The sequence below is a fragment of the Thermoanaerobacterium thermosaccharolyticum DSM 571 genome, from assembly GCF_000145615.1.
Classification (GTDB): domain Bacteria; phylum Bacillota; class Thermoanaerobacteria; order Thermoanaerobacterales; family Thermoanaerobacteraceae; genus Thermoanaerobacterium; species Thermoanaerobacterium thermosaccharolyticum.
Map to the genome: position 1 here is coordinate 346,029 of NC_014410.1, position 57,671 is coordinate 403,699.

Genomic DNA, 57,671 nt, shown 5'->3' on the forward strand with positions numbered 1-57,671 from the left:
GGGATTGACAGCCTTATTGAAAATGGCATGCCTGTAAACTTAAGGGTTGTTGTCGACAAAGATAATTACGCTTATTTGCCAGAATTGGCAGAAATTCTTGACAATAAGGGATACCTTGATTTAGATGGTGATAAATTTAAGACACAGATAGGCAGAAATTATGAACTGTTTGAATGTTCCTTAAACCACCAAAGCCTTATGACGCAAGTAGAACAGTGGGCAACATTTGTAGAGTTGTCTAAGAAATATCCCATACTCAAAAAATTTCATAAGCCTGATTTTAAAGGCATGAGAAATGTTCTTGTTTCAGGTACTATGTATTCACCTACATTTGATACATGTCCAGCAGGTAAAAAGGAATGGCTTTATGACTTGTATGGCGATATATATGGTTGTACTGCAAGCTGCGGTAGAAAAGATTATCGATTAGGCACTTTTTATCCTGAGAGAAAGATTTTTAAAGATAAACTTGCACCGTGGCAAAAGAGAAATGTTTTAAATATTCCTAAGTGTAAGGAGTGCCCAGTAAGCTTAGTTTGCGGCGGCGGATGCGGCGTTGTAGCTAATGAGAGAAACGGCAGTGTATTATCTCCTGATTGTAGAGATATAAAAAAATTATATGAATTAGGTGTCGAATATTACAAAAATGATGCTTTGATTCAAGAGTAAAAAATTTTAACAAAAGGCTTGAAAGAAGTCTCCCATCCTCTATAGGTGGGAGATGAATTTCTATTGTATGTTCTAGAATAATATGTCATAATAGGTGTTGGAAATTTTATCATAGAAAGCCAAGGTGAGAAAAGATGATGATATGTCAGCATTTTCTCATAGAACCAACAAAAGAACAAGAAGAAAAACTCTTTTATACATTATATCTTTGCCGCAAATTATATAATTACACACTAGACCAAAGAATAAAACATTATAAAGAATATGGCAAAGGACTTACATACGAAGAACAGCAAAATATGCTTCCAAAATACAAAAAAGAGCATCCAGAATATAAAGCAGTACAATCGCAGATATTGCAGGATGTATTGAGAAGATTAGATAGAGCATATAAAAACTTCTTTGACAAAAGAGCAAAATATCCTAAATTCAAAGATAAATATCACTATACATCGATAACACTTCCACAATCCGAAGCAAAAAGAAACTTTGGCAAAGAAGGATATGTATATATAAAAAATATAGGACATATAAAAATAAAAGCACACAGAAATTTTGATCCGACAAAAGTCAAAACAATAAACATAAAATACCATGCAGGAAAGTGGTATATTAACCTGTCAATTGAAGTAGAAGAAGAAAAAGAAAAAACAGTCATAAGAGAAAAAGCAATAGGAATAGACAAAGGAATAAACTCAATAGCTGCAACATCAGATGGAGAATTATACTCAAATCCTAGATGGCTACAAAAATCAGAGAAGAAACTAAAAAAAGCACAGAGACAATTATCAAGAAAAAAGAAAGGAAGCAAAAACAGAGAAAAGCAAAAGAAAAGATTAGCGAAGCTTCATGAAAAAGTAGCAAATCAGAGAAGAGACTATCTCCACAAAATAAGCTATAACATAGTAAAACATAATGACATTATATGCGTTGAAGATTTGCAAGTAAAAAATATGATGAAAAATCATAAACTTGCAAAATCAATAGCAAATGCAGGATGGGGAATGTTAGACAAATATCTACAGTATAAAGCGGAGAGAGAAGGAAAAATATTCATAAAAGTAAATCCAGCATATACATCGCAAAGATGCTCAGGATGTGGAAGAATAGTAGAAAAAGACTTATCAGTAAGAGTACACAAATGTGAGTGTGGATTAGAGATAGACAGAGATGTAAATGCAGCGATAAATGTGTTGTATGAAGGATTAAGACAATTAGGCATAACAGCCTAAGAGTAATATTTTTGTAGGGAAGGTTCCTCCCGAAGTTACGCCTATGGAGATTGTGTAAGACCTGCTGTGAATAACAGCAGGCAATGGTCTATGAAGTAGGAAGCTCCATCCTCTATAGGATGGAGTAGGTTCACTAACAGAGCTTAATGAATCTGGCAAAGAAAGAGTTGCTGAAATGCACAGTCAAAGAGGAAGCCATCATGAATCAAATATAGATATTTATGATGTAGTAAGTTACCTAAATACTGCATATAATATTAAAGGAGAAGTGTATAATGCGGAATATATAGACATATTTTACGGCAAAAAATAATCGGCAAAAATTGTTTGTTGACAAATCTACAAAATATGATAAAATATGATTTGTCTTAGGCCCCGTGGTCAAGTGGTTAAGACATCGCCCTTTCACGGCGGTAACATGGGTTCGAATCCCGTCGGGGTCACCAAATATGAATATTATAAATTTTAAAAGCTACAATGTTTGTAGCTTTTTTTATTTTATTTAAATAAATTGTCGTTAAAAAATTTGTACAGCCACCATTAATTTACAAATTTTACCTGTAATTAGATGGTATAATCATTAAAAAAATAACGGTGGTGGTAAAAATGCAAAGCACTGAGATACTTCCTTATTCGAGAATTGGCAGGAAGGAAAACAATGAGAAAATTCAAAAAGACAACATAAAGTTTGCAATCAATTCTATAATATTTGCATTAATAGGGTTCGTAATCGGCAGAGCGCAGATTATGGATAACCTGCTGCCATTTGGAGTGGCCTATTTTGCGGCATTGATAATGTTCAGAAGGAAGTACTTCATATCAGGAATTGGGATTTACCTTGGCACATTGACACTTTCGGGCGTAAATAGTACAAAATATCTCTTTGTATTTATTCTAATACTGCTTTTTGAGTCTTTATTTAAAGTAAAAAGTAAAAATATCTTTAAAGTGTCTTTAATAACATTTTTGTGCTTGCTTACAGTAGATATTATTTACAGCAAAGCCTATGGATTTCTTCTATTTGACATAATGACCGCTATCTACGAATCTATAATAGCTATGCTTATGATATTTATATTTAATCAAGCAATATCACTTTTAAGTAGCTCAAATAGAAAAGTCATTTCAAATGAAGAGCTAATCTCGTTATGTATACTACTAGGCATTTTAATTTTAGGACTTAACAATATAAAAGTATGGAGATTTACATTAAATAGCACGGTTGGAATACTAATTATATTGATGAGCTCGTACATTGGAGGGGTTGGAACAGGAGCAAGCGTCGGAACTACAATAGGCCTCATTGGCAGCCTTTCACTTATTAATACTCCTACATCTGTTGGATTATATGGATTTGCTGGTCTTTTGTCTGGAAGTATGAAAAAGCTAAGCAGGATTGGTATTGTGCTGGGCTTTTTAGTGGCTGCTGCTATAATGACATTTTATGTTAATGCGTATTCAAATATGCTGATAAATCCGTATGATTTGGCACTATCATCGGCGTTATTTCTGGCTGTACCAAAAAATCATTTGGACAAGCTCTTGTTTATTGTAAAAGGCAATAAAGATTTAAGCCAGCGCAATTACAATGTAAAGTTGAAAGAAGTCGTAACAGACAAATTGAAAGAGTACTCTGAAGTTTTTGATGAGCTTGGAAAGAGCTTTAAGAAAGCTAATGAAAAGATTCTCGACCATAAAGATATATCGTACCTTTTTGAAGAGATAGCAAATAAGACTTGTACGGATTGTGCAATGTATAAAACGTGTTGGGACAAAGATTTTTATTTTACATACAAGAGCATGTTTGACTTGGTGGAAAATTTAGAAGGAGTTGGCAACATTGAAAACAATAAACTTTACAAAAGGTGTATAAGGTTCCCTGAACTTCTTAATTGCACTAAACACAACTTGCAGCTTTATAAGATCAACATGCAATGGAGGGAAAGGCTTAAAGATGCTAAGAACATCGTTTCAAATCAGTTAAAAGGCATTTCTGCCGTCATATCCAACATGGCGGATGACATAAGCATGAATATAACGTTTAAGGATGAGCTTGAACAATATCTTATGGTAGAACTAGATAAAAGGGGCATTTCAGTCGATGATGTCATTGTATATGATTCTGGTGATGGAAATGTCGTCATAAAGATATATAAAAAGGCATGCTATGCTGCAAAAGAGTGCGAGAGAAAGGTTATTCCGGCTGTTTCTGAGATAATGGGTGAAAAATACGAGAGGAAAAACACGCTGTGTTCAATAAATAATAAAGGCAGATGTGGACTTACACTTACTAAAGCGGAAAGCTATCAGGTGTCAACAGGGATTAGCAAGGTCAGCAAAAGTGCAAATAAGATTTCAGGTGATACATACTCATTTATGGAATTAGAAGGCGGGAAATACATGGCGGCATTAAGCGATGGAATGGGTTTTGGATACAGAGCGGCATCTGAAAGCAGTACGACAATATCACTTCTAGAAAGATTTATTGAAGCAGGTTTTGATAAAGGTCTTGTTGTTCAAACACTTAATTCCATACTTGCTTTGCGATCTGCAGAAGAAATGTTTTCCACAGTTGACATCTCATTTATTGATTTGTTTACAGGCGATGCAGAGTTTATAAAAATTGGAGCATCAGCTACTTTCATAAAGAGTGGAAGGGATATAGATGTGATAGAGTCAAGCTCACTACCAATTGGAATTCTAGAAGATGTTGACGCGGATATTCATGACAGAAAGTTAAAAGACGGCGATTTTGTGATTCTGGCTACAGATGGTGTGCTTGACTGTTTTGGTGATGACAAGGAAAACAATATGTCGAGGTTTTTGAAAGATTTGGACATGAGAAATCCTCAAGATATGGCAGAGGTTATAATGAAGAAATGTTTAGATCTGTGTGGAAATGCGCCGAAAGATGATATGACGGTGTTAGTTATCAAAATTTGGAAGAGGCATGTTTAGCACTGAATAATCCTTCCATAAGATGGCAACAATAATAAAAAATCTTATGGAGGGATTTTAGTGTTTGAGATGTCAATTAGGCAGATTATTGTGGTAACAGACGGAAAGTCCAATGTAGGCGGTAATCCGGCGGATGCTGCGTATTTAGCCAATAAAAAAGGAATTACTGTAAGTGCGATAGGCATCGTTGATGATGGAAATCTGTCTCATAAAGAAATAAAGGATATAGCAAATTGGGGCGGTGGTGTATATGACATAATATATTCTGATGAATTTATAAAGTCTTTGTCGGCAATTACGCAGAAATCAGCCGAAAAAACTATATACAAGACGTTAGATAGCGAATTGATGAGGCTTATTGGTAAAAACATAGAAGGGCTGCATCCCGTTTTAAGGTCTCAGATTATAGACTACATAGATAAACTTCTTGATATGTCTAATCTTAAATGTGCTATTTTGCTTGATCTAAGTGGCAGCATGAAGAACAAGCTTAAAAAAGCCGTAAATGGTATTACGGATCTTTTAAGTACATTCAAAGCTAGAAGGGGCAAAAGCGAATTGTGTTTAATAGGATTTCCGGGTGAAAATAACGTTTATGCCAAGATTCTTTGTCCTTTTACTGCAAGGATATCAGATATAGAATTTTGTCTTGATGACATTAAAGCAGGTGGCAACACACCGACGTATTATGCTATAGAAATAGCTGCATCGCTTTTTGAAAATGAAATAAATACTATGAGATATATTGTGTAATGTTAAAAAACGGTGATGTTTTAGTAGGCATATACAATGGCCGCAAATATATAGTCGATAGAAGGCTTGGATGTGGCGGTGTAGCTGATGTGTACCTTGTACATGACGAAAACAACTTTAAATACGCGTTGAAAACAAGCGATGACTTAATAAGCATAACAAGGGAATTTAAAGTGTTGTCATCATTGAAAAATTGTAAGTTTGCACCTTATATATTTGATTTAGATGATGCATTATTGTATAATAAAATATACCATTATATTATTGTTGAGTACATTGAAGGATGCAATCTAGATAGATTAGCCAAAAGAGGTATTGCCATAGACTATGCATCACTTATATTAACTGAGATTTTGAATATTCTTCTTGAGTTAAAGAGAGCAGGTATATATTATACGGATTTAAAGCCATCTAACATAATGGTTGATCAAAAAAAGGAGCGTATAGTGCTTATTGATTATGGCTCTACAACGGGTGCAAATGATATCGTAAAAGAATTCACTCCGGATTTTGATAGAGCCAGCTGGAGAGTTGGCTTAAGAAGAGCAGATTCAGGATATCTTTCATTTGAAGCTGGTATGCTTTTTATATACCTTGTTACAGGGCAATTGATGAGTCATGATTCACATTCAATAGCAGAAGTGCTTAAATATTCAAAAAAGAAGCTGGGGAGATTCTATATCGCCATTATGAAAGCACTGAATGGGACATATGATTTAAATAGATTGTACGTGAATTTTAAAAATAACTGTTTCAATGAGAGAGTGTCACTGTATTTAAATTATATGCTTTTTATATCAGTGATAATATTTGTGATACTTATGATATTGGCTGTGTAGGGGATACGTATGATAGAAAGCGCCGTAAAAACAATAAAAGAGTATAATATGATTGACAAGGGAGATAGCATTGTGGTAGGTGTATCGGGTGGTCCTGATTCAATCTGCCTTATAAATTTGTTGTCTGAGTTTAAAGAAAAGTACAATCTTAGGTTGTACGTGGTTCACGTGAACCACATGTTAAGAGGAATTGATGCTGACAACGATGCCTCATTTGTAGAGGGCGTCTGTAGAGGGATGGGTATCCCATTTTTTTTATTTAAAGAAGATGTAAAAAAATATGCTTTAGAAAAAGGCTTGTCAGAGGAAGCTGCTGGACGGGAAGTAAGGTATAAAGCATTTCATGAGATATTTGAAAAAGTCAATGCGGATAAGATTGCTGTTGCCCATAATAAAAACGATGTTGCAGAGACTATTCTCTTAAATATTTTGAGGGGTGCAGGTACAGCAGGGCTTATCGGGATAAAGCCTGTAAACGGCAATATAATAAGGCCACTTATTAGGACGACAAGAGATGAAATACTTGACTACTTGAAATCAAAAAATATTAAGTTTGTGGTAGATGCCACAAATAAAGAAGATGTGTATAGAAGAAACCGAATAAGGCTAAAATTGATACCATTTATTGAAGAAAATTTCGGCATAGACATAGTTGAAAATTTATATAGAACATCTCAGATAATTTTAGATGATGAAGATTACTTGAATGAAGAATGTGAGAAAATATTTAAAAAGATTTCAATCTTCAATGAGGAAAGTGTGATGTTAGACATCGATGAAATAAAAAAACTGCATGATTCGCTTAAAAAAAGGCTTATAAGGATGGCTTATAAGGCTATAAGAGGTGATACAAATGAGCTTACGTACAAACATGTAGAAGATGCTTTGAAGCTTATTGATAAACAGACGTCGTCAAAAATTGATTTACCCTTTGAAATTGAAGTGATAAAAAGCTATAATAATCTTATATTTAGAAAAAGAACATTTATAGTGCCTAATCAGATTGAAGTAAAGCTAAAAATACCCGGCATTACTGATGCAGGATGTTTAGGTACTTATAAGGCGGAAATAATAGATAGAGAAGCTGTAGAAGGGTTTAATTTGGGGAAATACCATAAATTATTTGATATGGACATGCTGGATGGCGATATAACATTAAGGTACAGGAGAAGTGGAGATTATATTGCACCATTAAACATGAAAGGCACAAAAACATTAAAAGAGTATTTTATTGATGAAAAAGTGCCGAAAGAAATGAGGGATAAAATACCTTTACTTGCTATTGATAATTGCATAGTATGGATAGTCGGATACAGAATGTCCGATAAATATAAAGTAAGGGATGGTACAAAAAAAGTACTGTCTATTCAATATATTAAAGATGGTTAAGGAGGAAAATTGATGGAAAATCTAGCAAAAGACATCGATGAGATATTGATAACGGAGGAAGAGTTGAAGCAGAAAATAAAAGAGCTTGGCAGTCAAATAACAAAGGACTACGAAGGTAAAAAACTGATGCTTGTAGGGGTTTTAAAAGGAGCTGTAATGTTTATGGCTGACCTTTCCAGATGCATAGACTTGCCGCTATCTCTTGACTTTATGGCTGTTTCAAGCTATGGAAGTTCTACTCATTCATCAGGAATTGTAAAGATAATTAAGGACCTTGATATAAGCATTGAAGGCAAAGACGTTCTTATAGTAGAAGATATAATAGACAGCGGTTTGACGTTATCTTATTTAAGGAAAACGCTGCTTGGAAGAAAACCAAAGAGCCTTAAGATATGTACGATACTTGATAAGCCTGAGAGAAGAGAAGCTGATGTGAAGGTTGATTACGTAGGATTTAAGATACCTGATAAATTTGTCGTGGGGTATGGATTGGACTTCGACGAGAAGTACAGAAATCTTCCTTTTATTGGCGTTTTGAAGCCGGAACTGTACAGTTAAGATTTGTTTTTTTATGTGCTATATGGTATTATAAATTAAGTGATACGGCTTTTGAAGGGAGGGCCATATTTGAATAAAACGATCAGAGGTATCGTTATTTGGATACTGATAATTATTGCTTTATATGCAATGGTACAATTATATACTGATAATGTAAAACAACCGACGATAATTGATGTTACAGAGCTTTACAGCCAAGTAATAAAAGGCAATGTTTCTGAGTTGACAATATCAGGTACAAGTGTGACAGGCACTTTAAAAGACGGTACTACATTTAGTAGCAATGTGCCTGAAGTGTCTTCGTTTATGCAATTGCTAACGCCATATATAAAAGAAGGCAAGATTTCTGTTAAAAGTGAACCTCCTCAAAGCGCACCATGGTGGTATTCGCTTTTGCCAACGCTGTTTATGGTTGCTGTTCTAGTAGTGCTTTGGTATGTTTTTATGCAGCAGGCGCAAGGCGGTGGTGGCAACAGAGTCATGTCATTTGGCAAAAGCCGTGCAAAGATGATAACGGATGAGAAGAAGAAAGTTACGTTTAATGATGTGGCTGGTGCTGACGAGGAAAAGGAAGAGCTTCAGGAGATAGTAGAATTTCTCAAGTTCCCAAAAAAGTTTTTGGACTTAGGTGCTCGCATACCGAAGGGTGTGCTTTTAGTAGGTCCTCCAGGGACAGGTAAGACTTTGCTTGCAAAAGCTGTCGCAGGTGAAGCAGGTGTTCCGTTCTTTAGTATAAGCGGTTCTGATTTTGTTGAAATGTTTGTAGGCGTAGGCGCATCAAGAGTAAGGGACCTTTTTGAACAAGCCAAGAAAAATTCGCCTTGTATAATATTTATAGATGAGATTGATGCAGTAGGACGCCATAGAGGCGCAGGCTTAGGTGGTGGCCACGATGAAAGGGAGCAGACTCTAAATCAGCTGCTTGTTGAAATGGATGGTTTTAGCGTTAATGAGGGTATCATAGTGATTGCAGCGACAAACAGGCCAGATATCCTTGACCCGGCGCTTTTAAGGCCTGGCAGGTTTGATAGGCATGTAACTGTCGGTGTTCCAGATATCAAAGGAAGAGAGGAGATCTTGAAAGTTCATTCTAGGAATAAACCTCTTGCACCTGACGTATCATTGAAGGTTTTAGCCAGGAGAACACCTGGTTTTACAGGTGCTGATATAGAAAATCTCATGAATGAAGCGGCACTATTAACTGCAAGGAAGGGCATGAAGCAGATAACAATGGTAGAGCTGGAAGAGGCTATTACAAGAGTCATAGCTGGTCCTGAAAAGAGAAGTAGAGTAATATCGGAGAGGGACAAAAAGCTTGTTTCATATCATGAAGCTGGTCATGCTGTCGTTGCAAAGCTACTTCCAAATACGCCGCCTGTTCATGAAGTGACGATTATTCCAAGAGGAAGAGCCGGTGGCTATACGATGCTGCTTCCTGAGGAAGACAAGTACTACATGTCAAAGTCAGAAATGATGGATGAGATTGTTCATCTTTTGGGAGGTCGTGTCGCTGAGAGTCTTGTTTTAAATGACATATCCACAGGAGCACAAAATGACATAGAGAGGGCAACGAATATTGCTAGAAAGATGGTTACAGAATACGGCATGAGCGAGAAATTAGGTCCTATGACTTTCGGCACCGACAACGATGAGATATTCATCGGAAGAGATTTGGGCAGGACACGCAATTACAGTGAAGAAGTTCAATACGACATTGACAAAGAGATGAAAAGAATCATCGATGAATGCTACAACAAAGCTGAAACCCTATTAAAAGAAAATATAGATAAGCTTCATAGGATTGCGCAGGCATTGATGGCAAAAGAAAAGCTCAATGCAGAGGAATTTGAAAAATATTTTAACGGTGAAAATTTGGATGGCAATCAACAAACTGATGAAGCATGATGAAATTAAAGGCATACAATTAATTTTGTATGTCTTTTTTAGTACATAAATGAACGATGATGATGGAAAAATGAGTCTTTAAACTTTTATCTAAATGGTGATTTATTTACTGCCATTGGATGTGTAAATTCATCAGCTAATATTATTTCCATGATTAATCTAATTTTTGGTACTCTTTAGGAGACATATTAGTAATTCTCCTAAAGTTTCTATGGAATGTTCTTAAATTGTTATATCCACAATTAGAAGCAATTTCGCCAATAGAAAGATTGCTGTTTTTTAGCATATAACATGCCTGCGAAATGCGATAGTTATTTAGATATTCAGTAAAAGTCATATCCATCTGCTGGACAAATAATTTTGATAAATATGGATAATCGTAATTTAGATGTTCTGCAACGTTCTTTAATGTACAAACATTTGAATAATTTTGCTCAATATAAAGCAGCATTTTGTAGAGTACTTTTGTTTGTGCTGATTGTTTAACTGGGATGAATGACTTCTGCTTTACCAATTTATCGCATATCGAATATAGAAAGCTTTTTTTGCTGTAGATGGAATTAAGCTCATTAAAATCTATATATCTATCTAAATGTAATATATTATCGTCAGGGATCATGCCTTTGTAATTCATGTAAAAATCTCCGATAAGCTCAGGAGAAAAAAGAGTAATTGTAATATCAGAAAAATCAATTGTCTTAAATTCATGCATCTGATTTGAAAAGATAAAAGCTAAATCATTTTGCTCCAATATGTATTCTTTTTTGCCAATTGACACAGATAATCGTCCATTGTTGATATATATTAATTCATAAGCCCTGTGAAAATGAAATGGGAATTGATAATTCTTCAGCGAAAAGAAGCGGAACAGATCTTTTTCATTTACACCGTGTTTTTGAAAAAAGACCATGACTTTTCCTCCTAAAAAAACACTAATATTGTCTTAAAGTATACTACTTTTTGCATAGAGATTACAATATATATTTTTTAAAATAAAATTAATCATTTATGGAGGAGGTTGTTAAAACAAATGGAATATCATGTAGCGAAAACCGGTTCAGATCAGGGCAAAGGGACACTGAAAGATCCGTTTTTGACTATAAATAAGGCTGCTTCTGTTGCAATGGCTGGAGACACAATTATAGTCCATGAAGGAGTGTACCGTGAATGGGTAAAACCTAAGTATAAAGGATTAAGCGACAAAAGAAGGATTACATACAAAGCGGCAGAAGGTGAAAAAGTAGTTATAAAGGGTTCTGAACGGATTCAAAGCTGGCATCATGTAGAAGGTAACGTCTGGAAATGCCAGTTGCCAAATTCCTTTTTTGGTGAGTTTAACCCGTATAAAGAAGAGGTGTTTGGAGATTGGTTGCTTACTGTGGAGGAAAAGAAGCATCTGGGGGATGTGTATCTAAATGGCATGTCATTTTATGAAGTTACAAGCTATGAGCAGTTGATTGACCCACAGGTTAGGACAGAAATTATTGATCATTGGACGCAAAAAATTGTACCTGTTCACAATGTAGAACAGACAAAATATGTTTGGTATGCCGAAGTAGATTCGGAAAAGACTACGATTTATGCGAATTTTCAAGGTGCCGATCCAAATGAAGAATTTGTCGAGATAAATGTCAGGAGATCGTGTTTCTATCCTGTCGAAACAGGTATAGACTATATTACCGTCAAAGGCTTTGAGATGGCACATGCGGCAACACCATGGGCACCTCCAACAGCCGACCAGCCAGGGCTTATAGGTCCAAATTGGAGTAAAGGATGGATAATCGAGGACAATATTATCCACGATGCTAAATGCAGCGCTATCAGTATCGGCAAAGAAGCCACAACAGGCCACAACTATCGTTCTATACGGAAGGATAAGCCCGGATATCAATATCAATTAGAAGCTGTTTTTAGTGCCGAGCGCAATGGTTGGTCTAAAGAAAAGATAGGTTCACATATTATCAGAAACAATACAATTTACGATTGCGGGCAAAATGCAATTGTTGGACATTTAGGATGTGTCTTTAGTGAGATCTATAATAATCATATTTACAACATTGCTTTAAAGCGAGAATTCTACGGGCATGAAATAGCTGGTATAAAGCTACATGCGGCTATAGACGTACAGATTTATCATAACCGTATTCATGATTGTTCATTAGGATTATGGCTAGATTGGGAAGCACAGGGGACAAGGGTTAGCAAAAACTTGTTTTACAATAATAACAGGGATATATTTGTTGAGGTAAGTCATGGGCCATACGTCGTGGATCATAATATACTGGCTTCAGAATATGCTATTGATAATATGTCGCAAGGTGGAGCATATATAAATAATTTAATTGCAGGCAAGATGAATCAACGAAAGGTGTTAAATCGTTCAACTCAATATCACCTTCCACACAGCACTAAAGTTGCAGGGTTTGCATTCGTCTATGGTGGAGACGACCGCTTCTACAACAATATCTTCATCGGAAAAGACGGAGTAGAAAATGTTGGCACTTCCCATTATCAAAACTATACCACGTCTTTAGAAGAGTATATTGAAAAAGTTAATGCAGTACCTGGAGACTTAGGAGAATTTGAGCGCGTCGAGCAACCTGTTTATATTAATAAAAATGCATACTTCAATGGAGCAGAACCATTTGAAAGAGAGAAGGACAAGCTGGTTGATAGGGAGTTTGATCCAAAGTTCAGCATTATTGAAAAAGGAGACGAGGTTTATCTTTCATGTCAATTGCCAGATGATTTCGGAGACATTGTAGGTGATATTCATTCAACAAAGACATTGGAAAGAGTGCGCATTGTTGACGCTGAGTTTGAGAGCCCTGACGGTAAAGAATTGATCTTAGACACCGACTATCTGAATTTAAAAAAATCGGAAAGCAGTCCTATAGGGCCGATTACACTTTTGAAAAAAGGCGATAATTATATTAAAGTTTGGTGATTTTTGATAATAAAGCCTTATGTCCTGTGATAAAGGGTATAAGGCTTTATTATTTTTACTATATTAAAGAGAAAGACATTAAATTTTATTAATTCGTAAAGGGAAAAACATTCTTGCTGAATATATAAGTATATTCACCTTTCTTCATAAAATATTCAACATCAAGAGTGAATCATTTTGTCTTAATAAGTTAATTTAAGATATAACTCACTTCTAAAAAATTTATAAATTTTTTAATAAATGTTGAGAAAATTTGTCAAAAGAAGAAGGATTTTTGACAATTGTGTCAAAATATATAATTGGTAAATGTTACATAAGTAGACAATTAAATTTTTACTAAAGAAAAGAGGAATTATCATGGATGAAGTGCTAAAATCATCAGAAGAGTCAAAATATAAATGGATTTTCGATTTGATTGACGAATCACATAAATTTATTATGCTTAAAAATTTTGAAGGGGAAATAATTTATATAAACAGCGTTCTTTTAAGATTGTTAGGCTTTAATCATGATGATATAGGTGAAAATTATGATTTCTTTTTTAAAAATTTCTTTCTTAATGATGCTAAAAAAATTGATGAAAATATTTATGACATAACTTTAAATTCTAGGTATGGATTTACATTGAGATTTAAAATGGTTGATAATTTTTTAGACTCGGATGATGGCAGTAGGATTTGCATAATTTCGACACTTAATTTTGTAAGAAGCGAGTTTAATTCTGTGCATGACATAAATGCTTATTTGGATTTGCTGTACAACAGATTTAAGATTATTGACATGGTTGACACAGGGATTATATTAATTGATAAGAGAAAGCATATAGAGTACCTAAATAAAGCTGCCTGTAATCTTATAAATGTAGACTATAAAAAAATTTTTCATAAAGACATAGTGAAATTATTGAAGTCATTAGATGAAAGTATAGAATTTGATGAAATAATGAGTAAAAAGATTGTGGTGTACAATATAAAGAGCAGTGGTCGATTTTTGTCGATAGAGGTAGCTGACACGTACGATGATAAGTTTTTTTGCTTGATTATAAAAGATGTGACAGAAAAATTGAGATTTGGAGAGATCATAGAAAAAAGCGAAAAGTTTAATTTAATGGGAGCACTTGCAGCATCCCTTATTCACGAAATAAAAAATTCTATTACATCTATAAGAGGTTTCTTACAGTTGATGCAGATTAAAGAGAAAGGTGATCCAGCATATTTCGATACGATAATAAACGAGTCGGATAGAATAATAGATTTAGCCATGAGCTATTTAGGTGTTGTGAGAAACAGTCAAAATGAAAATGAAACTGATTTAAATGAATTAATAGAAAAATACATGGTATTGATAGAAGCGGAGGCTAAGCAGAGGCAGATAGAAATAGTTAAAAAGCTGAATGAAGTGCCTATGGTAAAAATGGATAACAATCAACTGAAGCAAATTCTTTTGAATATTTTTCAAAATTCGTTTCAAGCAATAGGAATTGGCGGCAAAATATGTTTGACTACGAGATTTAATTCTTATAAAAATAAGGTTATAATAAAGATAGCAGATAACGGCTGCGGAATAGATAGAGAGAATTTGAAAAAAGTTATGATGCCCCTTTTTACAACTAAAAAAGATGGGACAGGACTGGGACTGCCTATTTGTAAAAATATTTTAAGCAAATACGGCGGTGATTTAAGGATATTGAGTAAAAAAGGTGTTGGAACAATAGTTAATATCTATTTAGAATTGAGAAGATAATAACTGGGGTGATTTTTTTGAAAACAGATATAGAAATAGCACAAGAGGCTAAGATGCTTCCTATAGTTGACGTGGGGGAAAAGATAGGCATCGAAAGTGACTATTTGGAGCTTTACGGAAATTACAAAGCGAAAGTTTCACCAAAGCTTTGGGACAAAGTGAAGGACAACGAAGATGGAAAACTTATTTTGGTTACTTCAATTAACCCTACACCGGCAGGCGAGGGCAAATCTACTGTTACTGTAGGATTAGGACAAGCCTTAAACCGCCTTAAAAAGAAAGCTGCTATAGCTTTAAGAGAACCGTCTTTAGGCCCATGTATGGGAATAAAAGGCGGCGCTGCTGGTGGTGGTTATTCGCAAGTTGTTCCGATGGAAGATATAAATCTCCATTTTACAGGTGATATGCATGCTATAGGATCAGCACATAATCTGTTATCTGCTATGATTGACAATCATATACATCAAGGCAATGAGCTTAACATCGATGTAAGGCGTATAACTTGGAAAAGAGCTATTGACATGAACGATAGAGCATTGCGGGAGATCGTCGTAGGGCTTGGAGGAAAGGCAAATGGTTTTCCAAGGCAGGATGGCTTTATCATCACTGTTGCATCTGAAATTATGGCTATACTTTGTCTGGCTACGGATTTTAAGGATTTAAAAGAAAGGATAGGCAAGATAATAATTGGGTACGACAAAGACGGAAATCCTGTTACAGCAAAGGATTTAAAGGCCGATGGAGCTATGACACTTCTTTTAAAAGATGCTATAAAGCCGAATTTGGTACAGACACTAGAAAATGTGCCTGCATTTATACATGGAGGTCCATTTGCTAACATTGCCCACGGATGCAATAGCATCATAGCTACAAAATATGGTTTGAAACTTGCAGACTATCTTGTGACGGAAGCTGGATTTGGTGCAGACTTAGGAGCAGAAAAGTTTTTTGATATTAAATGCAGATATGGAGGATTAAAACCCAGTGCTGCTGTCGTTGTAGCAACTATAAGGGCTCTTAAGATGCATGGGGGGCTTAAAAAAGATGAGCTTACAGCTGAAAATTTAGATGCTTTAAGAAAGGGCATAGGTAATTTGCTGAAGCAGATTGAAAATGTACATAAATATGGCATACCTGTTGTTGTGGCTATAAACAGATTCAAATACGATACAGAAAGCGAAATTGAATATGTTAAAAAGTCATGCAAGGATTTAGATGTAGATGTATCAGTTGCCGATGTATGGGAAAAAGGCGGCGAAGGCGGTATCGAATTGGCAAAGCAGGTCATAAACGCTTGTGAAAAAGAGTCAAAGTTTAAACCTCTTTATGAATTAAACATGCCGATAAAAGATAAAATAAAGACAATTGCAAAAGAAATATACGGTGCAGATGGTGTTGGGTATACTAAGGAAGCACTTAAGGACCTTAAAAATATAGAAGATCTCGGACTAGATAATCTTCCAGTATGTGTTGCTAAAACTCAGTATTCCCTATCAGATAATCCAAAGCTTTTGGGAAGACCAGAAGGCTTTGATATAACAGTTAAGGGATTAAATATATCTGCCGGAGCTGGATTTATTGTTGTTATGACGGGTGATATTATGACAATGCCCGGGCTTCCAAAATCACCCGCAGCAGAGAGGATGGATATCGACGAGGAGGGTAAAATAACCGGTTTATTTTAATATGAAAAGCGAAATCCTGAAAATTGATAATCTAAGTGAAGCTAAAAATGAGCTGAAGAAGCTGAATATTGAAGATGTATCTGTAGCAATAATGGCTTCAAAGGCGGTATTTTGCGTCATAAAGCTTAAAGATGTTCATCCGGCAGCAGCAAACATTATAAAACAGGAGATGCTTGCATTAGGCGGTGAAGCGGCTGTAGAGAGAGGATGCATAAATATGAGCATTGAAAAGTCTCAGGTAGTAATAATGGGCACTTTAAAACAATATTTAAAGCTTTTGTCAAAATTAAAGATGCAAAGCGGATATTTTGGACTGGATATAGTTATAAAAGAGATATCTGAGAAGATTGAACCTCTGCTAAATTAATATATAAATCTAAAAGCCTTTAAGATTTACTTGACATGCAAAAATTGAGCGGATTTAAGAGAAAATCTCTTTTATCCGCTTTTAAATATTTTTGCATACTTTTTACCTCAATTTACAAAATTGATATTTATTATTAGGTCATAATATGATATATTAGAAGTTAGTAACATACAAAGGAGGTAAATAGATGTCGATGGAGGACAGAGTTGAGGACCTTCTTAAGAGAAGGGAGTCAATTTGTGAAGGCGGTGGTGCAGATAAAGTAGAAAAGCAACATCAAAAGGGAAAGCTTACCGCAAGGGAAAGAATAGAAAAACTTTTGGATGAAGATAGTTTTGTGGAGATAGATGCATTTGTCGAACATAGATGTATTGACTTTGGAATGGAAAAGCAGAGAATACCAGGTGAAGGTGTTGTAACTGGGTACGGTACAATAGATGGAAGGCTTGTTTACGTGTATGCACAGGACTTTACCGTCCTTGGAGGGTCATTAGGCGAATATCATGCAAAGAAAATCACGAAAATCATGGATATGGCAGTAAAGATGGGAGCACCGCTTATAGGTTTAAATGATTCTGGCGGGGCTAGGATACAAGAAGGTGTCGATGCACTGTCGGGATATGGAAATATATTTTTTAGAAATACACTGGCATCTGGTGTTATTCCGCAGATATCAGTGATTATGGGCCCTAGTGCCGGTGGTGCTGTTTACTCGCCTGCTTTGACGGATTTTATATTTATGGTGGATAAAACCAGCCAGATGTTTATCACAGGGCCGCAGGTTATAAAAGCTGTAACAGGTGAAGATGTGTCTGCCGAGGAGCTTGGAGGTTCTATTACACACAGTACGAAAAGCGGTGTGGCTCATTTTAGAGCTGCAAATGACGAAGAATGTTTAGAAATGGTTAGAACACTTTTAAGTTATCTGCCGTCAAATAATCTGGAGGATCCTCCACAGCATATGATGAATGATGATATAAACAGACTGTCCGATAGACTTATGGAAATAATTCCTGACAACCCCAACAAGCCGTATGATATGAAAGAAATTATTTCAGAAATTGTGGACGATGGTATATATTTGGAGTCACAGTCTATGTACGCAGAAAATATAATAACAGCATTTGCAAGGCTCAACGGAAGGACAATCGGTATAATAGCAAATCAACCGAAAATTCTGGCAGGATGTCTTGACATAAATGCGTCTGATAAAGCGTCAAGGTTTATAAGATTTTGCGACGCTTTCAATATACCATTATTAAATATAGTGGATGTTCCGGGATTTTTGCCTGGCACAAACCAAGAGTACGGCGGTATTATAAGGCACGGTGCAAAGATGCTTTATGCATATTCTGAAGCTACAGTTCCTAAAGTAACGCTGATAGTCAGAAAGGCTTACGGCGGAGCATATCTTGCCATGTGCAGCAAGGACTTGGGCGCAGATATTGTGCTGGCGTGGCCTACTGCCGAAATTGCAGTCATGGGACCTGATGGGGCAGCCAACATAGTATTTAAAAATGAGATAAAATCATCTGATGATCCAGTTGCTGCAAGGAATGAAAAGATAAAAGAATACAGAGAAAACTTTGCAAATCCCTACAGAGCCGCATCAAGAGGATATGTAGATGATGTAATACTGCCTAGTGAAACCAGGCCTCGCCTCATTTCTGCGTTTGACATGCTTATGAGCAAAAGAGAGTCGAGACCCAGCAAAAAACATGGGAATTTTCCGGTTTAAATTTATTATATATTGTTGGAATGGGAAGTGAAAATATGGATGAGATAAATGAAGAGATAGTTGCTGCTATAGAGGCTGCAATTTTTGCGGCATTTGGCAATTCTGCTTCAAAATTCCGCATTAAAACAATAAAAAGAGTCAGTTCCGGTATGCCTGAATGGCGTAAAGCTGGCCTTTATAGTCAGATGAAGTAAGCAAGGAGGATACAAAATGAAAAAATTTATAGTTACCGTTAATGGCAAGAAATATGATGTAGAAGTAGAAGAGGTCAAAAGTGATATTTCATATGATAAGAAAAGTGTCGAAGAAAGCGCTGTAAAAAAGGAGAATATACCTTCTTATAATCACACACAAATTAAAAATACGCAGGAAGTGATTGATGGTGCTGCTACTGTAAACGCACCTATGCCTGGCACAATATTGGACATAAAAGTAAGCTTAGGTCAGACTGTAAAAAGAGGCGATGTTCTGATTATACTCGAAGCAATGAAGATGGAAAATGAGATTACATCACCTTATGATGGTGTCGTAGCATCGATAAATGTTTCAAAAGGTGCTTCTGTTAATACAGGTGATATTCTTCTGTCTCTTAAATGATTTATTAAATTATCAACTTGATATGTATGCGTTATTTTGATAGAATAATTTTGCCAGCATCTATTTGAGCTGGACTGTAATTTATTTAAAATATTTCGACCGGTATCCCTAATGGAACTGGATTGGAGGTGGAAAATGTGACATCAAAATTAACTGTAAGGCAAATTACTGTCGCTGGCATGCTATCGGCTATATCTATAGTAATGGCTACAACGCCGCTGGGATATATACCTTTAGGGATAGCCAATGCCACTACAATGCATATACCAACGATAATAGGTTCTATATTGGAAGGGCCTTACGTGGGGACTTTTATAGGACTTATTTTTGGTATATCAAGCTTTATAAGGCAAAATACTCCACTTTTTGCTGACCCAATAATTGCTATATTGCCAAGGCTTTTAATAGGCATTGTGGCGTATTACGTTTATAAAATTTCAAAAAGCGCAGGCATTGCAGCTATTGCAGGTACTCTTACAAATACAGTTGGTGTATTGGGGTTATCTGTCATTAAGAAGTATTTAACTATACAAGCTGCATTGTTGATTGTACTTAAAAACACGGTATTTGAAGTCATTGTAGCAGTGATTTTGACTACGGTCATAGTTAAATCTGTAAAAAGATATATTAAGTAAAAAAGCAGGCGTATTGCCTGCTTTAACAATAAATTGAAAGGAATGTATTTGAATGCTGCTTGTCTTTGATGTAGGAAATACGAACATTGTATTGGGTGTGTACGATGGAAAGAAGCTTTTATATTCATTTAGAATTGCCACAGACAAGACAAAGACGTCAGATGAGTATGGAATATTAATAAAACAGCTTATCGAGTACAGGAATATGCATTTAAGTGACATAAATGCAGCCATAATATCATCTGTTGTGCCTCCTATAATGCACACACTTGAAGCAATGACTATAAAATATTTCAATGTATATCCTATAATAGTAGGCCCCGGCATAAAGACAGGAATAAACATAAGATACGATAATCCGAGGGAAGTTGGTGCAGATAGAATTGTAAATGCCGTTGCAGCGTATGAATTGTATGGAGGCCCTGTCATAATTATCGACTTTGGCACAGCGACAACATTTTGTGCTGTCTCAAAGAACTGTGAGTATTTAGGTGGTGCCATTGCACCAGGATTGATCATATCGGCAGATGCACTGTTTCAAAGAACAGCAAAACTTCCTAAGATAGAGCTTATAAAACCTGAAAAAGTCATATGTAAAAATACTGTTGAAAGTATGCAGTCAGGCTTAATTTACGGCCATGCCGGTATGGTTGATTATATAGTAAACAAGATGAAAAGGGAATTTGCTGAGAATGCCTATGTCGTTGCAACGGGTGGACTTGCAAAGCTGATAGCACAAGAAGCAAAAGTTATAGATACTGTAAATGACATGCTTACGCTAGAAGGATTAAGGATAATATACGAACGCAACATTGAGAGAATGTGATTATTTTTGCTGGACATTTGTTTTTTTGTCCAGCTTTCTTATTTTTGCGACTGTGAATATAAATACAGGTAAAATGATTTCGAAAATAAATGTTTCATAAAAAAATGTATCCTTCAAGAAGTTGTATAACTCATCTATATTTGTAGATACAAATATAGACATAGGAACAATTATTGATGCAATTGGAAGTACAGCAAATCTAAAATCATCAAAATTTATTATATCAGAAAATCCTTTTACAATTATATACAAAAATATTGTTATTTTCATAAATATGCCTTCTATCCATACAGCCATTATCATTGAATCAAGCCTTGCAAAGTAATTGCTAAGTCTTATAGTACGAGTCATTTCCAGCGCAGTAAATTTAAAATCGGCTGTTGTTTTTGAACCAAAAATTCCTATTGCAAGGACTCCCAGTAGAAGTGCGAAAGATATAAAGAGGAGTGATATAATACCACTTTTTAAAACTTTTTTGCTATTAGATATGTGAGGGAAAATAGCTAATATTATTATGCTTTCAAGCATCCATGAAGTCAATGGAAAAGATCCTTTTATGGGCGGCAGAAACCCCTTTGCCAATACAGGAAGGAAGTTTTCCATTTTTATATATGGGATTGAGAAAAAAATAACGAATCCTAAAAGCCCCATGCCCAAAGGAAATACAACTTCATTCATTCTGGCAATTGCAATAAACCCCTTTGTAATGGCGTATGAAGCAACAACCATCAATACGAATGAAAATACTATAGGAGGTGTTTTAGGCATAAACGTGCTACGCATGATTTCGAGAAGTTCTCTAATCATTATTATAGCTAAATGAATAAAAAATAAAAGATACAAAAAAGCGATTATTTTCCCCAAAATTTTACCGAATATGTCTTCCACAAAAGAGAATACAGTTTTGTCTTTAAACATATTGGATATGCCGTAGTAAAGGCAAAATACAGGTATACTGAATCCTGTTGCAATTAGAACTGAGACCCATGAATCTTGTTCGGCTTTTGATGCAACAATAGATGGCAAAAAAATTGTAGCTGTAGATAGTACAACTGATATTATTATGTATATAAATTGCTTTGGTGATATTTTTTTTTCTGTTGTTACTTCAAAACTCAAAAAACTTCTGAACATATTCTACTCCTTATAAGATTTATATATAAAATATTATTTGTTCTAATCATTTATTATATTCTGCATGCGTTTTTGGAATAATAAATTTGGAGATGATTTTATGGACAGATCCTATTTAATTGAAAACTATAAAGACATGAATTTATACGATGATATAGACAAAAATTTAGATGTATTAAAAGCTCTTTTAAAGCAAAGCAGCGATATCATATTTAGAGAATTTAGGATAGGCGAAAAAAAGGTAAAAGCTTTTTTAATATGTGTAGATGGATTGGTGGATAAAGCTCTGATAAATAATAATATTATAGAGCCAATTACATTGGAAACAAGAAAGTTAGATGGAAATGCATTGACTAAAAAAAGTGTCTATGAATCGCTTTTAAATTATTTTATAACAACTGCTGATATAAAAGAAGAAGAGAAGATTGGAGATATCATAGATAGCCTTTTGGACGGTGATACTCCACTTATTGTAGATGGAGTGAGGAAATCCATTATAATAAGTACAAGAGGGTGGGAGCAGAGAAGCATTTCTGAATCGACGACAGAGGCTGTCGTCAGGGGACCTAAAGAAGCGTTTGTAGAGACCCTTAGGGTAAACACTTCTATGCTTAGGAGAAGAATAAAAAATCCAAATTTCATAATAGAAAGCTTAAAAGTTGGGAAGTATACAAAGACAAACGTCGCAATAGCATACATCAAAGACGTGGCAAAAGACGAAGTTGTAGAAGAGGTGAAAAATAGACTTAACAAAATAGATATTGATGGCATTGTTGACAGTGGATATCTGGAGGAAATGATAGAAGATAATCCATTTTCGCCATTTCCACAGATAGAGCATTCAGAGCGACCTGATAAAATCGCAGCGGAATTGCTGGAGGGAAGAGTAGCTATCATATCAGACGGCTCTCCTGAGGTCCTTGTAGTTCCAACAACTTTTGTCCAATTTTTTCAGTCAGCAGAGGACTACTACGAGAGGTACTATATATCGACACTGTTTAGGATTCTCAGACTTGCAGCTATGCTTATGTCTCTTACGCTGCCATCGATTTACGTAGCCGCTGTGACGTACCATCAGGAGATGATACCGTCTCCTCTTGCAATTTCTATTGCTGCCCAAAGAGAAGGAGTGCCATTTACGACGCTTATGGAGGCATTTTTAATGGAGTTTTTCTTTGAAATATTGAGAGAAGCAGGAATAAGGCTTCCGATGCAGGTAGGTCAGGCTGTAAGCATAGTAGGAGCGCTTGTCATTGGCCAAGCGGCAGTTCAGGCAGGACTAGTATCGGCTGCAACAGTAATCGTTGTTGCACTAACAGGTATAGCGTCATTTTCAATACCTGCATTTAATATAGCAATAACTTTTAGGCTTTTGAGATTCGCCATGCTGGTTGTGGGAGGTACACTTGGCTTTTTTGGCATTATTATGGCACTTATGATGATACTGGCACATCTAGCATCATTGGAATCCTTCGGTGTGCCTTATCTTTCACCGCTTGCACCTAGCAATACAAGGGAGCTTAATGACGTATTTATAAGGATACCATGGTGGGCAAAGATATTTAGACCACATAAAGTAGCAGGCAAAAATGTCAAGAGGCAAAATTATACAAGAAGTTAAAGATCACTAACCTCAAATTTTTGGGGAGGAATTGCTCATGAAAAAAGTTTTGGCATTGTTAATAATACTATCATTGCTTCTTACAGGATGCTGGGATAAGAGAGAGATAAACGAGCTGGCATTTGTACAGGGTATAGGCATGGATATAGATAAAGATAGAATGTGCGACATTACTGTCCAAGCTTTAAAACCTGCCAATTTAGCAACGAGTTCAGGAGGTGGAGGTGGAGGTGCTGCAGCAGGAAAACCGTATGAAGTATACAGCTCTAGAGGAGTTGATTTTGCAAAAGCATTTGCAAATTTCAACACAGAGCTTTCAAGGACGCTTTTTCTTCAGCATAATGAAATAATTTTTATAGGGGAAAACCTTGCAAGATCTGGCATATACAGTATGCTTGACTTTATCACAAGGAATCCCGAGTTTAGGAGGACGTCGTATTTGGTGGTTGTTACAGGTGGTACACTTGATGACCTTATGAAATTGTCAAAAAACGTTGAAAAGTACCCATATAGAGAAATTCTGGGTATGATTCAAAACCAGAAAAATACTTCGTCAGGTTATGTCTGTGACATAAACCATTTTGTTGAGACACTTGAGACGGAGAAAGTGCAGCCTATAGTTGGAAGACTAGAAATTGTAAAAAAAGATGGGAAACCCCAGCATGCCAGATTTGTAGGCGCCGCTGCATTTAAATACGACAAGATGGTTGGCTTTTTGACTGAAGAGCAGACGAAAGGCATCATGTGGATGGACAATCTCATTAAAAATACATCGCTTGTCATTGATAAAGGGCCTAAAGGTGAAAAAAGCCATATTTCATTTACAATCATAAAAGCAAAGTCTAGTATTACACCTCGTGTAAGTGGCGACAATGTCTCTTTTGATGTTAAGATTAATTTTGATTCAAATATGATTGAGCAGAATTCAATGTACAATCTTACGGAGCTTAAGATGATAAAAGGCCTTGAAAATTTACAGGAGCAGAAAGTCAAAAGCGAGGTTGAAGATGCACTAAATGCTATACAAAGGAAGTATAAAGTCGATTCGGTAGGTCTTGGACAGAAGCTTCAAGAGAAGTATCCTAAGGTATGGGAAAAATTAAAGGACAAATGGGACGAAATTTATCCAAATGTAAAAGTTAATGTAAGTGTAAAAGCTTCGCTAAAGAGGTCAGGACTTACGTCAAAATCGATTCAACCGAGGTAATGAGAGGGTTAATTATGTTAAATGCATTGGGAATCACGATTATATTTTTAATAATAATATTTATGGAAGTACCTGGGCTAATAAAGAAGAAAAAGACAAAAGAAATCGTAGTATTTTTCATACTGATTGTAATTGGATATACTCTTAATTTGCTTGTAGCTTTCGATATAAAAGTCACCGCTACGAATAAAATCATTGAGATGCTTTTAAAGCCTGTAGAAAAGATCTGGGGCAAATGAAGATTAAATTTCATTTGCCTTAAAATCATCTTGAAATATATGCCAAAAAGTAGTAGAATTATAACTAGTATGAGCACAATGTGTGCACATAAAGGATGGTTAATATGGATTTTGTAAAAATTGGTGAAAAGATTATAAACATTAAAAAGTTGCACAATACAATAGATAAAATAATAGAAATGAGGGTAAATGGCTTTTCGCAGCAGGAGACAGCATCAAAATTCAAAGTAGACAGGAGTTTTATATCACGGCTTGAAAATATAGGTGAGGTGAGGAAAGGCGGTAATATTGCAGTAATAGGATTTCCTATAAAAAACAAAGATGAAATTGAAAGGTTGTTAAAGGATTATGGGATTGAGTTTATACTACTACTATCAGAAAAGGAACGATTAGGCATAGCAGATAAGATGACAGGTGCAGAGCTTTTTAACATGGTCATGGACATAATCGCGAAGATACAGTCTTATGATACGATAATATTTCTCGGCTCTGATAAAAGGACAAATTTGATTGAAGCAATCTTTGACAAAGAAGTAATATGTGTCAACATTGGGCATTCACCTCTTACAGAGGATGTTTATGTAAAACCAGAACTTATTGTAGACATTTTAAATACTTTAAGGAGATGATTCAGTGAAAAGAGTAGTCAGTGTAAGTATAGGTTCTTCTACAAGAAATAATAAAGTTGAGACTGAGATATTTGGAGAGAAATTTGTAATTGAAAGAATCGGTACAGATGGGGATATGAAAAAAGCCATAGAGCTTATAAAAGAACTGGATGGAAAAGTAGATGCTTTTGGCATGGGCGGAATAGACCTTTATCTATATGCTGGAGAAAGGAGATATATCATAAAGGATGCAGTTCCACTCAAAAATGCTGCTAAGAAATCCCCTATCGTAGACGGTTCTGGCCTTAAGAATACACTTGAGAGAAGAGTAATAAAATACATACATGACAACGATATTGTCGACATAAAAGGCAAAAAAGTTCTCATAGTAAGTGCTATGGATAGGTTTGGCATGACACAGACATTTCACGAATATGGAGCAAAATTAACTCTTGGAGACATCATATTTGCTTTAGGTTTGCCAATCCCACTTCATTCTCTAAAGTTGCTTTATGGTTTGGCAGCTATTATTGCTCCTATAATAGTCAAGATGCCGTTTGAGATGCTGTATCCAACAGGAGATAAGCAGCTTTCTATAGATAGCAAAAAATATGAAAAGTTTTATAAGGATGCAGACATAATAGCTGGTGACTACCTTTTTGTAAAAAAATACATGCCTGAGGATTTAAAAGATAAAATAATAGTAACAAATACGGTGACAAAAGATGATGTTAAGATGCTTAAAGATAGAGGCGTTAAGCTTCTTATTACAACAACTCCAAACTTAAATGGAAGATCTTTTGGCACAAATGTCATGGAAGCCGTTCTCGTATCCATATCAGGGAAAAGCCCGTCTGAAATGAAGCCAGATGACTACAATATGTTGCTAGATAAAATTGGTTTTGAGCCAAGAGTAGAGTATTTAAACGAAAAAGCTGCGGCAGAAAGATAAGATGTCATAAGCGATTGATAAATTTTCCATTAAATAGATTGAAAGGATGATGTTTGATGCATAAGTTTGGGTTTATAATACATCCAATTGAATATGAGGATGTTAGCAGAAAGTTTAAGATCATGAATAAATTGCCTCGCAGGTTCGTAGAGGGCTTCACCCGGATGTTGCCACCTCTTAAGGTTTCAGAAATAACAGGCGTAAAAAGCAAATATGCTGAGACTGAAGGTTATTTTGTGGCTGTGCCGCTTATTTCAAATCAAATGATGAGCCTTCCGGAAGATTATGTGATGAAAAAAATAATAAAAGCTGGCAAGATAGCAGAAAATCTAGGCGCTGAAATTGTAGGCCTTGGTGCTCTCACATCTGTTGTTGGGGATGCAGGTTTTACAGTTGCGAAAAATCTAAACATAGCAGTGACAACTGGCAACAGCTATACAATTGCAACCGCAATAGAAGGCACAAAAAAGGCCGCCGAGCTAATGGGAAAGGATATAAGAGATTCAGAAGTCGTTGTAATAGGAGCGACAGGTTCTATTGGAAAGGTATGTGCGGAGATTTTGTCCAGAGAAGCAAAATACATGACATTGGTAGCCAGAAACAAGCAAAAACTAGAGGATTTTAGCAGATATCTTCTAGAAAAAACGGGCATGGCAGCGAGAGTCACATCTGACGTAAAAGAGGCTCTTAAAAGTGCTGACATAGTTGTAACGGTTACGAGTGCCGTTGATACTATTATCAAACCAGAATATTTAAAGCCTGGAGCAGTTGTATGCGATGTAGCACGACCGAGAGATGTATCAAAGGAAGTTGCTGATGCAAGAGATGACGTTTTAGTCATTGAAGGTGGTGTAGTAGAAGTACCTGGTGATGTAGATTTCCACTTCAATTTTGGATTTCCACCAAAGACCAGCTATGCATGCATGGCAGAGACGATGATACTTGCAATGGAAGGTAGAATAGAAAACTACTCATTAGGGAGAGATTTAACAGTGGAGCAGGTAGATACAATTGCAAAGCTGGCTAAGAAGCATGGCTTTAAACTGGGGGGATTTAGAAGCTTTGAAAGAGCTGTATCAGAGGAAACTATAGAAAATGTCAGAAAGAACGCTGCAAGGCGATTAAAAGGAAATAGATTTAGCACTGTATAGTACTTGACTTTATTTGTAAACTGTTTTATAATATTCCACATGAAAATATAGACACAAGCACTGCATGAAGCAGTGCTTGTGTATTAATATTATCATAAATGATACGGCTTAAACATAGAATAAAATACAAATTTGTTATAAAGGAGATTGGCAATATGGGTAAGCAAGTAATTTTGACTTATGACGGTTTAAAAAAATTAGAAGAAGAGTTAGACTATCTGAAGTCTGTAAAAAGACCTGAAGTTGCAGAAAAGATAAAACAAGCACGTGCTTTTGGCGATTTAAGTGAAAATTCTGAGTACGATGAAGCAAAAAATGAGCAAGCATTTATTGAAGGAAGAATAGCTACAATCGAGGCTATGCTTCGAAATGCCCAGGTAATCGATGAAGAGGATATTACAATTGACAAAGTAAGTGTGGGCTGTACAGTAAAGGTTTATGATGAGGAATTTAAGGAGGAATCAGAGTACACAATAGTAGGTTCTACGGAAGCCGACCCTATGAACAACAAGATATCTGATGAATCACCTATAGGCAAAGCACTAATTGGGAAAAAGGTTGGTGACAGCGTTTCTGTTGAAGTGCCGGCAGGTATAATAAAACTCAAAGTACTAGAAATACACAAATAAAATTGGAGGAGTATTATGGCGAACACGAATGATGTAAATAACGGTGAAAATCTCAATGAACTTCTTAAGATAAGAAGAAATAAGTTGGACGAGCTCAGAAGCTTAGGGATAGAGCCCTATGGCATTGACAAATTTGATAGAACTAACATGACATCAGAAATAAAGAATGACTATGATAATTTTGAAGGTAAGACAGTTACAATTGCAGGGCGCATAATGTCAAAGAGAGGCCATGGCAAGGCATCATTTGCTGATATACAGGACAGAGACGGAAGAATTCAGCTTTATTTTAAGTTGGATGTATTAGGCGAAAAAAACTACGAAATATTTAAAATACTTGACATTGGAGATATTATAGGTGTTACAGGCGAGGTATTTAAGTCAAAAACAGGTGAAGTAACTATAAGGGTGCAGGATTTTAAGCTTCTTTCAAAGTCATTGCAGGTACTTCCTGATAAATGGCATGGACTTAAAGATCCTGATTTAAGGTACAGGCAGAGGTATGTGGATCTAATAATCAATCCTGGCGTAAAAGAGACGTTTATTAAAAGGACCGCAATCATAAAGGCCATAAGGGAGTTTTTGGACAGCAGAGGCTTCATAGAAGTTGAAACACCTATACTTCATACTATAGCAGGTGGCGCTGCAGCAAGGCCATTTATAACACACCACAATGCTCTTGATATAGACATGTACTTGAGGATAGCCCTTGAACTCCATCTAAAGAGGCTTATTGTGGGCGGATTGGAAAAAGTATATGAGATGGGAAGAGTATTTAGGAATGAAGGAATGGATATAAGGCACAATCCTGAATTTACACTATTGGAATTATATGAGGCATATACAGATTATCATGGAATGATGGATATAACAGAGAATTTATTTGCATACGTTGCAGAAAAGGTAAATGGCAGTAAAAAGATTGTATATCAAGGGACAGAGATAGATCTTACGCCCCCTTGGAGAAGGCTTACTATGATAGATGCCATAAAGGAATTTCTAGACATAGATTTTAACAAAGTATCATCTGATGAAGAAGCTATAGAGATTGCCAAGAAGAATCACCTGGAAGTCAAGGAAGGGATGAAGAAAGGGGACATCATAGCACTTGTCTTTGATGAACTCTGTGAAAGTCACCTTATCCAGCCTACATTTATCATGGACTATCCCGTTGAGATATCGCCTCTTGCAAAGAGAAAACACGATAATCCTGCACTTACATCTAGGTTTGAAGCATTTATATATGGCAGGGAAGTTGCAAATGCATTTTCAGAGTTAAACGACCCTATAGACCAAAAGGAGAGGTTTATAGAGCAACTTAAGCAGAGAGAAGCTGGCAATGATGAGGCACATATGATGGATGAGGATTTCATAAATGCGCTTGAAGTAGGTATGCCTCCAACCGGCGGATTGGGCATCGGCGTTGACAGGCTTATCATGTTTATGACTGATGCATATTCTATAAGGGATGTCATACTATTCCCAACAATGAAGCCAAAGGCAGAACAGGACGAATTAAAAAACGAAAATGAATAAATAACTTTAAATGCAACGCATAAAACGGTTCTATGGAGCCGTTTTTAATTTTTAAATTAATTTGCAAACAAATATTCGTGTAGTTTAGTAAGCAGTCGTATTACTCTAATACTTGTATACAAATCTAAAAAATGATATATTGATATAAAAAGTTCTATTTGAGGAGCATGGCGATGATTGATAAAGAAAAGATAAAAAAGGCTGTTTATGATATACTTGAAGCTATTGGAGAAGATCCAAATAGGGAAGGGCTTTTAGAGACGCCTGATAGAGTTGCACGAATGTATGAAGAGATATTTTCAGGACTTCATACGGATGTCATGGATGTGATAAAGACTTTTAAAGAAGATGAGCATCAAGAGATAGTCATAGTGAAAGATATACCTATGTATTCTATGTGTGAACATCATTTATTGCCATTTATGGGTGTGGCACATGTAGCGTACCTTCCAAGGAAAGGGACAATACTTGGTCTTTCTAAACTTGCTAGAATAGTTGATGTTTTAGCAAAGAAGCCACAGCTACAAGAGAGGCTTACGAGTGAGATTGCTGATACAATTGTTAAAGCTGCAAATCCTTTAGGTGTTGCTGTAGTCGTTGAAGCAGAGCACCTTTGCATGACGATGCGGGGCATCAAAAAACCCGGTGCCAAAACGGTCACATCTGCTTTAAGAGGGTTGTTTAAAACAGATCAGAGGTCTAGGGAAGAAGTTATGCTTTTAATAAATGGTAAATGAATGGATTAAGAATGAGAGGGTGGTATGAATGACTGGCTTGTTAAAGGTGAGAGATAAGGAAATTGAAATAGGCAAGAGGACTTATATAATGGGAATATTGAACATGACACCTGATTCCTTCTCAGATGGTGGGAAGTACAATACGCTAGAGAAAGGCATGGAAAGAGCCTTAAAGATGATTGAAGATGGAGCTGACATCATAGATGTTGGAGGCGAATCATCAAGACCTGGCTATAAACCTGTGACGGCTGAAGAAGAGCTTAGACGGATAAATGACATTGTAAAGAAATTGCAGGAAGTAAATACTATAGTTTCAGTAGATACGATGAAATCTAAAGTAGCAGAAGAATCGCTTAAAAATGGAGCACATATTATAAATGACATTTGGGGCTTGCAAAGGGATCCCGACATGGCAAAAGTTGTAGCTGACTATGGTGCAGGCGTTGTAATCATGCACAATAAGGATGTTGCAGAATACGACGATCTTTTGAAAGATGTCATAAGCTTTTTAGAAAAAAGCATCGATATAGCGTTGAAAGCGGGTATAAAAGAGGAAAATATAATGATTGATCCGGGTATAGGTTTTGGCAAAACTTTAGAGCACAATTTGACATTGATGAAAAGGCTTGACGAACTAAAGGTTTTAGGATTTCCAATACTGCTGGGGACATCCAGAAAGTCTATGATAGGCCATGTTTTGAAGCTTGACGTCAATGAGAGAGTTGAAGGTACTGCTGCGACAGTAGCAATTGGCATATCTAAAGGTGCTGATATCGTAAGAGTGCACGATGTCAAAGAGATGGCACGGGTTGCTAAGATGACGGATGCGATGGTAAGATGACGGATACATATATGTCGATTGGCTCTAACGTGGGAGATAGGGAAGGATACTTAAAAAGTGCACTTATTAAGCTTACAAAGAATTCGGTTATCATAGAAAAAGTATCTCCCATTTATGAGACAGAACCTGTTGGATATAAAGAACAAGGCAAATTTTTAAATGCGGTGGTACAGACAAAGACGGAACTTAAGCCCCATGAGCTGCTTAAGGTCATTAATACTGTAGAAAAAGAGCTTGGAAGAGAGAGGCTTATAAGATGGGGACCCCGTACAATTGACATAGATATACTGTTGTATGGTGATGTAACTATAAATGATGATGACTTAAAGATACCTCATGAGAGAATGTGGGAGAGAGCGTTTGTACTTGTGCCACTTAATGATATTGCTCCCAACATTGTGAAGGGTGGAATGAAATTATCAGATATTGTAGAATCGCTGCCTGATAAAATTGGCGTCAGACTGTATAAAAGAGATTGGTATAAGGTGGTGTAGATATGAAAGTAACAAAAGTATTTACTTTTGACAGTGCTCACAATTTAACTAAATACAATGGTAAATGCGAGAATTTACACGGTCATACGTATAAACTTGAAGTAACTGTAGAAGGCAGCGTCAATGACGAGGGAATCGTTATTGATTTTGCTGAGCTAAAAGCCATCGTAGAAAATCAAGTAGTTAAAAAATTGGATCATATGTACTTAAATGATGTTTTAGGATTTAACACTACATGTGAAAATATTATTACATGGGCGTGGAAGATATTAGAGCCTCTTTTAAGGACAGAGAGATACCATCTTTATAGTATTAAATTGTGGGAGACTCCTACAAATTTTGCAGAAGTAGATATTAAAGACTTTGAAAAATAATTTTGGAAGGTCGACTTTTTAATGATTATAGAAAATCCAACTGTCAAAGGCAAATTCGTAAAGAGGATAAATAGATTTTTGGCGTATGTTGAAATTGATGGTGAAGTAATCCTTACGCATGTCCCCAATACAGGTAGATGCAAAGAATTGTTTGTGCCGGGTGCAACTGTTGTGCTGGAAAAACGGGAAAGTAGAGGACGGAAAACTCTATATGAGCTAGAGTTTGTGTATAAAGGGTCAAGGCTTATTTCAATAGATTCACAAGTGCCTAATAAAGTTGTGCTGGATAATATTTTGAGAGGTAAAATAAAACAGTTTAATGGATACGATGTTATAGAGAGGGAAAAGACATACGAAAACAGCAAATTTGATATTAGGTTATCAAAAAATGAAGAGATATTTTATATTGAGGTAAAGGGAGTTACTCTTGAGAATAATGGTGTTGTAATGTTTCCTGATGCACCTACCGAAAGAGGGGCAAAGCACATGCTGGAACTTAAAAAGGTAAAAGAAAGCGGCATGAGGGCGGCGGTCATTTTTCTTGTGCAGATGGACGACGTACTGTACTTTACGCCTAATGTAAAGACAGATAAAAAGTTTGCATCTGCATTAAAAGATGCTGTTGATGCAGGTGTTGAAGCATATGCATTCTGCTGCGATGTGAAAGAAAACTTTGTCGATATAAAGAGGGAAGTTGAGATTAGATTTTAAATAATTTATTTACAAATTTTGACTTAATAAACTTAATAAAAAAGATATAGGCGGGTATTACTCGCCTTTTGTTTTTTTCAAAAAAGTCATATAATATAATTATTAATTGATAATGAGGTGGATATATGATAACAAAAGAGATGATAGACAGGATAAATTTTTTATACCATAAATCAAAAAGTGAAGGACTGACAGAGGAAGAAAAGCTTGAACAGTTAAAGTTAAGGAGAGAATACATTAAGGAGATAAGAAATAGAGTAAAACAGCAGCTTGACAATATAGAATTTGTTGACCAGCATGAATGCAGTGATGATTGCTGTCATCACCACCACAGCAGATGATAAGAGGGAGAAGTATCTCCCTCATGTGACTTTGTCGTGCATAGGTCTTTTAATATCTTTGCTTGTGCCATGGCTGTGTGATTTGTATTGGACTTTTTGCGATTTTGCTTCACGCTTGAAATGCCTAGTCTCCCACTTATAGATGTCAGCAGCGAATTCCACTCGGTTTCCCTTGACGTTGGTCCAGTGGCTCTTTCTGATTGACATCAAAAACACCTCCAAATGATTTATTGGTGTTCAATTATATTTTTCATTAATAAATTAAATTTATACTGATAACAGTTAGTTTAAATTAAAGAAAGGATGTTTTTTATGAAAGATAATTCTAAATACATAACCTGTGATGATGCGCTTAAATTAAATAGAAATCAAGTCAGGGAAAACTATAAAGAGTATGTTAATTCTAATTTTGTCTCAATGCTATCAATGCTGCAGTTTGATAAACTGTTTGTAAAGGCAAAAGGTGTCTCGGTCTGGGACAGCGATGGCAATGAGTACTTAGATTTTCTCGGTGGCTACGGTGCATTAAACCTTGGACATAATCCTGATGAAATATATGAAGCGATAGAAAAGGTGAAAGATCTACCAAATATACTTCAAGCTGCTGTGAACGATTTTCCTGGTGCGTTGGCATATGATTTAGCGTTGGTTACCCCGGGTGATTTGAAAAGGAGCTTTTTCTGTAACAGCGGTGCTGAGGCAGTTGAAGGAGCTTTAAAACTTGCAAAAATTGCGTCGGGAAAGCATAAAATAGTGTACTGTAAAAATTCTTTCCATGGGAAGTCGGCAGGTGCGCTGTCTGTTACAGGGCGTGAAAAATATCAAAAGTATTTTAAACCGCTTGTTCCTGATACTGTACAAGTGGAATACGGAGATGCTGATGCGCTGGAAGATGCCTTGAAAGGGAAGGATGTAGCGGCGTTTATAGTAGAACCTATACAAGGTGAAGGCGGCGTTATCGTGCCACATGATGGATATTTAAAAGAAGTTAGAGAGCTTACAACAAAGTATGATGCATATCTCATATTTGATGAAGTTCAGACAGGATTTGGAAGAACCGGCAAGATGTTTGCTTGCGAACATGAAAATGTAGTGCCTGATATCATGTGCTTGGCAAAATCGCTTGGAGGCGGTGTGATGCCGATTGGCGCCTATATTGCCAAAGATGATGTATGGAAGAAAGGTTATGGCACGATGGACAGATGTCTTTTACACACGTCAACATTTGGCGGCAATACTTTGGCATGTGCGGCCGGCATAACTGCCATAAAACTCATTTTAGACAAAAATCTTCCAGAAGCGGCAAAAGAAAAAGGCGAATATTTCTTAGGCAGATTAAAAGAGTTGAAGGAAAAGCACAAGCTCATCAAGGATGTGAGAGGAAAGGGCCTCATGATAGGTGTTGAATTTAACCAGCCAGAAGGCGGAATAATTGATAAATTATCTGGCGGTGCCGTATCGAGATTGTCAAATGAGTACCTTGGATCATTAGTTGCCGGTGAACTGCAAAATAAGCATCATATTATAACGGCATATACTTTGAATAATCCAAATGTAATAAGGTTTGAACCGCCTTTAATCGTTACAAAAGAACAGCTTGACAGAGTTGTAGAGGCATTGGACGAAATAATGACAAGAAGCGGTAGTTTACTAGGAATGACGCTATCTAGTGCAAAAACGGTTATAGGTTCACTTTTCAATAGATAAATTGTGGGAAAGGTGATGTATTATGGATCTAAAGCAGCTATTTTACAATGGTGTAAGTTTTAGTGAGTTTGTTAAAAGCGAGAATAATGAGATTACAGAGAGATTGAAAAGCAGGTACGATAATATAGCCCTTGATGGAACTGCAGTTAATTTTAAAAACAAAGTTCGCTATGTATTGGCTTTTGCAGAGAATTGGTGCCCAGACTGTCAAGTAAGCGTGCCTATCATGGCAAAACTATGTGATGTAGCAAAGATTGATTTTAAAATATTGAAAAGAGAAGGCCATGAGGAGGAGATGAAACCATTTTATGAAGATGGAAAAGCAAAGATACCAACATTTGCTTTTCTGGACGATTCTTTCAATGTGGTAGGTACATGGATAGAAAGGCCTAAAGTCATAAAGGAACTTGTGGCAAAAGGCGACAATAGTTATAGAAGAGGTTATGTCAATGGAGAATATGATAAAGACATTGTAAATGAACTTTTGGAAATAATGTCCCGGTAATTCCGGGAATTTTTTATGACATTTTAAATTAAATTTGTGTATGACGATATAAAGATTTAGAAATTCAAGATAAAAAGAAAAATCAAAGCGTATCAAGAGGCAAAAGCATAAAATTCGGGATAGAGGAGTTTGTTAAAATACACAATAAGATGTATAATTATCTTTATCGGTATACAAAATATTGTAGGCAACTACATATAAGGAGAGATTTATGATGAATTTGACGGAAAATTCTAAGAAGGTTCTTGAGAGAAGATACCTTGCTAAAGACGAGAATGGACGTGTTGTTGAGACTGTTGAGGAACTTTTTGAAAGAGTTGCTAAGTCTATTTCGGAGATTGACAAAAAATACGATAGCAACGCAAACATTGAAGAGCTTAAAAATAAATTTTATGATATGATGACAAATCTAGATTTTTTGCCTAATTCTCCAACTCTCATGAATGCAGGAAGGCCGTTGGGGCAGCTTTCAGCGTGTTTCGTGCTTCCAGTTGGGGATTCTATGGAAGAGATATTTGATGCTGTAAAGTATGCTGCTATCATTCATAAGAGCGGAGGAGGTACAGGCTTTAGTTTTTCAAGGCTTAGACCTAAAGGTGCTACTGTCAAGTCTACAGGCGGTGTTGCATCTGGCCCTGTAAGTTTTATGAAAGTATTTAATTCTGCGACGGAAGCCGTGAAACAGGGTGGTACGCGCCGTGGGGCCAACATGGGTATATTAAGGATAGACCATCCTGATATTCTTGAATTTATTCAATGCAAGCAGGATAACAATGAAATAACTAATTTTAATATAAGCGTCGGCATAACAGAGGATTTTATGAAAGCCGTTGAATCTGGCGAAGACTACGATCTTGTAGATCCCCATACGAAAAAGGTTGTTAATAAGCTTAATGCGAGAGAAGTATTTGAGCTCATTGTTGAGATGGCCTGGAAAAATGGTGAGCCGGGAATTGTATTTTTAGACCGAATAAACGAAAAAAATCCGACACCGGCAATAGGTGAAATTGAGTCAACAAATCCGTGTGTCACAGGGGATACGTGGGTAATGACTACAGAAGGGCCAAAGCAAGTAAATGATTTAATTGGTAAGCCTTTTGAAGCTGTTATAAATGGCCGGTTCTATAGAACTACAAATGAAGGTTTCTTTAAAACGGGGCATAAACATATTGTTTTAGTTGAGACGATTGAAGGGTACTCTATAAGATTAACTGATGATCACAAAATATTAAAAGTCGTAGATAGTAGCTTAAATGAAATGAAAACTGAATGGGTTTCTGCGATAGAACTAAAACCTGGAGATAAAATTATTCTTAATAATAACAGAAATTTAATTGGTTGGTCAGGGGAACTTGACGAAGGAGATGGATATCTATTAGGACTACTAGTCGGTGATGGTGTTCTTAAAAGAGATACTGCAATACTTTCCGTTTGGAAAGAAGGAAAAGCTGTAGGAGATGTGAACAATTGTGGCGTTGATAATGTTATGCAATATGCTTTGGATTGCGCAATGAGACTGCCGCATCGCAGAGATTTTACAGGGTGGATGGAAATAAAAGGGCGAAATGAATACAGGCTAAAATTAGCATCATTAAGAGACTTGGCGCTTAAAATGGGAATGCACAATGGATTTAAAACAGTAACTCCTGAATTAGAAAAAATGTCGTCAAGTGCTTACATAGGTTTTATTAGGGGACTTTTTGATTGTGATGCTTCTGTTCAAGGTAGCCCAGAAAAAGGTGCAAGTATACGACTTGCGCAGAGCGATTTAGATCTTTTAAAAGCGGTGCAAAGGATGTTATTGCGTTTAGGCATTGTAAGTAAGATATACGTTAACAGAAGAAAAGCTTCTATGAAACTAATGCCTGATGGAAAAGGAAGTCTAAAAGAATATAAAATAAAGCCACAACATGAGTTATGTATTAGCGGTGATAATATAGAAATTTATGCAAAACGGATAGGCTTCCAAGATCTTAAAAAAATGCATAGATTAAATACTCTTTTATCATCATATAAAAAGGGTTCTCATCAAGAACGGTTTGTAGCAAGAGTTTTAGATATTAAAGAAAGCGGATTTGAAGATGTTTATGATGTACAAGTACCTGGGATTAATTCATTTGACGCTAATGGTATAATTATACATAATTGTGGTGAACAACCACTTTTACCATATGAATCCTGTAACTTAGGGTCTATAAATCTTAAAAATATGCTAAAGGAGGAAAATGGCAAATATGAAGTTGATTATGACAAATTAAGAGATACCGTACATAATGCTGTACATTTTCTTGATAATGTCATAGATGCAAATAAATATCCACTGCCACAGATAGACGAGATGACTAAGGGTACCAGAAAAATAGGCTTAGGAGTCATGGGCTTTGCTGATATGCTGCTTATGCTAAATATACCGTACAATTCAGAAGAGGCTGTAGAATTTGCCGATAAATTAATGAAGTTCATCGATGAAGAGTCTAAAAAGGCATCAATGGAACTTGCAAAAAAGAGAGGCGTTTTTAAGTACTTCGATAAAAGCATATACAAGGATAAAAACATTAAGCTCAGGAATGCGACAACTACAACGATAGCACCTACAGGCACAATATCTATAATTGCAGGGACGTCCAGTGGAATTGAGCCTTTATTTGCCATAGCTATGACAAGAAATGTAATGGACAATACTCAACTGGTGGAAGTAAACCCTATTTTTAAAGAGGTTGCTTTAAAAAGAGGCTTTTACTCAGACGAATTGATGAAAAAGATAGCAGAACAAGGAACCTTAAAGGGAATTGATAGCATTCCTGATGATGTAAAAAAAGTATTTGTGACTGCTCATGACATCGACCCTGTTTGGCATATAAGGATGCAAGCAGCTTTTCAAAAGCATGTTGATAATGCGGTATCAAAAACAGTTAATTTTAGACATGATGCAACAGTTGATGATGTAAGAGAAGTCTATGAGCTTGCATATAGATTAGGGCTTAAAGGTGTCACTATTTATCGTGATGGAAGCCGTGATTCTCAGGTGTTGAATCTGGGTATAAAGAAGGATAAAAAGGAAGAAACAAAGAGCGATAAAAAGTCTGACATCAAAAAGAACCAAATCGTGCCAAGGCCAAGGCCGCCAGTTACAAAAGGAATCACTGAAAAGGTGAGAATAGGCTGCGGAAATTTGTATATAACGGTGAATTACGATGACAATGGGATATGTGAGGTATTTACAAATTTAGGACGTGCAGGTGGGTGTCCGTCACAGTCAGAAGCTACAAGCAGATTGATATCTATTGCGTTGAGATCAGGATTAGATGCCAAATCTATTGTAGAACAATTAAAAGGCATAAGATGTCATTCGACATTAAGGCAGATGGCAAACAATAAGGAAATTAAAGTGCTTTCATGTCCTGATGCGATAGCAAAGGTAATAGAAAAAGTGATGAAATTAAAAGTTGAAGAAAATGAGAATTTCGCTCCTATTGATGTGCCTATAAACGGAAGCAGCGACAAGTATGACGATGAAGAAGAACTTTATGCGGCATTTACAGATGATTCACATGAAGATCATTTTTGCCCTGAATGTGGCAGTGAGATTGAGCACGAAGGTGGATGCGTTGTCTGCAAAAACTGTGGATATTCAAAATGCGGTTAAAATAAATCATAATCAAAAAATCTCCCGATTTTGGGAGATTTTTTTGCACCATCTCAAAAAACGACATATTATGAATGATATGTATGATATAATTTCATTTGTGTATAAAATTTTGTTTATTAACAATGAAGGATTTTTTTAATTTGTGTCGAATAACTCATTAATTAAGTCAAGAGGGGTTAAAAATGTTAAAAAAAAGGGAAGTAATCTTTGATTCACTTTTAATTACAGCGGGTTTTTCACTGTTGATATTTTCCTGCATCAGATATGGTTTAAGAATAGATATAAAATTATTTTCTCTATTGCTGGTTATCATGCTTATACTTGATAATTTAGGAATTAAGTATACAGATATTAAACTGTCTATAAGCCCTGTGATTACGATAGCTTCGTTCTTGATATATGGGACAGAATCATCTACGCTTTTAGCTGTTCTGTCGATCATGATTGAAACAATATTTTTCAGGAAAAAAATTAAAAATGGATTTTTAAATGGGGCAATGTTTTCGATTACCTATATAACTGCGGGACATATTTATGAGCTTTTGGGTGGGAAATTTGGGCAATTTTCTTTAAATCAATTAAAATATATAATAATATATGTCCTAGCTAGCTTTGTCATAAATTATTTTATATTGTATTATGCATTGAAATTTCAAGGGAAAATGTTGTTTAAAAAGTATTGGACTGAAAGTTCTATATTAGAGCTGGTTTCTTATTTTGTAATGATACCTTTTGCCATATTTTTTGCAAATGTGTATTTAAAATATGGAACATATATATTTTTTTATCATGTGATACCTTTGATTTTATTAGCTTATTTTATCAAAGCGTTTAGAGACCTCTACAAAGCAAATCAAAGGCTTAATGCTCTGTACGAGATGGTTAAGATCATCAATTCAAAATTAGACTTAGATAAAACTTTGGAAGCAATTGTCTATGAAACGGAGAAGGTTGTGACTGTTTCAGGTATTGCCATCTACTTAAAGGATGAAAATGGCTTTTTGGTTAATGAGAAGATAAAGTGCTCTGATGAAGCCAAAAGTGCTTTTAAAGATGTGTATATGAATAACGAAGGGCTCATAGGAAAAGCTGTATATGAAGGAAAGTCTGTCATAATAGACAATTTAAAACGAGATAAGTACTATTTTGACAGAAATATATCTGATTATTTTGATTCTGCAATTGTAGTCCCTATTAAAAATACAGATAAAATAATTGGTTGCCTTTCAGTCTTTCAAAATGAAGTTAATGCTTTTGACGGCGAATCTCTCAAGATAATGGAGGCGCTATCAGAACAGTCATCAATAGCAATTATGAATGCGAAAAGATATTTTGAAATAAGAAAAAAATCAATTACTGACCCCCTGACGAAAACTTACAATAGGAGGTTTTTCGATCAGATATTGCACAACAGCATAACAAAGTCGGCGGAGGATAAAATGCCGGTTAGCCTTATAATGTTAGATGTGGATAAATTTAAGAACATAAATGACACATATGGTCATGTGATCGGTGATATTGTGCTGTGTGAAATAGCATCTAGGATTAAAAGCTGCGTAAGGAACAATGACATTGTTGCAAGGTATGGTGGTGAAGAATTTTCCGTGATATTGCCGAATCTTACAGCAGAACAAGCTTGTGTAATAGCAGAAAGAATAAGATATGAGGTATCATCGAAGCCAATAAAGACTGATGTGGGTGATATCACTATAACTGTAAGTGCTGGTGTTGCTGACTATCCTAATAAAGCGGAGTCGGCTGAAAAGCTTATAAGCCATGCTGATAGGGCCCTTTACGCTGGCTGCAAAACAAAAGGTAGAGACAGAGTTGCAGTATATGAAATATAAATAAAAATCTTCATAATATCTTCATTTTGAGTGGGTACAATATAGATAAATGATAAGTTGAGGAGGAATTCAAAATGGAGATATTAAAATTTATATTTAGTAGGGAATATAGAGCAAAGGTTGTAAATGCATTTACGGAAGAAGTTATTTCGCTGTGTTACGAAGCAGAAAAATCTATTTTTGAATTATATAGTCACAATGAAGAAAATATTGATGATATGGAAAAAGCTTCATAATAAATGCCGGTGTAAACCGGCATTTATACATTACATGATGGATTTATAGTATAATAGAATTAAGTAAGATGAATAAATTTAATTTTTATGATATTATATTGTAAAGGTGGGATGAAATTGATAGTTTTGTGACAATACTGTGTAAAGAATGAACTATTTTTTTTAATAATTAACTATTTGCACTTGACATGCAATAATTAATATTAGCCTACTAAATGGCTATAATGTCAAATACACTTAAATTTATATTATGATTATGTTATAATATCTATTAAAGCTTGATGAGGAGGAAAAGACATGTTAAAAGGTGTTGCAGCATCACCGGGTATTGCAATGGGCAAAGTATTTCTATACACAAAAAAATTTGCTGAAATTAACACCCGAAATATCGATGCATCCATGGTAGAAGATGAGATTGCAAAATTTGAAAATGCAATTAAATTAACAAAAGAACAAATAGAGAAAATTAAAGAGAAGACAGAAAGGGAGTTTGGCAAAGATAAGGCTCAAATTTTTGAGGCACATTTGATGCTAGCAAATGACCCTGAGCTTTTTGACGCTGTCGTAAATATGATCAAAAATGAGCTTATAACAGCTGATAATGCGGTAAACCAAGTAATAGAGCAGCATGCTTCCATGATGGAATCTTTAGATGACAAGTACCTAAAAGAGCGAGCTGTTGATTTAAGAGATGTAGGAAGCAGGATAATAAATAATCTTCTGGGTATAGTAAATGTGAATTTATCGGAGCTGGATGAAGATGTGATAATAATTGCTAAAGATTTGACGCCATCAGATACTGCGACTATGAAAAAAGATAAAGTATTGGGGTTTGCTACGGATGTTGGCGGCAGGACATCACATACAGCGATTATGGCTCGTTCTTTAGAGATACCAGCAGTAGTTGGTACTGGAAATGTCACACAGAATGTAGCTGGCGGTGAGATTGCTATTGTCGATGGAAGCGAAGGCATAGTGATAATAAATCCAAGCGACGATATTCTTAAAGAATATGAAGATAAATTAAATAAATACAAAATTAGAATTGAAAAGTTAAAAGAACTTAAAGATTTGCCTGCCGTGACAACAGATGGAAAACAATCTATGCTAGTTGCAAATATCGGTACACCTAAAGATGTAGAGGGCGCTTTGAAAAATGGAGCGGAAGGTATAGGCTTATTTAGAACTGAATTTTTGTACATGAACAGAAATGATTTTCCAAGTGAAGAAGAACAGTTTGAAGCGTATAAATATGTAGCTGAGAAGATGAATGGAAAGCCTGTTACAATAAGGACTTTGGACATCGGTGGCGATAAGAAGTTACCATATTTAAATATGCCAGATGAAATGAATCCATTTCTTGGCTATAGGGCTATAAGGCTTTGCCTTGATGAAAAGGAGATGTTTAAGACTCAGCTTAGGGCTTTGCTTAGGGCTAGTGCGTATGGAAACATCTTAATTATGTATCCTATGATTTCTTCTGTTGTTGAAGTCAGAAAAGCAAATGCGATTTTGAATGAAGTAAAAGAAGAACTGGATACAAAAGGCATAAAATACGATAAAAATATAAAAGTTGGCATAATGGTTGAGATACCGTCTGCAGCCGTGACCGCTGATATATTAGCTAAAGAAGTTGACTTCTTTAGTATAGGCACAAACGATCTGTGCCAGTATACGCTTGCAGTTGATAGAATGAATGAAAGAATAAAGGACTACTATAAGCCGTTTAATCCTGCAATTCTCAGACTTATTAAAAATGTAATAGATGCATCCCACAAAGAAGGAATATTTACTGCTATGTGCGGTGAAATGGCTGGTGATCCACTTACAACAGTTATTCTTTTGGGACTGGGTCTTGATGAATTTTCAATGAGCGCAAGCTCTATACCAAATATAAAGAACATAATACGAAATGTATCTTACGAGAAAGCAAAAGAGTTTACAGAAATGGTTTTGAACATGTCGACACCTGACGAAATTGAAGATGCGTCAAGAAAAATTTTATACGATATAATTGGTGAATGATTGAAAACCTCTGGTAATATAATAATATACCAGAGGTTTTTTTTAAAAAATTTTTAAATATAAAAAGGAAATTTAAGATAAGTATAGAATTATAATATTAAAGCAATAAGATAGGGGGATATATATGAAAGATTATAAAACGCAACAAATAAGAAATGTTGGATTGGTTTCGCACGGTGGAGCTGGAAAGACGACGCTGACAGAAGCATTACTGTACAATGCAAAAGCCATAGATAGGATTGGGCGCGTAGAAGACGGAACAACAGTATCTGATTATGATCCTGAGGAAATTTCGAGACAATTTTCAATATCTACTTCTGTAATTCCGATTGAATGGAAAGATTACAAGTTAAATGTTCTTGACACACCAGGATATTTTGATTTTTTTGGTGAAGTTATAAGCGGTTTAAAAGCTGCCGATAGTGCTGTATTAGTTGTTTGTGCTGCATCAGGGGTTGAAGTTGGCACTGAAAAATCGTTTCACATACTAGAAGAGGAAAATCTCCCCACAGTAATATTTATAAATAAGATGGATAGAGAAAATGCTGATTATTATAAGACATTAAACCAGTTAAGAGATAAATTTGGAAACAAAGTTGTACCGATGACACTGCCAATTGGAAGTGAACACAGTTTCACTGGTTATGTAGACCTTATCACAAATAAAGCATACGTTTACAATCAAAAAGGAATTGAAGAGGCTGATGTGCCTAAAGATATGGAAGAAAATGCACAAAAATTCAGGGAGGAACTTATAGAGGATATTGCAGAGAATGATGAGGCACTGTTGGAAAAGTTTTTTGCGGGAGAAGAACTTTCAAAGGATGAACTTCTTCATGGGTTAAAGGAAGGAGTAAAAAGCAGGGATATTTTTCCTGTCATCTGTGGTTCAAGCTTAAAAAATATAGGTATAGATGTATTATTAAATATAATGACAGATGTTTTACCATCACCTGATGAGGTCAATAAATTTGGTGCTGTATCTGATGTAAATAAGCCGTATTCAGCATTTGTATTTAAGACGATAGCAGATCCATTTGTTGGAAAGCTGTCAATCTTTAGAGTCATATCTGGCTTTATTACATCTGATTCAACTGTATTTAATGGCACAAAGAAAGCAAATGAAAAAATTGGTCAGCTTTATATACTGAGAGGGAAGAAACAGATGCCTGTTTCAAAGCTTGTTGCTGGCGATATTGGAGCATGTGCAAAATTACAATTTACCATGACAGGTGATACCCTATGCGATCCGGCAAATCAGGTAGAGTTTGGCCCGATTTCGTTTCCTGAACCAACTTTAGCATTGGCGATCGAGCCAAAAGCGAAAGGTGATGAAGATAAGATTAGCAGCGGATTGCAAAGGCTTCAGGAAGAAGATCAGACATTTAAAGTCGAGAAGAATGTGGAAACAGGACAGGTTATAGTTTATGGCATGGGTGAACAGCATATAGAAGTACTATCTAAAAAATTGCAAAGCAAATTTGGCGTAGAATGTGTTCTTACAGAGCCCATAATACCATATAGGGAAACAATCAAGGGCAAATCGAAGGTGGAAGGCAAGCATAAAAAACAAACTGGCGGGCATGGACAGTATGGTCATGTCTGGATAGAATTTGAACCCTACAAAGAGGGAGAATTTAAATTTGAAGATAAGATATTCGGTGGTGCTGTTCCAAAGCAGTATATTCCTGCAGTTGAAAAAGGGCTTAGAGAATGTATAAAAGAAGGTGTACTGGCTAGGTATCCCGTTGTAAATATAAAGGCTACTCTTTTGGATGGCTCTTATCATCCAGTAGATTCATCTGAGATGGCGTTTAAGGTGGCTGCATCCATAGCGTTTAAAAAAGGAATGGAGGAGGCAAATCCAGTCTTGCTGGAGCCCATAATGCATGTTGAGGTAACAGTTCCTGAGGAGTATATGGGAGATGTCATTGGAGATTTAAATAAAAGAAGAGGCCGTATACTGGGAATGGAGTCTGAAGGAGAGATGGAAGTAGTGACAGCGGAAGTGCCTCAGGCTGAAATGGCTAAGTATGCTACCGATTTGAGGTCATTAACGCATGCAAGAGGAGAATTCAAGATGTCCTTCGCTCGTTATGAGGAGGCTCCATCTGTTGTTGCTGAAAAAGTAATAGAAGCGAGAAAAAAAGTTCAGGTGTAAATGTATAGGGCTTAAAGTATGTAGCTTTAAGCCCTATTTTTAACGATTGATATATTTAAGCAGAAAATACATAAAAAAACAAGACATTAAATTGCGAATTTTGGAGTATTTACAGTATATTTTATCTATTTACCAGTCTAAAGTGATAGATATTAGGATGATTATGATATATAATATTCTTAATATACTGTATACTTTAAGGAGGGTAATAATGGATTTAAGAGAAGAAGCGCTGAAATTACATAAGGATAACCAAGGGAAGATAAGCATTTTAAGTAAAGTGCCAGTCAATGATTCAAAAGATTTGTCGCTGGCGTATACGCCTGGTGTTGCCGAGCCGTGTAAAGAGATACATAAAAACCCTGACATGATATACGACTACACAAACAAAGGAAATTTTGTAGCAGTTGTTACAGACGGTTCTGCTGTATTAGGATTGGGGGATATAGGGGCAATGGCAGGAATGCCTGTCATGGAAGGAAAAGCTGTCTTATTCAAAGAATTTGGCGGAATTGATGCATTTCCAATATGCATTGGGACAAAAGATGTGGATAAAATCGTTGAAACGGTTATAAACATATCGCCAACTTTTGGTGGAATAAATCTTGAAGATATATCGGCACCTAGGTGTTTTGAAATCGAGGAAAGGTTAAAAAAAGCTCTTAAAATTCCTGTATTTCATGATGACCAGCACGGGACGGCTGTAGTTGTATTTGCCGGATTAATTAATGCCTTAAAGATTGTAAACAAAAATCTTAAAAGTATAAAAGCGGTGATAAACGGTGCGGGTGCGGCAGGGATAGCTATTGCAAAACTGCTTATAAGTGCTGGAATCGGCGATGTCATTTTGTGTGACAGAAAAGGCATCATATACGAAGAAAGACAAGATACGGACTCATCAAAAATATCAATAGCTAAAATTACGAATAAGGATAAATTAAAAGGTACATTGAAAGATGCTCTTATTGGTGCTGATGTATTTATAGGAGTATCCGCTCCTAACATTGTAACAAAAGACATGGTAAAGGCAATGAATAGCGATGCAATTGTATTTGCACTGGCAAATCCGGTACCCGAGATATATCCGGATGTGGCTAAAGAAGGTGGTGCAAGAGTGATTGGAACAGGAAGGTCTGATTTTCCTAACCAGATAAATAATGTTCTGGCTTTTCCTGGTATATTTAGAGGTGCACTTGAAGTAAGGGCAACGGAAATCAATGAGGAAATGAAGATTCAAGCTGCATATGCTATTGCAAGCTTGGTCTCTGATGAAGAATTAAAAGAAGATTATATAATACCAAAGGCATTTGACAAAAGAGTAGCTAAGACGGTAGCCGCAAATGTCGCTAAGGCAGCGATGGACACTAAAGTTGCTAATTTAAATGTAGATTTAGTTGAATTAGAGAAAAAATTAAATAAAATTTTATAGTATGAATTAGCCTCCTTTGCTAAAAATATAGTATAAAATCTATTAAAGGAGGTTTTTTATGTATTTAAATAGCAGACTTTCTAAGACATACAATTATCATGATTATGAATATTTTAATATGAATACTGATATTAATAAAATATTTAGAATATATTCGAAATTAAAGATGACTGAAAAAAACGATGAATATATAGATATTTATAATGATTTTTACTGTAATTATGATACGTGTATAGGTGAAAATAAAAGCAGTGACGAGGAAAAATAAATAAATAAAAGTTAATATAAATTAAACAGCGTTTAATCAAGATAATTATGGTAAAATAGCTTAAAATTACTGTTGACGTATCATAAAAAAGGAATAAAATAGTAAGTGAAAGTCAAAGAAAGTCAAAGTAAGAAAAGTGGTGATGGGATGGCAAGGTTAAGCGATTTGATTGAAGATTTTATAAAAAGCTTGATTGAAGAAGCTGATGAAGAATATGTAGAAATTAAAAGGAATGAACTTGCTAACATCTTTAACTGCGCACCATCACAAATAAATTACGTATTAGAAACAAGGTTTAATCTATCTAATGGATACATCATTGAAAGTAGACGTGGTGGTGGAGGATATATAAAAATAATTAAAAAGCCAGTTTCAAAGGATTGGGTATCAAAACTTATTTCAGATATAGGTGACAACATTACGGAAAGCAAAAGCAGGCTTTATATTGATGCTTTATTGGAACATAATTTGATAACTGAAAGGGAGGCAGCATTGATGAAATCTGTATTGAATGAAAAGATACTGCCTGTATCACAATATGAAAAGCCAATATTGCGAGCAATACTTTTAAAAGTTATGCTTGCTGAGCTTTCAAATAATTGAAAGGAGTGGTTAAAATGTTGTGTGATAAATGTAAAGAAAGACCAGCTACAGTTCATTATACGCAAATAATTAATGGTGTAAAGACGGAGATGAATCTATGTGAACAATGTGCCCAGGAAGAGGGTTTATTAAACAGCGAAACTTTCTCTCCATTTGTAAATTTTGCACCATTTTCTGTGCAGGACTTGCTGGCTGGACTTATGAATTTTCTGCCTAATACAGGAAGTACTTACGTGGAAGAACAGCTTAAGTGTGATAATTGCGGTATGACATATGATAGATTTAGGGAAACAGGAAGGCTTGGATGCAGCAGATGCTATGATTCATTTGCAGATGAATTGAATCCACTTATAAGGAGAATTCATGGAAGTATTGGACATAGAGGGAAGATTCCAAGAAAAACAGGTGGCGTTTTAAGGGCAAAGAGGGAAATAGAGGAGTTGAAAGCAAAGCTTGAAAAAGCAGTAAAAGAGGAAGCCTTTGAAGAGGCAGCCAAATTAAGGGATAAAATCAGAGAACTTGAGAAAAAGTACGGAAAGTAGGTGGCAGAAATGTTTGATCACGATAATGATGTTGTGATATCCAGCAGAATCAGACTTGCTAGGAATTTAAGTGACATTCCTTTTCCGTCCGTTATGACGGAGAGTGAAGCAGACAAAGTGAAGGAATTGGTGAAAAAGGCCATATTTGACAGCAAGACAATCCTTTCAACACAGTTTTCTGAATACGACATGAAAAAAATAACTCCTTTAGAGAGGCAGTCTCTTGTCGAAAGACACTTGATAAGTCCCGATCTTGCTCAGAATACAAAAAATGGCAGTGCCCTTATTAAAAATGATGGTACTATCAGTATAATGATTAATGAGGAAGACCATCTGAGGATACAGACGATTTTTAACGGTCTTAATTTGAAAGAAGCTTGGGATCTGGCTGATAAGATAGATGATTTGATAGAAGAAAACTTAAGTTATGCTTTTAATGAAAAATTAGGTTATCTTACAGCATGCCCTACGAATGTTGGAACTGGTATAAGAGCATCTGTAATGGTGCACCTTCCGGCTCTTACAATAACAGGCCAAATAGGAAATATACTTAACTCTGTGTCGAAAATCGGCATAGCTGTAAGAGGAATGTACGGAGAGGGCACTCAGTCATTAGGTGATATTTATCAGATATCTAATCAGGTTACTTTAGGTCAGAGTGAAATTGAGATAATTGAAAATTTGGAAGGAATTGTAAAACAGATTATAAACAATGAAAGAAAAGCTAGAGAAGATCTGTATAAGAGAAGAAAAGTACAAATTGAAGACAGGATAGGAAGAGCGTATGGACTTCTGACAAATGCAAAAGTCATGTCGACGCAGGAATTTATGAGGCTTATTTCAGATGTAAGGTTAGGTGCTGTTTTAAACATTATAAACATAGACATTCAAAAAATAGATGAAATAACAACACATATTCAGCCAGGAAATTTACAAAAAATAATAGGGAAGCAGTTGGAACCATATGAGAGAGATGTAAAGAGAGCTGAATATGTATCAAAATTAATCAGAAGTTAATATAACAGGAGGTGCATTGTAATGGCAATGTTTGGAAGATTTTCAGAGAAGGCACAGAAAGTGCTTTATCAGGCACAAGAGGAGGCACGTTCTCTCTATCACAATTATGTGGGAACAGAGCACATTCTTTTAGGTCTTATTAAAGAAGAAGATGGAATAGCATCGAGAGTTCTTAAAAATCTCGGTGTAACGTATGATGATATAAGGGCAAAGGTAGAGACTTTGATTGGAATGGGCAATGTACCAGGAGATGTTGTGGGATATACTCCTAGAGCAAAGAGGGTTTTAGAGCTTAGTTTTGCTGAGGCCAGGAGATTTAATACGAATTATATTGGTACAGAGCACATTTTATTAGGGTTAATAAGAGAAGGCGAAGGTGTAGCAGTAAGGATATTGATGGAGTTAGGTGTGGATTTTAACAGAGTTAGAGAAGAGATAGTAAAGATGGTCAGTGAAGAACCTTCTGGTGCCGCAAATAAGGCACAAAGGGCTAAAAATACTAATACACCTAATTTAAACCAGTTTGGAAGGGATCTAACGGATCTCGCTAGAGAAGGGAAGTTGGATCCAGTTATAGGGCGTGAAAAAGAAATAGAAAGAGTAATACAGATATTAAGCAGAAGAACTAAAAATAACCCATGTCTTATAGGAGAGCCTGGAGTTGGAAAAACAGCAATTGCTGAAGGATTGGCGGAAGCAATTGAAAGCGGTACAATACCAGAAATCCTTAAAGGTAAACGTGTTGTAACTTTGGATATGGCTTCAATGGTTGCAGGCACAAAATATAGAGGAGAATTTGAGGATAGGCTAAAAAATGTTTTAAATGAAGTCATAAAGGCAGGAAATGTCATACTGTTCATAGATGAGTTACACACAATAATAGGAGCTGGTGCTGCTGAGGGCGCAATAGATGCATCCAATATTTTAAAACCTGCCCTTGCAAGAGGAGAAATACAAGTAATAGGTGCGACGACTATAGATGAGTATCGGAAATACATTGAGAAAGACCCAGCGCTCGAAAGAAGATTTCAACCTATAATGGTTGAAGAGCCGTCTGTAGAAGAAACGATTGAAATATTAAAAGGGCTTAGAGATAAATATGAGGCACACCACAGAGTAAAAATTACGGATGAAGCTATTGAGGCTGCTGCAAAACTTTCACACAGGTATATAACAGATAGATATCTGCCTGACAAGGCTATAGATCTTATAGATGAAGCTGCATCAAGGGTAAGATTAAAAACAGTTACAGCTCCACCAGAGATAAAAGAGTTAGAAGAAAAATTAAATATGTTGAATAAGGATAAAGAAGAGGCAATTAGAACGCAAGAGTACGAAAAGGCTGCTAAAATAAGGGATGAAGAGCAAAAGATAAAAGAACAGTTGGAGAATTTAAAATCAAAGTGGCAGCAGAATTCATTGGTAAAAGATAAAAGCGTCGGTGCTGAGGAGATTTCTCAGATTGTATCACTGTGGACTGGAATTCCAACACAAAAATTGGCTCAAGAAGAGTCAGAGAGGCTTCTGCATTTAGAGGAGATCCTACACAAACGTGTAATAGGACAGGATGAAGCAGTTGACGCTGTAGCAAGAGCAATAAGGAGGGCAAGAGTTGGATTAAAAGATCCTAGAAGACCTATCGGATCGTTCATATTCTTGGGACCAACTGGTGTTGGCAAGACAGAGCTTAGCAAAGCATTAGCCGAAGCCATGTTTGGCGATGAGTCAGCAATAGTTAGAATAGATATGTCAGAATATATGGAAAAATTCTCTGTTTCAAGGCTTATTGGCTCACCTCCTGGATATGTAGGATATGAAGAAGGCGGAGAACTTACAGAGAAAATAAGAAGGAAACCATATTCTGTGATTCTCTTTGATGAGATTGAAAAGGCGCATCCTGATGTCTTCAATATACTTCTGCAGATTTTAGACGATGGAAGGCTAACGGATTCAAAAGGCAGGACAGTAGACTTTAAGAATACGCTTATAATAATGACTTCTAATGTTGGTGCACAGCTTATAAAGAAGCAGACAACTTTAGGATTTATGCCTGAAGGCGAAGAAAATAAGGCATCATACGAAAAGATGAAAGAAAACATCTTAGATGAGCTCAAAAAGTCATTTAGGCCTGAGTTTCTAAACAGGATAGATGATATTATCGTATTCCGTCAATTGACACAGGACGACATAAGAAAAATTACTGATTTGATGATAGCTGATTTAAATAAGAGACTGAAGGACAATAATATTAGCCTTGAATTTACAGATGATGCTAAAGAGGAGCTTTTAAAAGAAGGCTATGATGTAACGTATGGTGCAAGACCTTTAAGAAGGGCTATACAAAAAGTTGTTGAAAGTGAGCTTTCAGAATTGATGTTGAAAGGTGAAGTAAAATCCGGTGATAAAATTTTAGTGAAGCTGAAAGACGGAAAATTTGATTTTACTAAAGTGTAAATTGATTTTGGGGATGCCCTCGTCAGCGAGGGTGCCCTATTTTTATTGCTTTCTATGTTATAATAAATATAGATTAAATTGGAAAGTCGGTGGCAAAGTGAAGAAGGAAAAGACTAAGTTTGTATGTCAGCAATGTGGGTTTGAAAGTGCAAAATGGATGGGCAGATGCCCTAACTGCGATGAATGGAATTCGTTTGTAGAAGAGGTTGAGAAAGAAGATGATAAAAAGTCGCAGCAGGGGTTATTAACATCAAAAGTGGAGCTTTTGAAAGATGTAGAAGCAAAAGATGAAGACCGCATAAAGACAGGTATTGGCGAATTTGACAGGGTGCTGGGTGGCGGTATAGTGCAGGGTTCATTAGTCTTAATAGGTGGTGAACCTGGGATTGGTAAGTCCACAATGCTTTTACAGGTTTCGGATATTATGTCTAACTTCACAAAAGTTCTTTATGTGTCGGGTGAGGAATCATCAAGGCAGATAAAGCTAAGAGCTGACAGAATTATAGGAGGAAAACAGGATATATATTTTTTGGCTGAGACAAACATAAATAATGTTGAAAAGCATATAGAAAAAATATCACCGGGTTTTATGATAATTGATTCTATACAAACTATGTATGCGGAAGAAAGCACAACTATACCAGGAAGCGTATCTCAGGTAAGGCAAGTTACTCAGCACCTTATGAGGCTTGCAAAGCAAAATGGAATAACCACATTCATAATAGGACATGTTACAAAAGAAGGTTCTATAGCAGGTCCAAGAGTATTAGAGCATATGGTAGATACCGTATTGTACTTTGAAGGTGATAGAACACAATCGTTTAGAATATTGAGAGCATATAAGAATAGATTTGGCTCTACAAATGAAATAGGTGTATTCGAAATGGAGTCTCAAGGCCTAAAAGAAGTGAAAAACCCATCTGAGGTGCTTCTTTCTAACAGAGATTTAAATGCGCCAGGTTTAGCTGTGATAAGCTCAATGGAAGGTACAAGGCCGATTCTTCTAGAAGTTCAATCGCTTATATGCCACACTAATTTCGGATTGCCCAGAAGAATGTCTACAGGGATAGATTACAACAAATTTGTCCTTCTGCTGGCTGTTGTAGAGAAAAAGTGTGGAATCAATCTTTCGCAATCAGATGTATATTTAAATATTGCAGGAGGATTAAAGGTTCAGGAACCTGCAGCAGATTTAGGAATTGTATCAGCAGTAATGTCAGGCTATTTAAATGTGCCAATTTCTAATGATATCTGCTTTTCCGGTGAAGTAGGTTTAACAGGCGAGGTTAGAGCAGTAAGCAATTTAGAAAGAAGAATCAGTGAGGCAAAAAAGATGGGATTCAAAACGATATTCGTTCCATACATGAAAATGGAGAAAACCGAAGGGATAAATGTAATAAGAATTAAAAACATTATTGAATTGATGGACATCTTTAAAAATTAAAAAAGTGGGTTTTACCCACTAAAATTACAGCATATTAAAAACTCCCAGCGTATTTAGCTCTTTATCTTTTTTAAGCAGAATATCGTAGAAATTTAAACCAAGTGTATTACAAAGCGCAATTGTATAAAATATGTTGTTACCGATTTCTGTTTCTAAGACTTCTCTGCAGTTATCACACAGTTCTCCATCAACGTGTGTTTTAATATACTTATGTGCATCTTCGATAGTTGCATCTTCAGGTATTTCTTGCTTTTGAGCATTAATTTTTAAACATCCACACTCTGTTACTGATTTTGCTACCGCCCTGTTGACTCTGGCACTGCTTTCTTGAATTTTTGTTAAAATATCGAGAATGCTCTTGTGACGAATTAGGAATTCTTCTACTGTATTTTGTAGATCATCGACTATTATATCCTTCATGGTTATGCCCACTCCCGTTTTTTAAAATCTTAGATTAATTATATACTTGTAAATGTTGTGTTGTCAATATTTACACGAAATAACATTTATAACATGATGAAATTTTTTGTAAATTGACAATGTTTATCTATTAGTAGTATACTTTTATTGAAGAAGCGCTATACATGTAAAATTTGCTATGTATTTTTTTATAAAATTTCCCCATTGACTTATATTTAATGACATATTTGATAATAATAGAAGTGGAGGTGAATATATGCTTTATAAAATAGTAAGAGGGATTATTTCGCTAGTAGGTTTTGGACTTGGATTTGAAGCAATTTATTTATCGATTGCGGTTTTAAATCTTCAAAAGCTAATAAATTTGAGATTAACAGGCATTACATCAGTTGTAATATACACTGTTGGTGCTGTTATAGGTGGAATTATATTTTTCATTCTTTCTCCTAAACTTATTAAATGGGGAAAAGATTTTGAAACATGGCTTGAAATGGCACTTCAGAAATCACCTATATACGATATTTTAATAGGAGCTTTTGGGCTAATCGTTGGCTTAATTCTGGCAAATCTTATAAGTGCTCCAATTTATCAGCTACCGATTGTTGGTAAAGTCATTCCTATTATTATTAGCGTATTTTTTGGTTATCTTGGAATAAGTATATCATTGAAGAAAAAGGATGAATTTATGAATTTATTTGCGATAGTAAAAAAGATGGGTCAGCAAAAATCGCAAAAGGTAGAAATAAATGAAATTCCTAAAATTCTTGATACAAGTGTTATAATTGATGGTAGAATATTTGATATTTGTAAGACGGGATTTGTAGAAGGACCCCTTATAATCCCCAATTTTGTTCTTGAGGAATTAAGGCACATAGCAGACTCATCCGATTCCTTAAAGAGAAACAGAGGAAGGAGAGGGCTTGATGTCCTAAATAAAATACAAAAAGAACTTGATATGAAGGTCCAGATCATAGATAAAGATGTTGATGCATCTGAAGTGGATACCAAGCTTTTGAGGCTTGCCAAGATGATGAATGGAAAAGTCATAACAAATGACTATAATCTCAATAAAGTAGCGGAGTTTCAAGGTGTTCCAGTGCTTAATATAAATGAGCTGTCAAATGCCGTTAAACCTGTTGTACTACCTGGAGAAGAAATGGTTGTACAGGTAATAAAGGATGGAAAAGAGTCAGGGCAGGGGATAGCATATCTTGATGACGGTACGATGATAGTAGTAGATGGTGGAAAAAAGCACATAGGCGATACTTTAGATGTATTGGTTACAAGTGTGTTACAGACTGCTGCTGGTAGAATGATATTTGCAAAACCGAAGCAATCAGACCAGGAAAAAGCTATGTAGTTTTATCAGGCATTTTCTCTATTAGAGAATGCCTTTTTTATTTTGTTAATAGCGGAAAGACACTGATTGTGATATAATTTTACCAGTATATTTTATTTAGAGGGTGCATTATGTTTATTAGTGTGATAATAGTTGCTGCTGGTAAAGGCAAAAGAATGGGAACAAAATTAAATAAAGTTTTTTTAAATTTGAATGGAAAACCAGTTCTCTATTACACTATAAAGGCTTTTGAAAATGTTGATGAAATTGATGAGATTGTTTTAGTGGTGTCTGAACCGGATTTGGAATTTTGCAAAAGTGAAATAGTTAATAAATATAATTTTAAAAAAGTTAAGCATATAGTTGTGGGAGGGTCTGAGAGACAAGAATCTGTCTTCATGGGTCTAAAATCGGTAGATAATCGGTGCAATATAGTATTGATACATGATGGCGCTAGGCCCTTTATTGACAGGGTGACATTGCAAAAAGGCATAGAAGAAGCTAAAAGTTACTGTGCTGTAGGCATTGCAGTTCCTGTAAAAGATACAATAAAAGTTGTTGATAATGATAATTTTGTCATTGACACGCCTGACAGGAACCGCCTTATGGCAATTCAGACGCCTCAGATTTTTGACTACAAACTTATATACAAAGCACATTTAAAGGCAATAGAAGATGGATTTTTAGGTACTGATGATACCGTTCTTGTTGAAAGGCTTGGATACAAAGTCAAGCTTGTGGAAGGGAGTTACAGGAATATCAAGATAACTACACCAGAAGATCTAATAATATCAGAGGCTTTCTTGAAGACCATATAATATATCAATAACATTATGCTTTAAAACTCATATAATTATTATAGGAGTATTGTAGTTGAGATTATATGAGGTGATTATAATGAGAAGGCCTCTTGTATTTGTACACGGAATTTTTGGTTCAATATATGTTCCCACACTTGTTGGGAAAGCATGGGGATTTGGACCTGCAGGTTATATATACGATTCGTTTATTAACAATCTTAAAACGTTAGGATATACAGAAGGGAAAAACCTGTTTATATGTTATTATGAGTGGTGGAAAGATATACCTGAATGTGTAAATACGCTTATGTCCAAGATTAATGAGGCAAAAATAAAAAACAATTGTGATAAAGTTGATGTTGCATGCCACAGCATGGGTGGTTTATTATTGCGAAGTTATGTTCAAGGAGATTTTTACAGAAATGATGTAGACAAAATCATATTTTTGTCATCGCCTCATTATGGTGCTGCTAATGCATATTATGCATGGGAAGGTGGAGCAGTCCCACCTGATAATGACGAAGATTTTTTAAATATACTTTTAAGAGGTTTTATATGGGCAATAGGCAAAATAAAAGGTGAAAAAGATGAGCTTATGATAATTAGAAAATACATTCCATCCATAAAATGCCTCTTACCAACTCATGAGTATGGAAACTATGTTTTTAAATATCCAATTAAAAACAATAAAATATTATTTAAAAATATACTTTATATGAAGGAGCAGAATGATTTTTTAAATGAATTAAATTATTCTATTGATAGATTGTATGAAAGAGCGAATGAGATATATGTATTTTCAGGCAATGGAATATACACAAATAAATTTATTCAAGTGACAGAAAGCGATGACGATATTGTATGGCCGGATGGGCGGGCTGTAGGCGTTGTAAGAGATGACAAAGGAGATGGAACTGTATTAATTAAAAGTGCTTTGGGTGTAAATGGAAACCAGCATGTTCTGGATGCAGGACATGGAGGCATATTAAATGCGTCAATACCGGATCTTAAAGAAATATTTGGCGTAGAAGAGGCGCCTAAAGTTAGCCTGTTTGAAAAAATAACATCTTTTGTAAACATTTTGACTGATAGCAAAGTGATTGTATTGGACAGAGGTCAGAAGTTAAAAAAATACAACATTTTTGGAAAGGTGAATTGGTATATGTCTTTTAACGAAGAAGGAGAATATCATTTTTCATCGCCAGACTTTTCAATAAGGTCAATAATGATTCATACAAATAAAGGTTTTGCTGTTAAAACACTTAAGCCTTCTGGCAGGTATAGAAATAGTAGAATAGATCTTTTTGTTGATAAAAATGGCAATTTTGATATTAAAAGATAAAGGAGTGTTGCTATGAGGGTTGGAATTGGATACGATGTGCACAAACTGGAGGCAGGAAGGAAATTAATATTAGGTGGTGTTCAAATTCCATATGTGAAAGGGCTACTGGGTCATTCTGATGCGGATGTGCTAATACATGCGGTGATTGACGGAATTCTTGGTGCTGCAGGACTTGGAGATATAGGAACGCATTTTCCTGATTCAGAGTGGATTTATAAGGATATAGATAGCACTGTTCTTCTTAAAAAGACTATGGACTTGATTAAAGGCAAATTTTCTATAAATAATATAGATTGTATTGTTGTAGCTCAAGAGCCTAAGATATCTCCATATAAAGATGCCATAGCGAGAAACTTGTCGAAAGTGTTAAATATAGGAATTGACAGAGTTAACATTAAAGCCAAGACTGAAGAAGGGCTTGGATTTACAGGAAGAAAAGAAGGAATATCGGCTTATGCAATTGTAAG

General features: G+C 35.6%; 54 protein-coding genes and 1 tRNA gene (2 of these 55 cut by a window edge). 51 read left to right on the plus strand and 4 right to left on the minus strand.

What is annotated here, in order from left to right:
- The 10 genes from TTHE_RS01750 to ftsH all read left to right on the plus strand — a co-directional run.
- A protein-coding gene (locus TTHE_RS01750; protein ID WP_231292705.1) for a radical SAM/SPASM domain-containing protein crosses the window boundary here: on the plus strand, positions 1–669 show its 3' end. The gene continues 699 nt to the left of window position 1, outside the view; 669 of the gene's 1,368 nt are visible here — the last part of the coding sequence; its start codon lies beyond the left edge, outside the window; the stop codon is at positions 667–669.
- Between the two features lie 134 nt (positions 670–803).
- Positions 804–1,901: an RNA-guided endonuclease InsQ/TnpB family protein gene (locus TTHE_RS01755; protein WP_013296900.1), complete on the plus strand. Its 1,098-nt coding sequence runs from the start codon at positions 804–806 to the stop codon at positions 1,899–1,901.
- Between the two features lie 175 nt (positions 1,902–2,076).
- The gene (locus tag TTHE_RS01760; RefSeq protein WP_196793647.1) at positions 2,077–2,214 is read left to right on the plus strand and encodes a hypothetical protein; all 138 of its coding nucleotides are present in this window, start codon (positions 2,077–2,079) and stop codon (positions 2,212–2,214) included.
- A gap of 58 nt (positions 2,215–2,272) precedes the next feature.
- Positions 2,273–2,347, plus strand: a tRNA-Glu gene (locus tag TTHE_RS01765).
- A 160-nt stretch (positions 2,348–2,507) separates the two neighbouring features.
- Positions 2,508–4,859 (plus strand): stage II sporulation protein E, encoded by a 2,352-nt coding sequence (gene spoIIE, locus TTHE_RS01770; RefSeq protein ID WP_013296901.1) that lies wholly within the window; start codon positions 2,508–2,510, stop codon positions 4,857–4,859.
- 69 nt (positions 4,860–4,928) lie between these two features.
- Positions 4,929–5,612 carry a vWA domain-containing protein gene (locus tag TTHE_RS01775; RefSeq protein ID WP_223814592.1) on the plus strand — a complete coding sequence of 228 codons (684 nt, stop codon included), beginning with the start codon at positions 4,929–4,931 and terminating at the stop codon, positions 5,610–5,612.
- Complete coding sequence (locus tag TTHE_RS01780) at positions 5,612–6,451, plus strand: protein kinase domain-containing protein (protein WP_013296903.1); 840 nt, start codon at positions 5,612–5,614, stop codon at positions 6,449–6,451. The genes TTHE_RS01775 and TTHE_RS01780 overlap by 1 nt, the downstream gene beginning before the upstream one ends.
- A 9-nt stretch (positions 6,452–6,460) precedes the next feature.
- Positions 6,461–7,840 carry a tRNA lysidine(34) synthetase TilS gene (tilS, locus tag TTHE_RS01785; RefSeq protein ID WP_013296904.1) on the plus strand — a complete coding sequence of 460 codons (1,380 nt, stop codon included), beginning with the start codon at positions 6,461–6,463 and terminating at the stop codon, positions 7,838–7,840.
- A gap of 12 nt (positions 7,841–7,852) precedes the next feature.
- The gene (gene hpt / locus TTHE_RS01790; protein ID WP_013296905.1) at positions 7,853–8,398 is read left to right on the plus strand and encodes a hypoxanthine phosphoribosyltransferase; all 546 of its coding nucleotides are present in this window, start codon (positions 7,853–7,855) and stop codon (positions 8,396–8,398) included.
- A 69-nt stretch (positions 8,399–8,467) separates the two neighbouring features.
- Positions 8,468–10,303 carry an ATP-dependent zinc metalloprotease FtsH gene (ftsH, locus tag TTHE_RS01795; protein ID WP_013296906.1) on the plus strand — a complete coding sequence of 612 codons (1,836 nt, stop codon included), beginning with the start codon at positions 8,468–8,470 and terminating at the stop codon, positions 10,301–10,303.
- A gap of 154 nt (positions 10,304–10,457) precedes the next feature.
- On the opposite strand, the gene TTHE_RS01800 is transcribed toward ftsH, so the two are convergent.
- Positions 10,458–11,213, minus strand: a complete 756-nt coding sequence (locus tag TTHE_RS01800) for an AraC family transcriptional regulator (protein WP_013296907.1) — start codon at positions 11,211–11,213, stop codon at positions 10,458–10,460.
- A gap of 120 nt (positions 11,214–11,333) precedes the next feature.
- On the opposite strand from TTHE_RS01800, the gene TTHE_RS01805 reads away from it, so the two are divergent.
- The 9 genes from TTHE_RS01805 (at position 11,334) to TTHE_RS01840 (ending at position 20,841) form a co-directional block, all read left to right on the plus strand.
- Positions 11,334–13,250, plus strand: coding sequence for a right-handed parallel beta-helix repeat-containing protein (locus TTHE_RS01805; protein ID WP_013296908.1), 1,917 nt, complete (start codon positions 11,334–11,336; stop codon positions 13,248–13,250).
- A gap of 357 nt (positions 13,251–13,607) precedes the next feature.
- The gene (locus TTHE_RS01810; RefSeq protein WP_013296909.1) at positions 13,608–14,993 is read left to right on the plus strand and encodes an ATP-binding protein; all 1,386 of its coding nucleotides are present in this window, start codon (positions 13,608–13,610) and stop codon (positions 14,991–14,993) included.
- 17 nt (positions 14,994–15,010) lie between these two features.
- Positions 15,011–16,678 carry a formate--tetrahydrofolate ligase gene (locus TTHE_RS01815; protein WP_013296910.1) on the plus strand — a complete coding sequence of 556 codons (1,668 nt, stop codon included), beginning with the start codon at positions 15,011–15,013 and terminating at the stop codon, positions 16,676–16,678.
- A gap of 1 nt (position 16,679) precedes the next feature.
- Positions 16,680–17,045: a hypothetical protein gene (locus TTHE_RS01820; RefSeq protein WP_013296911.1), complete on the plus strand. Its 366-nt coding sequence runs from the start codon at positions 16,680–16,682 to the stop codon at positions 17,043–17,045.
- 187 nt (positions 17,046–17,232) lie between these two features.
- Positions 17,233–18,783: an acyl-CoA carboxylase subunit beta gene (locus TTHE_RS01825; RefSeq protein WP_013296912.1), complete on the plus strand. Its 1,551-nt coding sequence runs from the start codon at positions 17,233–17,235 to the stop codon at positions 18,781–18,783.
- A 35-nt stretch (positions 18,784–18,818) separates the two neighbouring features.
- A complete protein-coding gene (locus TTHE_RS14285) occupies positions 18,819–18,977 on the plus strand; it encodes a hypothetical protein (RefSeq protein WP_013296913.1) in 159 nt (52 codons plus the stop codon).
- A gap of 16 nt (positions 18,978–18,993) precedes the next feature.
- Positions 18,994–19,380: a biotin/lipoyl-containing protein gene (locus TTHE_RS01830; RefSeq protein WP_013296914.1), complete on the plus strand. Its 387-nt coding sequence runs from the start codon at positions 18,994–18,996 to the stop codon at positions 19,378–19,380.
- 137 nt (positions 19,381–19,517) lie between these two features.
- Complete coding sequence (locus TTHE_RS01835; protein ID WP_013296915.1) at positions 19,518–20,015, plus strand: ECF transporter S component; 498 nt, start codon at positions 19,518–19,520, stop codon at positions 20,013–20,015.
- A gap of 52 nt (positions 20,016–20,067) precedes the next feature.
- Positions 20,068–20,841, plus strand: coding sequence for a type III pantothenate kinase (locus TTHE_RS01840; RefSeq protein WP_013296916.1), 774 nt, complete (start codon positions 20,068–20,070; stop codon positions 20,839–20,841).
- Here the strand turns inward: TTHE_RS01840 and TTHE_RS01845 are convergent, their stop codons facing one another.
- Positions 20,842–21,975 carry a GerAB/ArcD/ProY family transporter gene (locus TTHE_RS01845; RefSeq protein WP_013296917.1) on the minus strand — a complete coding sequence of 378 codons (1,134 nt, stop codon included), beginning with the start codon at positions 21,973–21,975 and terminating at the stop codon, positions 20,842–20,844.
- Between the two features lie 100 nt (positions 21,976–22,075).
- On the opposite strand from TTHE_RS01845, the gene TTHE_RS01850 reads away from it, so the two are divergent.
- From TTHE_RS01850 to TTHE_RS01915, 14 genes are all read left to right on the plus strand, one after another.
- On the plus strand, positions 22,076–23,596 hold the full coding sequence (locus TTHE_RS01850; protein WP_013296918.1) for a spore germination protein: 1,521 nt from the start codon (positions 22,076–22,078) through the stop codon (positions 23,594–23,596).
- Between the two features lie 37 nt (positions 23,597–23,633).
- Positions 23,634–24,803 (plus strand): Ger(x)C family spore germination protein, encoded by a 1,170-nt coding sequence (locus TTHE_RS01855; protein WP_013296919.1) that lies wholly within the window; start codon positions 23,634–23,636, stop codon positions 24,801–24,803.
- A 14-nt stretch (positions 24,804–24,817) separates the two neighbouring features.
- Positions 24,818–25,042: a hypothetical protein gene (locus tag TTHE_RS01860; protein WP_013296920.1), complete on the plus strand. Its 225-nt coding sequence runs from the start codon at positions 24,818–24,820 to the stop codon at positions 25,040–25,042.
- A 104-nt stretch (positions 25,043–25,146) separates the two neighbouring features.
- The gene (locus TTHE_RS01865) at positions 25,147–25,671 is read left to right on the plus strand and encodes a hypothetical protein (RefSeq protein ID WP_013296921.1); all 525 of its coding nucleotides are present in this window, start codon (positions 25,147–25,149) and stop codon (positions 25,669–25,671) included.
- A 4-nt stretch (positions 25,672–25,675) separates the two neighbouring features.
- Positions 25,676–26,602, plus strand: a complete 927-nt coding sequence (locus TTHE_RS01870; RefSeq protein ID WP_013296922.1) for a hypothetical protein — start codon at positions 25,676–25,678, stop codon at positions 26,600–26,602.
- Positions 26,603–26,658: 56 nt separating this feature from the next.
- A complete protein-coding gene (locus TTHE_RS01875) occupies positions 26,659–27,753 on the plus strand; it encodes an NAD(P)H-binding protein (RefSeq protein ID WP_013296923.1) in 1,095 nt (364 codons plus the stop codon).
- A gap of 155 nt (positions 27,754–27,908) precedes the next feature.
- Positions 27,909–28,382, plus strand: coding sequence for a transcription elongation factor GreA (greA, locus tag TTHE_RS01880; RefSeq protein WP_013296924.1), 474 nt, complete (start codon positions 27,909–27,911; stop codon positions 28,380–28,382).
- A 15-nt stretch (positions 28,383–28,397) separates the two neighbouring features.
- Positions 28,398–29,918: a lysine--tRNA ligase gene (gene lysS, locus TTHE_RS01885; protein WP_013296925.1), complete on the plus strand. Its 1,521-nt coding sequence runs from the start codon at positions 28,398–28,400 to the stop codon at positions 29,916–29,918.
- A gap of 173 nt (positions 29,919–30,091) precedes the next feature.
- The gene (gene folE, locus TTHE_RS01890) at positions 30,092–30,655 is read left to right on the plus strand and encodes a GTP cyclohydrolase I FolE (protein WP_013296926.1); all 564 of its coding nucleotides are present in this window, start codon (positions 30,092–30,094) and stop codon (positions 30,653–30,655) included.
- Between the two features lie 28 nt (positions 30,656–30,683).
- Positions 30,684–31,496, plus strand: coding sequence for a dihydropteroate synthase (folP, locus tag TTHE_RS01895; protein ID WP_013296927.1), 813 nt, complete (start codon positions 30,684–30,686; stop codon positions 31,494–31,496).
- Positions 31,493–31,990 carry a 2-amino-4-hydroxy-6-hydroxymethyldihydropteridine diphosphokinase gene (folK, locus tag TTHE_RS01900; protein WP_013296928.1) on the plus strand — a complete coding sequence of 166 codons (498 nt, stop codon included), beginning with the start codon at positions 31,493–31,495 and terminating at the stop codon, positions 31,988–31,990. Before folP ends, folK begins: the two co-directional genes overlap by 4 nt.
- 2 nt (positions 31,991–31,992) lie before the next feature.
- The gene (queD, locus tag TTHE_RS01905; protein ID WP_013296929.1) at positions 31,993–32,364 is read left to right on the plus strand and encodes a 6-carboxytetrahydropterin synthase QueD; all 372 of its coding nucleotides are present in this window, start codon (positions 31,993–31,995) and stop codon (positions 32,362–32,364) included.
- A gap of 21 nt (positions 32,365–32,385) precedes the next feature.
- Entirely contained in the window at positions 32,386–33,075 is a 690-nt protein-coding gene (gene sfsA / locus TTHE_RS01910) for a DNA/RNA nuclease SfsA (RefSeq protein WP_013296930.1), read from the plus strand.
- A gap of 125 nt (positions 33,076–33,200) precedes the next feature.
- The gene (locus tag TTHE_RS01915; protein ID WP_013296931.1) at positions 33,201–33,416 is read left to right on the plus strand and encodes a DUF896 domain-containing protein; all 216 of its coding nucleotides are present in this window, start codon (positions 33,201–33,203) and stop codon (positions 33,414–33,416) included.
- Between the two features lie 21 nt (positions 33,417–33,437).
- Here the strand turns inward: TTHE_RS01915 and TTHE_RS01920 are convergent, their stop codons facing one another.
- Positions 33,438–33,623 carry a hypothetical protein gene (locus TTHE_RS01920; RefSeq protein WP_013296932.1) on the minus strand — a complete coding sequence of 62 codons (186 nt, stop codon included), beginning with the start codon at positions 33,621–33,623 and terminating at the stop codon, positions 33,438–33,440.
- A 105-nt stretch (positions 33,624–33,728) separates the two neighbouring features.
- On the opposite strand from TTHE_RS01920, the gene TTHE_RS01925 reads away from it, so the two are divergent.
- The 14 genes from TTHE_RS01925 to radA all read left to right on the plus strand — a co-directional run bounded on the left by TTHE_RS01925 (position 33,729) and on the right by radA (position 53,303).
- On the plus strand, positions 33,729–35,123 hold the full coding sequence (locus TTHE_RS01925; RefSeq protein ID WP_013296933.1) for an aspartate aminotransferase family protein: 1,395 nt from the start codon (positions 33,729–33,731) through the stop codon (positions 35,121–35,123).
- A gap of 22 nt (positions 35,124–35,145) precedes the next feature.
- The gene (locus tag TTHE_RS01930; RefSeq protein ID WP_013296934.1) at positions 35,146–35,628 is read left to right on the plus strand and encodes a thioredoxin family protein; all 483 of its coding nucleotides are present in this window, start codon (positions 35,146–35,148) and stop codon (positions 35,626–35,628) included.
- A 214-nt stretch (positions 35,629–35,842) separates the two neighbouring features.
- Positions 35,843–39,274 (plus strand): adenosylcobalamin-dependent ribonucleoside-diphosphate reductase, encoded by a 3,432-nt coding sequence (locus tag TTHE_RS01935; RefSeq protein ID WP_013296935.1) that lies wholly within the window; start codon positions 35,843–35,845, stop codon positions 39,272–39,274.
- Positions 39,275–39,459: 185 nt separating this feature from the next.
- Positions 39,460–41,124: a sensor domain-containing diguanylate cyclase gene (locus TTHE_RS01945; protein ID WP_013296936.1), complete on the plus strand. Its 1,665-nt coding sequence runs from the start codon at positions 39,460–39,462 to the stop codon at positions 41,122–41,124.
- Between the two features lie 74 nt (positions 41,125–41,198).
- The gene (locus tag TTHE_RS14290) at positions 41,199–41,360 is read left to right on the plus strand and encodes a hypothetical protein (protein ID WP_013296937.1); all 162 of its coding nucleotides are present in this window, start codon (positions 41,199–41,201) and stop codon (positions 41,358–41,360) included.
- Between the two features lie 297 nt (positions 41,361–41,657).
- Positions 41,658–43,385, plus strand: a complete 1,728-nt coding sequence (ptsP, locus tag TTHE_RS01950) for a phosphoenolpyruvate--protein phosphotransferase (protein ID WP_013296938.1) — start codon at positions 41,658–41,660, stop codon at positions 43,383–43,385.
- 124 nt (positions 43,386–43,509) lie between these two features.
- On the plus strand, positions 43,510–45,546 hold the full coding sequence (gene fusA / locus TTHE_RS01955; protein ID WP_013296939.1) for an elongation factor G: 2,037 nt from the start codon (positions 43,510–43,512) through the stop codon (positions 45,544–45,546).
- Positions 45,547–45,757: 211 nt separating this feature from the next.
- Positions 45,758–46,975, plus strand: a complete 1,218-nt coding sequence (locus TTHE_RS01960) for an NAD(P)-dependent malic enzyme (protein WP_013296940.1) — start codon at positions 45,758–45,760, stop codon at positions 46,973–46,975.
- A 58-nt stretch (positions 46,976–47,033) separates the two neighbouring features.
- Positions 47,034–47,243 (plus strand): hypothetical protein, encoded by a 210-nt coding sequence (locus TTHE_RS01965; protein ID WP_013296941.1) that lies wholly within the window; start codon positions 47,034–47,036, stop codon positions 47,241–47,243.
- 147 nt (positions 47,244–47,390) lie between these two features.
- Positions 47,391–47,846 carry a CtsR family transcriptional regulator gene (locus TTHE_RS01970; protein ID WP_013296942.1) on the plus strand — a complete coding sequence of 152 codons (456 nt, stop codon included), beginning with the start codon at positions 47,391–47,393 and terminating at the stop codon, positions 47,844–47,846.
- A gap of 14 nt (positions 47,847–47,860) precedes the next feature.
- Positions 47,861–48,388, plus strand: coding sequence for a UvrB/UvrC motif-containing protein (locus tag TTHE_RS01975; protein ID WP_013296943.1), 528 nt, complete (start codon positions 47,861–47,863; stop codon positions 48,386–48,388).
- Between the two features lie 9 nt (positions 48,389–48,397).
- The gene (locus tag TTHE_RS01980; RefSeq protein ID WP_013296944.1) at positions 48,398–49,405 is read left to right on the plus strand and encodes a protein arginine kinase; all 1,008 of its coding nucleotides are present in this window, start codon (positions 48,398–48,400) and stop codon (positions 49,403–49,405) included.
- A gap of 21 nt (positions 49,406–49,426) precedes the next feature.
- Complete coding sequence (locus tag TTHE_RS01985) at positions 49,427–51,859, plus strand: ATP-dependent Clp protease ATP-binding subunit (RefSeq protein WP_013296945.1); 2,433 nt, start codon at positions 49,427–49,429, stop codon at positions 51,857–51,859.
- A gap of 97 nt (positions 51,860–51,956) precedes the next feature.
- A complete protein-coding gene (gene radA, locus TTHE_RS01990; RefSeq protein WP_013296946.1) occupies positions 51,957–53,303 on the plus strand; it encodes a DNA repair protein RadA in 1,347 nt (448 codons plus the stop codon).
- 24 nt (positions 53,304–53,327) lie between these two features.
- Here radA and TTHE_RS01995 read toward each other — a convergent pair whose 3' ends face one another.
- Positions 53,328–53,723: a hypothetical protein gene (locus TTHE_RS01995; protein WP_013296947.1), complete on the minus strand. Its 396-nt coding sequence runs from the start codon at positions 53,721–53,723 to the stop codon at positions 53,328–53,330.
- Positions 53,724–53,979: 256 nt separating this feature from the next.
- Here TTHE_RS01995 and TTHE_RS02000 point away from each other — a divergent pair, with 256 nt between their 5' ends.
- From TTHE_RS02000 to ispF, 4 genes are all read left to right on the plus strand, one after another.
- A complete protein-coding gene (locus tag TTHE_RS02000; RefSeq protein WP_013296948.1) occupies positions 53,980–55,083 on the plus strand; it encodes a PIN/TRAM domain-containing protein in 1,104 nt (367 codons plus the stop codon).
- Between the two features lie 110 nt (positions 55,084–55,193).
- Positions 55,194–55,880 carry a 2-C-methyl-D-erythritol 4-phosphate cytidylyltransferase gene (ispD, locus tag TTHE_RS02005; protein ID WP_013296949.1) on the plus strand — a complete coding sequence of 229 codons (687 nt, stop codon included), beginning with the start codon at positions 55,194–55,196 and terminating at the stop codon, positions 55,878–55,880.
- 55 nt (positions 55,881–55,935) lie between these two features.
- Positions 55,936–57,204: an esterase/lipase family protein gene (locus TTHE_RS02010; RefSeq protein WP_013296950.1), complete on the plus strand. Its 1,269-nt coding sequence runs from the start codon at positions 55,936–55,938 to the stop codon at positions 57,202–57,204.
- A gap of 12 nt (positions 57,205–57,216) precedes the next feature.
- Positions 57,217–57,671: the 5' portion of a 2-C-methyl-D-erythritol 2,4-cyclodiphosphate synthase gene (ispF, locus tag TTHE_RS02015; RefSeq protein ID WP_013296951.1), read on the plus strand. It continues 28 nt past the right edge of the window; 455 of the gene's 483 nt are visible here — the first part of the coding sequence; it begins with the start codon at positions 57,217–57,219; the stop codon falls past the right edge of the window.

What these genes read in the sequence shown, in the direction of transcription:
- TTHE_RS02000 (WP_013296948.1), top strand. Translation starts at nt 53,980, where the DNA reads ATGCTTTATAAAATAGTAAGAGGGATTATTTCGCTAGTAGGTTTTGGA.
- TTHE_RS01830 (WP_013296914.1), top strand. Translation starts at nt 18,994, where the DNA reads ATGAAAAAATTTATAGTTACCGTTAATGGCAAGAAATATGATGTAGAA.
- TTHE_RS01960 (WP_013296940.1), top strand. Translation starts at nt 45,758, where the DNA reads ATGGATTTAAGAGAAGAAGCGCTGAAATTACATAAGGATAACCAAGGG.
- TTHE_RS01920 (WP_013296932.1), bottom strand. Translation starts at nt 33,623, where the DNA reads ATGTCAATCAGAAAGAGCCACTGGACCAACGTCAAGGGAAACCGAGTG.
- TTHE_RS01980 (WP_013296944.1), top strand. Translation starts at nt 48,398, where the DNA reads ATGTTTGATCACGATAATGATGTTGTGATATCCAGCAGAATCAGACTT.
- TTHE_RS01965 (WP_013296941.1), top strand. Translation starts at nt 47,034, where the DNA reads ATGTATTTAAATAGCAGACTTTCTAAGACATACAATTATCATGATTAT.
- TTHE_RS01800 (WP_013296907.1), bottom strand. Translation starts at nt 11,213, where the DNA reads ATGGTCTTTTTTCAAAAACACGGTGTAAATGAAAAAGATCTGTTCCGC.
- TTHE_RS01995 (WP_013296947.1), bottom strand. Translation starts at nt 53,723, where the DNA reads ATGAAGGATATAATAGTCGATGATCTACAAAATACAGTAGAAGAATTC.
- folE (WP_013296926.1), top strand. Translation starts at nt 30,092, where the DNA reads ATGATTGATAAAGAAAAGATAAAAAAGGCTGTTTATGATATACTTGAA.
- TTHE_RS01755 (WP_013296900.1), top strand. Translation starts at nt 804, where the DNA reads ATGATGATATGTCAGCATTTTCTCATAGAACCAACAAAAGAACAAGAA.
- TTHE_RS01780 (WP_013296903.1), top strand. Translation starts at nt 5,612, where the DNA reads ATGTTAAAAAACGGTGATGTTTTAGTAGGCATATACAATGGCCGCAAA.
- lysS (WP_013296925.1), top strand. Translation starts at nt 28,398, where the DNA reads ATGGCGAACACGAATGATGTAAATAACGGTGAAAATCTCAATGAACTT.
- TTHE_RS01930 (WP_013296934.1), top strand. Translation starts at nt 35,146, where the DNA reads ATGGATCTAAAGCAGCTATTTTACAATGGTGTAAGTTTTAGTGAGTTT.
- TTHE_RS01840 (WP_013296916.1), top strand. Translation starts at nt 20,068, where the DNA reads ATGCTGCTTGTCTTTGATGTAGGAAATACGAACATTGTATTGGGTGTG.
- folP (WP_013296927.1), top strand. Translation starts at nt 30,684, where the DNA reads ATGACTGGCTTGTTAAAGGTGAGAGATAAGGAAATTGAAATAGGCAAG.
- TTHE_RS01925 (WP_013296933.1), top strand. Translation starts at nt 33,729, where the DNA reads ATGAAAGATAATTCTAAATACATAACCTGTGATGATGCGCTTAAATTA.
- TTHE_RS01945 (WP_013296936.1), top strand. Translation starts at nt 39,460, where the DNA reads ATGTTAAAAAAAAGGGAAGTAATCTTTGATTCACTTTTAATTACAGCG.
- TTHE_RS01820 (WP_013296911.1), top strand. Translation starts at nt 16,680, where the DNA reads ATGAAAAGCGAAATCCTGAAAATTGATAATCTAAGTGAAGCTAAAAAT.
- TTHE_RS01875 (WP_013296923.1), top strand. Translation starts at nt 26,659, where the DNA reads ATGCATAAGTTTGGGTTTATAATACATCCAATTGAATATGAGGATGTT.
- TTHE_RS14290 (WP_013296937.1), top strand. Translation starts at nt 41,199, where the DNA reads ATGGAGATATTAAAATTTATATTTAGTAGGGAATATAGAGCAAAGGTT.
- TTHE_RS01850 (WP_013296918.1), top strand. Translation starts at nt 22,076, where the DNA reads ATGGACAGATCCTATTTAATTGAAAACTATAAAGACATGAATTTATAC.
- TTHE_RS01760 (WP_196793647.1), top strand. Translation starts at nt 2,077, where the DNA reads ATGCACAGTCAAAGAGGAAGCCATCATGAATCAAATATAGATATTTAT.
- fusA (WP_013296939.1), top strand. Translation starts at nt 43,510, where the DNA reads ATGAAAGATTATAAAACGCAACAAATAAGAAATGTTGGATTGGTTTCG.
- TTHE_RS01970 (WP_013296942.1), top strand. Translation starts at nt 47,391, where the DNA reads ATGGCAAGGTTAAGCGATTTGATTGAAGATTTTATAAAAAGCTTGATT.
- TTHE_RS01775 (WP_223814592.1), top strand. Translation starts at nt 4,929, where the DNA reads ATGTCAATTAGGCAGATTATTGTGGTAACAGACGGAAAGTCCAATGTA.
- spoIIE (WP_013296901.1), top strand. Translation starts at nt 2,508, where the DNA reads ATGCAAAGCACTGAGATACTTCCTTATTCGAGAATTGGCAGGAAGGAA.
- TTHE_RS01860 (WP_013296920.1), top strand. Translation starts at nt 24,818, where the DNA reads ATGTTAAATGCATTGGGAATCACGATTATATTTTTAATAATAATATTT.
- greA (WP_013296924.1), top strand. Translation starts at nt 27,909, where the DNA reads ATGGGTAAGCAAGTAATTTTGACTTATGACGGTTTAAAAAAATTAGAA.
- ptsP (WP_013296938.1), top strand. Translation starts at nt 41,658, where the DNA reads ATGTTAAAAGGTGTTGCAGCATCACCGGGTATTGCAATGGGCAAAGTA.
- hpt (WP_013296905.1), top strand. Translation starts at nt 7,853, where the DNA reads ATGGAAAATCTAGCAAAAGACATCGATGAGATATTGATAACGGAGGAA.
- TTHE_RS01825 (WP_013296912.1), top strand. Translation starts at nt 17,233, where the DNA reads ATGTCGATGGAGGACAGAGTTGAGGACCTTCTTAAGAGAAGGGAGTCA.
- TTHE_RS14285 (WP_013296913.1), top strand. Translation starts at nt 18,819, where the DNA reads ATGGATGAGATAAATGAAGAGATAGTTGCTGCTATAGAGGCTGCAATT.
- TTHE_RS01855 (WP_013296919.1), top strand. Translation starts at nt 23,634, where the DNA reads ATGAAAAAAGTTTTGGCATTGTTAATAATACTATCATTGCTTCTTACA.
- tilS (WP_013296904.1), top strand. Translation starts at nt 6,461, where the DNA reads ATGATAGAAAGCGCCGTAAAAACAATAAAAGAGTATAATATGATTGAC.
- TTHE_RS01985 (WP_013296945.1), top strand. Translation starts at nt 49,427, where the DNA reads ATGGCAATGTTTGGAAGATTTTCAGAGAAGGCACAGAAAGTGCTTTAT.
- TTHE_RS01845 (WP_013296917.1), bottom strand. Translation starts at nt 21,975, where the DNA reads ATGTTCAGAAGTTTTTTGAGTTTTGAAGTAACAACAGAAAAAAAAATA.
- TTHE_RS01915 (WP_013296931.1), top strand. Translation starts at nt 33,201, where the DNA reads ATGATAACAAAAGAGATGATAGACAGGATAAATTTTTTATACCATAAA.
- TTHE_RS01810 (WP_013296909.1), top strand. Translation starts at nt 13,608, where the DNA reads ATGGATGAAGTGCTAAAATCATCAGAAGAGTCAAAATATAAATGGATT.
- folK (WP_013296928.1), top strand. Translation starts at nt 31,493, where the DNA reads ATGACGGATACATATATGTCGATTGGCTCTAACGTGGGAGATAGGGAA.
- TTHE_RS01805 (WP_013296908.1), top strand. Translation starts at nt 11,334, where the DNA reads ATGGAATATCATGTAGCGAAAACCGGTTCAGATCAGGGCAAAGGGACA.
- TTHE_RS01865 (WP_013296921.1), top strand. Translation starts at nt 25,147, where the DNA reads ATGGATTTTGTAAAAATTGGTGAAAAGATTATAAACATTAAAAAGTTG.
- ispD (WP_013296949.1), top strand. Translation starts at nt 55,194, where the DNA reads ATGTTTATTAGTGTGATAATAGTTGCTGCTGGTAAAGGCAAAAGAATG.
- TTHE_RS01975 (WP_013296943.1), top strand. Translation starts at nt 47,861, where the DNA reads ATGTTGTGTGATAAATGTAAAGAAAGACCAGCTACAGTTCATTATACG.
- TTHE_RS01935 (WP_013296935.1), top strand. Translation starts at nt 35,843, where the DNA reads ATGAATTTGACGGAAAATTCTAAGAAGGTTCTTGAGAGAAGATACCTT.
- sfsA (WP_013296930.1), top strand. Translation starts at nt 32,386, where the DNA reads ATGATTATAGAAAATCCAACTGTCAAAGGCAAATTCGTAAAGAGGATA.
- queD (WP_013296929.1), top strand. Translation starts at nt 31,993, where the DNA reads ATGAAAGTAACAAAAGTATTTACTTTTGACAGTGCTCACAATTTAACT.